The sequence below is a fragment of the Parapedobacter flavus genome, assembly GCF_035818675.1.
GTDB lineage: Bacteria > Bacteroidota > Bacteroidia > Sphingobacteriales > Sphingobacteriaceae > Parapedobacter > Parapedobacter flavus.
On the sequence record NZ_JAYKZZ010000001.1, the window covers coordinates 229219 to 286889 of the forward strand.

43 protein-coding genes (2 of these 43 only partly in view) are annotated in these 57671 nt (G+C 51.3%); 35 read left to right on the plus strand and 8 right to left on the minus strand.

What is annotated here, in order from left to right; all coding sequences use genetic code 11:
* The 6 genes in view from U9S71_RS00985 to U9S71_RS01010 are tightly spaced (at most 29 nt apart) and all read left to right on the plus strand, a layout consistent with a single transcriptional unit that may run on beyond the window.
* Positions 1-2697, plus strand: the 3' portion of a protein-coding gene (locus tag U9S71_RS00985; RefSeq protein ID WP_326324530.1) for a SusC/RagA family TonB-linked outer membrane protein. The gene continues 396 nt to the left of window position 1, outside the view; 2697 of the gene's 3093 nt are visible here — the last part of the coding sequence; its start codon lies beyond the left edge, outside the window; the stop codon is at positions 2695-2697.
* Positions 2698-2726: 29 nt separating this feature from the next.
* The gene (locus U9S71_RS00990; protein ID WP_326324531.1) at positions 2727-4286 is read left to right on the plus strand and encodes a RagB/SusD family nutrient uptake outer membrane protein; all 1560 of its coding nucleotides are present in this window, start codon (positions 2727-2729) and stop codon (positions 4284-4286) included.
* A gap of 5 nt (positions 4287-4291) precedes the next feature.
* Complete coding sequence (locus tag U9S71_RS00995; protein WP_326324533.1) at positions 4292-5335, plus strand: glycoside hydrolase family 43 protein; 1044 nt, start codon at positions 4292-4294, stop codon at positions 5333-5335.
* A 5-nt stretch (positions 5336-5340) separates the two neighbouring features.
* On the plus strand, positions 5341-6315 hold the full coding sequence (locus U9S71_RS01000) for a glycoside hydrolase family 43 protein (RefSeq protein ID WP_326324534.1): 975 nt from the start codon (positions 5341-5343) through the stop codon (positions 6313-6315).
* A 26-nt stretch (positions 6316-6341) separates the two neighbouring features.
* Positions 6342-7340, plus strand: a complete 999-nt coding sequence (locus U9S71_RS01005) for a glycoside hydrolase family 43 protein (RefSeq protein ID WP_326324535.1) — start codon at positions 6342-6344, stop codon at positions 7338-7340.
* 27 nt (positions 7341-7367) lie between these two features.
* Positions 7368-8438 (plus strand): family 43 glycosylhydrolase, encoded by a 1071-nt coding sequence (locus tag U9S71_RS01010; protein ID WP_326324537.1) that lies wholly within the window; start codon positions 7368-7370, stop codon positions 8436-8438.
* On the opposite strand, the gene U9S71_RS01015 is transcribed toward U9S71_RS01010, so the two are convergent.
* Complete coding sequence (locus tag U9S71_RS01015) at positions 8432-9334, minus strand: AraC family transcriptional regulator (RefSeq protein WP_326324539.1); 903 nt, start codon at positions 9332-9334, stop codon at positions 8432-8434. The two genes, U9S71_RS01010 and U9S71_RS01015, sit on opposite strands and share 7 nt — an antisense overlap.
* 219 nt (positions 9335-9553) lie before the next feature.
* On the opposite strand from U9S71_RS01015, the gene U9S71_RS01020 reads away from it, so the two are divergent.
* The 10 genes from U9S71_RS01020 to U9S71_RS01065 all read left to right on the plus strand — a co-directional run bounded on the left by U9S71_RS01020 (position 9554) and on the right by U9S71_RS01065 (position 24987).
* Positions 9554-12898 (plus strand): PVC-type heme-binding CxxCH protein, encoded by a 3345-nt coding sequence (locus tag U9S71_RS01020; RefSeq protein WP_326324540.1) that lies wholly within the window; start codon positions 9554-9556, stop codon positions 12896-12898.
* 118 nt (positions 12899-13016) lie between these two features.
* The gene (locus tag U9S71_RS01025; RefSeq protein ID WP_326324541.1) at positions 13017-13718 is read left to right on the plus strand and encodes a ThuA domain-containing protein; all 702 of its coding nucleotides are present in this window, start codon (positions 13017-13019) and stop codon (positions 13716-13718) included.
* Between the two features lie 35 nt (positions 13719-13753).
* Entirely contained in the window at positions 13754-14863 is a 1110-nt protein-coding gene (locus tag U9S71_RS01030) for a Gfo/Idh/MocA family protein (protein ID WP_326324542.1), read from the plus strand.
* 37 nt (positions 14864-14900) lie between these two features.
* Positions 14901-15752: a sugar phosphate isomerase/epimerase family protein gene (locus U9S71_RS01035; protein ID WP_326324543.1), complete on the plus strand. Its 852-nt coding sequence runs from the start codon at positions 14901-14903 to the stop codon at positions 15750-15752.
* Between the two features lie 45 nt (positions 15753-15797).
* Entirely contained in the window at positions 15798-17006 is a 1209-nt protein-coding gene (locus tag U9S71_RS01040) for an enolase C-terminal domain-like protein (protein ID WP_326324544.1), read from the plus strand.
* 337 nt (positions 17007-17343) lie between these two features.
* A complete protein-coding gene (locus tag U9S71_RS01045) occupies positions 17344-18807 on the plus strand; it encodes an IPT/TIG domain-containing protein (RefSeq protein ID WP_326324546.1) in 1464 nt (487 codons plus the stop codon).
* A 16-nt stretch (positions 18808-18823) separates the two neighbouring features.
* Positions 18824-21712: a SusC/RagA family TonB-linked outer membrane protein gene (locus U9S71_RS01050; RefSeq protein ID WP_326324548.1), complete on the plus strand. Its 2889-nt coding sequence runs from the start codon at positions 18824-18826 to the stop codon at positions 21710-21712.
* The gene (locus tag U9S71_RS01055; protein WP_326324549.1) at positions 21709-21912 is read left to right on the plus strand and encodes a hypothetical protein; all 204 of its coding nucleotides are present in this window, start codon (positions 21709-21711) and stop codon (positions 21910-21912) included. Before U9S71_RS01050 ends, U9S71_RS01055 begins: the two co-directional genes overlap by 4 nt.
* Positions 21913-21923: 11 nt before the next feature.
* Positions 21924-23978: a RagB/SusD family nutrient uptake outer membrane protein gene (locus U9S71_RS01060; protein ID WP_326324551.1), complete on the plus strand. Its 2055-nt coding sequence runs from the start codon at positions 21924-21926 to the stop codon at positions 23976-23978.
* Positions 23979-24003: 25 nt separating this feature from the next.
* Positions 24004-24987 (plus strand): DUF4973 domain-containing protein, encoded by a 984-nt coding sequence (locus tag U9S71_RS01065; RefSeq protein WP_326324553.1) that lies wholly within the window; start codon positions 24004-24006, stop codon positions 24985-24987.
* 71 nt (positions 24988-25058) lie between these two features.
* Here the strand turns inward: U9S71_RS01065 and U9S71_RS01070 are convergent, their stop codons facing one another.
* From U9S71_RS01070 to U9S71_RS20970, 3 genes are read right to left on the minus strand one after another with little or no spacing between them, the layout of a single operon-like run.
* On the minus strand, positions 25059-25700 hold the full coding sequence (locus U9S71_RS01070; protein ID WP_326324555.1) for a zeta toxin family protein: 642 nt from the start codon (positions 25698-25700) through the stop codon (positions 25059-25061).
* Positions 25693-25956: a hypothetical protein gene (locus U9S71_RS01075; protein ID WP_326324557.1), complete on the minus strand. Its 264-nt coding sequence runs from the start codon at positions 25954-25956 to the stop codon at positions 25693-25695. The genes U9S71_RS01070 and U9S71_RS01075 overlap by 8 nt, the downstream gene beginning before the upstream one ends.
* A 39-nt stretch (positions 25957-25995) precedes the next feature.
* Positions 25996-26127, minus strand: a complete 132-nt coding sequence (locus U9S71_RS20970; RefSeq protein ID WP_436410296.1) for a DUF2683 family protein — start codon at positions 26125-26127, stop codon at positions 25996-25998.
* Positions 26128-26450: 323 nt separating this feature from the next.
* Between U9S71_RS20970 and U9S71_RS01080 the strand changes: the two genes are divergently transcribed.
* The 11 genes from U9S71_RS01080 (at position 26451) to U9S71_RS01130 (ending at position 42888) form a co-directional block, all read left to right on the plus strand.
* Positions 26451-26771, plus strand: a complete 321-nt coding sequence (locus U9S71_RS01080) for a hypothetical protein (protein WP_326324559.1) — start codon at positions 26451-26453, stop codon at positions 26769-26771.
* A gap of 99 nt (positions 26772-26870) precedes the next feature.
* Positions 26871-27029 (plus strand): hypothetical protein, encoded by a 159-nt coding sequence (locus U9S71_RS01085; protein ID WP_326324561.1) that lies wholly within the window; start codon positions 26871-26873, stop codon positions 27027-27029.
* Between the two features lie 226 nt (positions 27030-27255).
* The gene (locus tag U9S71_RS01090; RefSeq protein WP_326324563.1) at positions 27256-30396 is read left to right on the plus strand and encodes a SusC/RagA family TonB-linked outer membrane protein; all 3141 of its coding nucleotides are present in this window, start codon (positions 27256-27258) and stop codon (positions 30394-30396) included.
* Positions 30397-30425: 29 nt separating this feature from the next.
* Positions 30426-32270 (plus strand): RagB/SusD family nutrient uptake outer membrane protein, encoded by a 1845-nt coding sequence (locus U9S71_RS01095; protein ID WP_326324565.1) that lies wholly within the window; start codon positions 30426-30428, stop codon positions 32268-32270.
* Positions 32271-32287: 17 nt separating this feature from the next.
* Positions 32288-32962 (plus strand): DUF3823 domain-containing protein, encoded by a 675-nt coding sequence (locus U9S71_RS01100; protein WP_326324567.1) that lies wholly within the window; start codon positions 32288-32290, stop codon positions 32960-32962.
* Between the two features lie 210 nt (positions 32963-33172).
* On the plus strand, positions 33173-34606 hold the full coding sequence (locus U9S71_RS01105; protein ID WP_326324569.1) for a sulfatase family protein: 1434 nt from the start codon (positions 33173-33175) through the stop codon (positions 34604-34606).
* A 37-nt stretch (positions 34607-34643) separates the two neighbouring features.
* On the plus strand, positions 34644-36176 hold the full coding sequence (locus U9S71_RS01110) for a sulfatase (RefSeq protein ID WP_326324570.1): 1533 nt from the start codon (positions 34644-34646) through the stop codon (positions 36174-36176).
* A gap of 59 nt (positions 36177-36235) precedes the next feature.
* On the plus strand, positions 36236-38149 hold the full coding sequence (locus U9S71_RS01115) for a DUF5005 domain-containing protein (protein ID WP_326324571.1): 1914 nt from the start codon (positions 36236-36238) through the stop codon (positions 38147-38149).
* Positions 38150-38237: 88 nt separating this feature from the next.
* Positions 38238-40268 carry a glycoside hydrolase family 71/99 protein gene (locus U9S71_RS01120; RefSeq protein ID WP_326324572.1) on the plus strand — a complete coding sequence of 677 codons (2031 nt, stop codon included), beginning with the start codon at positions 38238-38240 and terminating at the stop codon, positions 40266-40268.
* Positions 40269-40337: 69 nt separating this feature from the next.
* Positions 40338-41882, plus strand: a complete 1545-nt coding sequence (locus U9S71_RS01125; protein WP_326324574.1) for a helicase HerA-like domain-containing protein — start codon at positions 40338-40340, stop codon at positions 41880-41882.
* A 94-nt stretch (positions 41883-41976) separates the two neighbouring features.
* Entirely contained in the window at positions 41977-42888 is a 912-nt protein-coding gene (locus U9S71_RS01130) for a nucleotidyltransferase family protein (RefSeq protein WP_326324576.1), read from the plus strand.
* Between the two features lie 91 nt (positions 42889-42979).
* Here U9S71_RS01130 and dnaK read toward each other — a convergent pair whose 3' ends face one another.
* Positions 42980-44908 carry a molecular chaperone DnaK gene (gene dnaK, locus U9S71_RS01135; RefSeq protein ID WP_326324578.1) on the minus strand — a complete coding sequence of 643 codons (1929 nt, stop codon included), beginning with the start codon at positions 44906-44908 and terminating at the stop codon, positions 42980-42982.
* A gap of 284 nt (positions 44909-45192) precedes the next feature.
* Here dnaK and U9S71_RS01140 point away from each other — a divergent pair, with 284 nt between their 5' ends.
* Positions 45193-45552 carry an MmcQ/YjbR family DNA-binding protein gene (locus U9S71_RS01140; RefSeq protein WP_326324580.1) on the plus strand — a complete coding sequence of 120 codons (360 nt, stop codon included), beginning with the start codon at positions 45193-45195 and terminating at the stop codon, positions 45550-45552.
* 67 nt (positions 45553-45619) lie between these two features.
* Positions 45620-46177 (plus strand): thioredoxin family protein, encoded by a 558-nt coding sequence (locus tag U9S71_RS01145; RefSeq protein ID WP_326324581.1) that lies wholly within the window; start codon positions 45620-45622, stop codon positions 46175-46177.
* Positions 46178-46184: 7 nt separating this feature from the next.
* On the opposite strand, the gene U9S71_RS01150 is transcribed toward U9S71_RS01145, so the two are convergent.
* The 3 genes from U9S71_RS01150 to nirB are packed head-to-tail and all read right to left on the minus strand — an operon-like array spanning position 46185 to position 50074.
* A complete protein-coding gene (locus U9S71_RS01150; protein WP_326324582.1) occupies positions 46185-47111 on the minus strand; it encodes an isopenicillin N synthase family dioxygenase in 927 nt (308 codons plus the stop codon).
* Between the two features lie 53 nt (positions 47112-47164).
* Positions 47165-47515, minus strand: coding sequence for a nitrite reductase small subunit NirD (gene nirD, locus U9S71_RS01155; protein WP_326324583.1), 351 nt, complete (start codon positions 47513-47515; stop codon positions 47165-47167).
* A gap of 39 nt (positions 47516-47554) precedes the next feature.
* The gene (gene nirB, locus U9S71_RS01160) at positions 47555-50074 is read right to left on the minus strand and encodes a nitrite reductase large subunit NirB (RefSeq protein WP_326324584.1); all 2520 of its coding nucleotides are present in this window, start codon (positions 50072-50074) and stop codon (positions 47555-47557) included.
* 159 nt (positions 50075-50233) lie between these two features.
* Here nirB and cobA point away from each other — a divergent pair, with 159 nt between their 5' ends.
* The 6 genes in view from cobA to U9S71_RS01190 are tightly spaced (at most 38 nt apart) and all read left to right on the plus strand, a layout consistent with a single transcriptional unit that may run on beyond the window.
* Entirely contained in the window at positions 50234-50983 is a 750-nt protein-coding gene (gene cobA, locus U9S71_RS01165) for a uroporphyrinogen-III C-methyltransferase (protein ID WP_326324585.1), read from the plus strand.
* A 38-nt stretch (positions 50984-51021) separates the two neighbouring features.
* On the plus strand, positions 51022-51765 hold the full coding sequence (locus tag U9S71_RS01170) for a HesA/MoeB/ThiF family protein (RefSeq protein ID WP_326324587.1): 744 nt from the start codon (positions 51022-51024) through the stop codon (positions 51763-51765).
* Positions 51766-51770: 5 nt separating this feature from the next.
* Complete coding sequence (gene moaCB, locus U9S71_RS01175) at positions 51771-52721, plus strand: bifunctional molybdenum cofactor biosynthesis protein MoaC/MoaB (RefSeq protein WP_326324588.1); 951 nt, start codon at positions 51771-51773, stop codon at positions 52719-52721.
* Entirely contained in the window at positions 52687-53919 is a 1233-nt protein-coding gene (locus U9S71_RS01180; protein ID WP_326324590.1) for a molybdopterin molybdotransferase MoeA, read from the plus strand. Before moaCB ends, U9S71_RS01180 begins: the two co-directional genes overlap by 35 nt.
* Before the next feature lie 13 nt (positions 53920-53932).
* Positions 53933-55240, plus strand: coding sequence for an MFS transporter (locus U9S71_RS01185; RefSeq protein WP_326324592.1), 1308 nt, complete (start codon positions 53933-53935; stop codon positions 55238-55240).
* A gap of 28 nt (positions 55241-55268) precedes the next feature.
* Positions 55269-57671, plus strand: the 5' portion of a protein-coding gene (locus tag U9S71_RS01190) for a molybdopterin-dependent oxidoreductase (protein WP_326324594.1). The gene runs 1110 nt beyond the window's last position; 2403 of the gene's 3513 nt are visible here — the first part of the coding sequence; its start codon is at positions 55269-55271; its stop codon lies beyond the right edge, outside the window.

Sequence of the window (57671 nt, forward strand, 5' to 3'; positions counted from 1 at the left end):
GTCATTGGCTATGGTACCGTAAAAAAGCGCGATTTGACCGGCGCGGTGTCGGTGATTGATGTAGACGACATGGCAAAGACAGGTGCCAGTACCATTGCGCAATCGATTCAGGGCTTGGCTTCGGGCGTGAATGTGAGAAGCACGGGCAACGCTGGAAGCGATGCGTCAATAGAAATACGCGGTATAGGTACCTTGAGGAACAATGACCCACTTTGGGTGGTAGATGGTCTCATCACGTCAGCGGGCGCTGATTTCAATCCGAATGATGTGGAATCGATCCAGATTTTAAAGGATGCATCAGCAGCTGCCATCTACGGGTCGCGGGCAGCTAACGGCGTGATTATCGTGACTACGAAAAAAGGGAAAGATGGACCGGCCAAGGTCGACTTTTCGGTCCGGGAATCGTTTGATTGGTCGCCCAGGTATGATTTGATGAATGCCGAGGAGTTTAAAAAGTACAACGACATGGCTTACCGCGAGGGAATTAAAGACGGTACATGGAACGGGACACTGCAAGACCACGCAGACTACGATACCGATTGGCAGGAGGAAACCATGAAAACAGCACTCGTGCAAGACTATAATGTCTCCATCTCCGGCGGGGGAAAAGCGGGTAATTATTTTGTTTCGGGAGGTTATTATACAAATGATGGGATGATGTATGGCAATTCCTTTGATCGCTATTCATTCCGCGTGAATACAGAGGGCCAGAAAGGGATTTTTTCTTTTGGTGAAACATTAAGCTTTACGCAAACGAACCGTGATCCGTTGCAAACCTCTTCATATATCGACGTCGTACGGATGCTGCCTACTATCCCGGTGTATGACGACAACAACCCGGGCGGGTTTGGTTATGGTAACGAGGCAAACGCGCGTACGTTTGGTACCAACCCCATTGCCAGGGAAGAATTGGAAGATACCAATACCAAAATATACCGTCTTCGAGCCACCTTTTGGGGTGAGGCCAGAATCACCGACTTTCTGAAATATAAGCTTAATGTGGGTATCGATTACCTTTTTGATGACTACCGGTACTTCCGCAAACGAGGCAACTGGTCGATGAACCAGGAGTTTCGCGATCCAACGGGCAACAAAAACCGGATCAAAGATACCAACGAACTGATTGAGAATACCCTTGAATTCGACAAGGACTTTGGAAGACATCACGTTGACGCGATTGCGGGGCTTACCTATCAACATTATTATTGGGAGGATGTAGGCGCACAACGGCTCCGGTTCCCATTTCTGGGCGGCGATTACATCACCGTGCTCAATGCCGGACAGGCCAATCAGACGAATTGGAACAGCATCCGCGAGTCTGCATTAATATCGTATTTGGGCAGGGCGAATTATAACTTTGATGGCAAATACATCGCCTCGTTTACGGTACGCCGGGATGGTACATCAAAACTTAGCCTCGATAATCGCTGGGATAATTTTTATTCATTTTCAGGTGCCTGGAGGATCAGCGATGAACAATTTTTTAATGTGCCCTGGATCAATGACCTGAAACTGCGCGCCAACTATGGCCAGCTCGGAAATGCGGCTATTGGGAATTGGGATTATCTGGGCACCATCAGCCCCAGTATCGTCACCGTATTTGGCCGTGATCAACGGTTAGTAAATGGAGCTACACAGGTGCAGATTGTGAATGAGAACCTCCGTTGGGAACGGACGGAACAAATCAACGTTGGGCTGGATGCTAGCTTACTGTCAAATCGATTATTACTAACGGCCGAATACTACAACTCGAAGGTTACGGATATATTAACCGGGATGCAGATTTCGATGACAACCGGCAACCAGGGGGGAGCCCCATTGGCAAACGTCGCCAGCCTCCGCAACACGGGTGTCGAACTGTCGGCAACATGGCGAGACAAGGTGGGTGACTTCGGTTATTCGGTGGGTACCAACATCACCACGCTCAATAACACCATACTGGAATTGGGTTATGGCACTGAAGAGTTTTACACCGGCCAAACGCGAAGCGAAATCGGCCGAGCACTCGGCGAATATTACCTATTGAAAACCGATGGACTATTCCGCACGCAAACAGATATCGATAATTACGTGAACTCGGAGGGAACGCCCATCACCATCGAAGCCAAGCGACCCCAACTAGGCGACGTGAGATACATCGACACGGATGATAACGGGCAAATCACCACGAACGACAGGCAGATTGTTGGCGACCCGTGGGCGGATCTATTGCTCTCGTTCAATCTGGGGCTAACTTGGAAGAACCTTGATTTCTCGATGTTTTGGAACGGTCAGATCGGAAATGATGTATTAAATGGTGGTATGCGTCAAGGGCGGTTATTCGCCGATAATTCCAACTACATCCGGTTTGAACCAGGGTCGGAGCCTTTTCAGGAGAACCCGGAAAGCGATTTTCCTCGCATCATCTATGGGGATACGCGCAATACGCGGGGCGACAGCGATTTTTGGTTGGAAGACGGGTCCTACCTCCGGATGCGTAATGTGCAAGTGGGATATACATTCCAGAATACGGCATTGTCCCGCATGCACCTGAGTGCGTTACGGGTGTACGCGAGTGGCAATAACCTCCTAACGCTCACTAAATATAAAGGGCTAGACCCCGACTTCATCAATAAAGATGTCTGGGACCGCGGTACGGATAACATGGCGTTCCCTAATGCCCGGACATTCATGCTTGGCCTTCAGGTAAGTTTTTAATGATTTCGAAATCGCTAAATAGTACAACGATGAAAAAGATAAAATTATTGATATATGGGTTTCTGGCCGTTGTGGTTACTGCCGCATGCGATAAGGATTTGCTGGATATACCCAACCCGAATGAACCGACTACTGAAACATTCTGGCAGACGGAAGACGATGCTCAAAAAGGACTCAACGCGGCATATAGCCGGTTCTATAAAGAAGGCACGTGGATGCGGTGGTTATCTTTTAGGTACGATCTCGGTTCGGATGAGGGCTGGAGCACCAGTCCGTGGAACGAACTCGCCGATTGGACACGATTCAACTACGTGAATTACAACTTCTGGGAAGGAAATCGCGTTCACTGGGAAGATTTCTATGTGGGTATATTCAGGGCCAATCAAGTATTGAAATTTACACCAGATATCGCTTTTGCAGATGATGTGGATAAGGAACGCGTTATTGGGCAGGCGGAATTTTTGCGGGCGCTGTGGTATTTCCAGATTGCGGTTTTGTGGGAAAAAGGTGCGCTTGTACTGGAACCCAAAGATGCGAGCTATAAGCCCGAGGAGGTAACGGAGGAGGCGCTGTGGGCACAGGTGGAAATCGATCTGAAAAATGCGTATGCCAAGCTTCCACCGGAGTGGGACGACAGCAATACCGGCAGGGCAACGATAGGCGCTGCAAAAGCCCTGCTTGCAAAAGCCTATATGCAACAGGGTAAATTTGCCGAGGCCAAGGCCGAATTACAATGGTTGATCGATAAAGAAGGTTCGCTTTACGGGCTGGTGGATGATTATATGGATAATTTCACCCATTTTAACGAGAACAACATAGAGGGCGTGTTTGAGATCCAATTTAATGACGAGAACAAGGGCGGGACCGGCAACGGTGCTTCGATGGCGACCGGCTTTCAACGCACCCAGTTCTATGCACCAGGTGGTATTGGCTGGCAAGATGGAAAGGCGCGCTCGTGGCTCGTGGGAGAATATAAGAAGGAAACCAATCTGGATGGCGGAAACGATACCCGTTTATACCATAACCTGTACTACAAGAATAGCCCTAATGATTTTCCGGACCTCCCGGCATCGATATACGGCAGGGCATGGGATGACGCTGGCTGGGGCGAACACATGTTTATCCGCAAATACTCTACAAACTATTACCGCGATTTCGAGGATTATTTCGCACCCAACAATTACCGGATCATTCGGTATGCCGACGTGCTGTTGATGTATGCGGAATGTATCGTAGAAACCGGCGGATCGCCGATGGAAGCGTTGCCATATGTGAATAAAGTAAGGCAACGCCCGTCCACCAATTTGCCCGCGTTAGAAAACAGCGTCCATGCAGACGCGTTGTCTTCAGGTGAAAAATTCCTCAAGCGTCTGCAAATGGAGCGCTCGCTTGAGCTGTGCTTTGAAGGCTGGCGTTGGGCGGACTTGAAACGCTGGGGATTATTGAGTTCGCAGGCAGGCATTGATGAGTTGAAGTCACGGGATGCCGATTTCAATAACTTCATTCTCGGAAAGCACCATCGGTTACCTATTCCGCAAATTGAAGTGGACAACGCTGAAGGTAAACTGACCCAGCATTTGGAATATTAAAAGGAATGGTAACGAGTAAGCGAATTCAAGTGGGTTTGGTGCTGTCGCTATCCATGATAGTAGGCAACACCGCCCTTGCCCAACAACCCGATCCGCCCGGGCAGGTGGAGGAGCCCGCGGATGCTGTAATCCAAGCATACTTGTTTGCTCATATGACCCACCAGGATTATGGCAAACTGTATTACTCGGTCAGCACCGATGGCCTCCATTGGCATGCATTGAACGATGGAAAAAGGGTGTTTGAGGATTACCATGGGCATCCTGATATCTGCAAGGGGCACGATGGCCGGTATTACATCGCCGGTAATACGAGTGATTCATCCCCGGATATCAACATCTGGGTGTCTACCGATTTGATCAATTGGGAAAAGCACCATGTTTACACCCCCGATCTCAAAAGCACCCCCGAATATGCCCATGCTTTGCAACGTATAGGTGCTCCCAAGTTGTATTTCGATACACCGTCGCAACAATATATCCTTACGTGGCATACGCCACATAAGGAAGGCACCAAAGAAGATCCCGAACGGTACTGGGCGAGCCAACGTACATTGTATGTGCTTTCCAAAGACCTCAAGACGTTTTCCGATCATCCCACGAAATTGTTTGATTGGGACATGGGCACCATTGATGTGTTTATCCGTAAGGTAGGCAATAACTACTATGCCGTCATTAAAGACGAAACGTATCCCACGTTGTATTGGCCCACCGGCAAGACCATTCGTATAGCACGTGCCCCGGCACTCACCGGCCCGTACTCAGAACCCTTGGCACCCATAAGCCCGAACTTCCGCGAAGCACCGATGCTAATCCCGTCGCCCGATAACGAGGTCTGGTATTTGTATTACGAGCAATACCCCGGTGTGTCCTATGGCTTGTCCATTGCCGATAAGCTGGAAGGACCATGGTATCAGGCGTCCGGATATACGTTTCATTCAACATGGGACAAGTACAGCTTTCCCGAGTCCGTGCGCCACGGCTGCATGGTCACCATTACAAAAGCTGAATACAACGCGTTAGTGAAACATTTTGGAATAGATAACAAATAGGAAATATGTGTATACGGACGATTTTATTGATCCTACTCGCCGTCAGCTTCAATGTACTGGCTTGCTCGTCGAGCAAGAACGGCGAGCTGCCGGAACCGACTCCCGATCCGGTGGAAACCGACGTGTTTTTCGGCGACCCGTTCATTCTGTTGCACGATGACACGTACTATGCCTACGGAACGTATGCCGACGACGGTATCGCCGTGTATGTATCGCAAGACTTACTTACTTGGGAAGCCGTGTCGGGTAACCGATTGGCATTGGACAAAAAGGACTCTTGGGGCGACCGCTGGTTTTGGGCGCCTGAAGTCTATCACGTGGACGGCAAGTTCTATATGTATTACTCGGCCGACGAACACATTTGCGTGGCTACCAGTGATAGCCCACTCGGCCCGTTCAAGCAGGAAGTTCAGCAGCCCATGATCAGCGGTGAGAAATGCATCGACAATTCGCTATTCATCGATGATGATGGTAAACCTTACCTCTTCTATGATCGGTTTAACGACGGCTTGAACATCTGGGTAGCCGAATTGGAAGATAACCTGACCGAAATACGGCCGGAAACGGCAGTCAAATGCATCAACGTGTCGCAAGCGTGGGAAGAGGTGTGGCCGCGGGTCAATGAAGGGCCTTTCGTGTTAAAACACGAAGGGAAATATTACATGACCTACTCGGCCAACAGCTACGAAAGTCCGTTTTATGGAATAGGCTTCGCTACGGCAGACAAGGTGACGGGACCGTGGACGAAGTATGCGGGTAACCCGATTTTACAAAAGCCCGGCGACTTAGTAGGCGTAGGCCATAGCGCCATGTTCAGGGATAAGGCGGGCGATTTGCGAATCGTGTTCCACGCGCATCACAGTGACACGGAGATACATCCCCGTGCCATGCATATCAGCACGGTAACCTTTACCGAAAAAGATGGCAAAACCATCATGCAGATCAATGAAGATTACGTTACACCGGTGCTCTTACAATGATGAGTCGGATAAATCGTTATATTAAAATGAAACTCGCTACTTCTTTTTTTACCGGCCTCATTGCAGCACTCTTAATTCCCGAAATGGAACTCGTGGCGCAGCAAAAGCAAGAACTGTTTTTTGCCGACCCAACGATACATGTTGAAAATGGCAAATACTACCTCACCGGTACAGGGGGAAGCGGAAAAGGAGCTTCGAAAGGGTTTGCTGTTTTGGAATCGACCGACCTGAAAACATGGGCCACACCCGCGGGTACGAGCGGCCCGACACACATGATCCTTACCAAAGGCGAGCAAGCCTTCGGTACCCAGGGCTTTTGGGCGCCGCAACTATTCAAAGAAAATGGCACCTATTATTTAACCTATACCGCCAATGAGCAAACGGTGCTGACGCAGTCGCCCTCCTTACTGGGGCCGTATACGCAAGCAGAAGTTGCCCTCATTGATGGCTCGGAGAAGAATATCGATTCATACATCTTCAAGGATAACGATGGCAAGCATTACCTTTACCACGTCCGGTTTGATAACGGCAATTACCTGTGGGTTGCCGAGTTCGACATGGAAACAGGCAAGATCAAGCCGGAAACCTTAACGAAATGCTTTGGCCAGACCGAGCCATGGGAAGCCACGCCGGCCTATGAGTCGGCACCCATCATGGAAGGGCCCACCGTTATCAAGCTAAAGGATAAATATTATCTTTTCTACTCGGCCAATCACTACCTGAATATCGACTATGCCGTGGGGTATGCCGTTGCTGACTCGCCGTATGGCCCTTGGATCAAACAAAGCGATAGCCCCATCATCCACCGTACCATTGTGGGTGAGAATGGTTCCGGGCATGGTGATTTGTTTGAAGGGTTAGACGGGCAACTGTATTACGTGTACCATGTGCATTTCGATCAACAACAGGTAACGCCGCGGCGGACGCGCATTGTCCCGGTCATTAAGCATTGGGATGCAGCCGCTGGCCAATATACTTTCCATGTGGATGGCGATGGGGTGATTAAGCCTGTGCTGCAAAAATAAAGCTATTGTTATCTAAGTTTGAAAGAAATGATGATTTACAATTTTTTCGTTGTGTTATTGCTAGTGGCAGGGTGTGCGCGCACCGATGAGCAACCGGATACGGGTGATCCAAAGCAACCGGATGGCTCGGCGACGACATATACTAACCCGGTTTTCGAGCCTATCCTTGCAGACCCGACGGTGGTCCGTGACCCCGAAACAGGTCTTTTTTATGCCTATGGTACCCAAGACAACTGGGGCGATGGGCAGGGTAGCCGGCTCGTGCCTATTCTGCGGTCGGCCAATCTCGTGGATTGGCAGGTGGTAGGTGAGGCGTTTGATGAAAAACCCAGTTGGAAAGAAGCCGGCGGGATATGGGCGCCTGACGTATACATCGTGAATGGGAAATACCACCTCTACTATGCCTACTCTACTTGGGGCGACGCCAACCCCGGTATCGGCGTAGCCGTGGCGGAGCAACCAACAGGTCCATTTATTGACCATGGAAAAGTATTCAGCAGCGAGGACGTAGGCGTGCCCAACTCCATCGATGCCTTCTATTTCGAAGAACAAGGAGAAAAGTACCTGTTTTGGGGTAGCTTCAGCAATGCCCCCACGCAAGGCACGTATGCAGTTAAGTTGGCCGATGACGGCCTTTCTGCCCCGGATCTCTCGCAAAAAATGAAAATTGCCGCGGGCGACTTTGAAGCGGTAATGATTCATAAGCGGGGCGATTACTACTATTTTTTCGGTTCAAAAGGCAGCTGTTGCGAAGGGGCCGATAGCAAATACCGCGTGTTGGTGGCCCGGTCGGAAAACCTGATGGGACCGTATGTGGATAAAGGCGGATACGCCATTACCGACCGTGGGAAGGGAACACTTTTGATCGAAGGTAACGCTCGAATCGCTGGGCCCGGCCATAATGCGCGACTGATTGCCGACGACGAAGGAACGGATTGGTTTCTTTACCATGGTATTGACCGCGCCAAAGGCAAGGTGTCGAGCGGCGCGAGCCGGCGGATGCTGATGCTCGACAAGGTCACCTGGCGCGACGGCTGGCCGGAAATTAGTGGCCGTGTCCCGAGCACATCACCGCAGGAAGCGCCGGTGTTTCAATGATACTGATGGTACGTGTCTAGCGCAACCTTCTGGTACTCGTTACGGTACTGGTGGGGTTGTTTGCCCGTGACCTTCTTGAATTGCTTATTGAAATTGGTCATCGATTGGAACCCACAGGCATAGCCGATGTGATCAATGTTCATCTTGTCTTCTTTGAGGAGTTTGCAGGCATATTCGATGCGGATTTCTTTCAGGAAATCTGAAAACGACTGATTGACGCGCGATTTGAAATACCGGCTGAATGACGTGTTGGTCATGCTGGCGATGGAAGCGACTTCCTCCAAATGGATTTTTCGATGGAAGTTTTTCATGATGAATTCATATACTTTATTCATCCGGTCCGTCTCGGCTTCTGTATTGTACGATTTGGAGTGGGTATCCGTAATGAGGAGACATTCATCAGACAGCGCAATCGTATTCAGTATTTTAAGGAGTTGGATGATGCTATCGGCGCCTTTCAACTCAAGCAGTTCAACCATCATGCGCATCACGGCTAGCTTGGTCTTGCCGGTGATCTCAATGCCACACTGCGAGCGCTGAAAGAGGTGCTTGATGTTTTCGAACTCTTCCTTTTCGTGGATGTTATCGCCGAAGAAATGGTCGAGGAAATAGATAACAATTACCGTGGTACTTAATCCGCTGTCTTTTTCAAAATAGCTGTTATGGCTGCGCCACACATGGGGTAGATTGGGGCCAATCAAAACCAGGTCGTTTGCCTTGAAAGGCTTGATACTGTCGCCCACAAATCGGTTCCCTTCACCTTCCATCACATACGAAAGCTGGAACTCGGGGTGCAGATGGAACGTGGGGTCAAAATAGGGCTCTACTTGTTTGCGCACCACAAATGCCCGGTTTTCCGGGATGAGCGCTTTGGGGATGACATGCGTTTTTTTCATCGATTTTGTTTTTTTTTATTGCCGATGAGAGCTCGACGTAAATAATTATTGCCCTGCGTGTCAATATTATTTACGTTCTCGGTTTCATGATTTGTCATTGCAAATATATAAATATATTAAACTATGATATAATTTGACTATAAAGAGATAAGATACCGTGGTTTTCTTTTGCCTTGGCGGCCTACTTTTGTCTTAGTTTACGATTATAGAACTATTTATATGAAATTTATCTCCTACTTGTGTGTTGCCGTTTGCTGTCTGTCCTTAACCCGATGCACGGATACGAGCCGTGATTATCCGCGGCGTGCAGAAGTATTGTTCGTAGGCAGCGCAGATGAGGGCGTTGAAGCCAGTAAGTATGCGTCGTGGCTGGCCATCGAGCTTTTCCAAAGCGGTATTAACCTTACCTACTCCGAAGACCTTGGCAACCTGAACAAGAAGGGGCTAAGCATATATGATGGTGTGGTGCTGTTTGCGGTTTCAGATTCGATCGCAGCCGACCAGCAGCGGGCGGTGTCCGATTTTGTGTCGGATGGAAAAGGGCTTCTTTCGTTCGGTGCCGAATCATTGATCATCAACGGTGCCGAGCCCGCGGAAGCGAAAGAGGGTACAGCCGATGGAGTGCAATACCTGGTCAAGGGCAGTGGTCGCATCTTCCATACCGCCCTCGGCAGAGAAGTAGCTACCTGGAAACAGTTGGATTTCTTGCAGCTAATCAACAGCGGTGCGCAATGGGCATTGGGCGAAGAAGTGATGGGCTGGGTGGCCAAACTGGATATTCCCAGTGTAAGCATATACGAAGATACTATTGCCGACTTCACGGCCCGGCATTTCGTGCCGAAAATGCAAGACCCGCTATCGCCGGACGAGTCGGCCAAGCTTACCCAGGTTCCATTGGGCTTCGAATTGAAACTATTTGCATCGGAACCCGATATCGTCAACCCGATAGCGATGAGCTGGGATGAGAAAGGGCGGTTGTGGATTATCGAAGCGATGGACTACCCCAACAATTTCGTGGAATTGGAAGGCGAAGCAAATGACCGGGTAAAGATTTGTGAAGATACCGATGGCGACGGGGTAGCCGATAAGTTTACAGTATTTGCAGATGGGCTGAATATTGCGACGAGTTTTACGTTTGCCAACGACGGCATCATCCTGTCGATGGCGCCCCACTTCATCTTTCTTAAGGATACCGACGGCGACGATGTGGCGGATCTACGCGATACAGTGATGACTGGCTGGAATAAGAACGACACCCACGCCGGCCCTTCCAACCTACAATACGGGTTTGATAACAAAATCTGGGGCGTTACGGGCTATGCCGGGTTCAATGGTTACATTGATGGTAAGCGGCTGGCGTTTGGACAGGGGGTGTATCATTTCAATCCGGACGGCACTGATTTTGAGTTTCTGGCAACCACCAGCAACAACACCTGGGGATTGGGTATGACCGAGGATAACAACGTGTTTATCTCTACGGCAAACAATACCCACAGTGCCTACTATTCCATGCCCGAGCAATTGGTGCAACGCCGTCTCCGGAACGACGATGAACGGCATCCCGTCAACGCGGTGCAGAAAGTAGATGGTCACTATGAAGTACATGCCATGACACCCAACCTCCGGCAGGTAGACGTGGTCGGTGGCTTTACTGCCGCCGCAGGACACCACTTCTACACCGCGCGTGATTACCCGCAAAGCTACTGGAATAGGACGGCTTTTGTTACCGAGCCGACGGTACGCTTGGTGCACAACGCGATCATCGAACCGGATGGCGCTGGCTTCAAAGAGCACGATGGCTGGAACTTGGCCGTTAGCTCGGACGAATGGTTCGGCCCCATCCATACCGAAGTAGGTCCGGATGGTGCAGTGTGGATACTCGATTGGTATAATTTCATTATCCAACACAACGTGTTCGTGCCGGCACAGGCACCGTCGGATAAGGTGTTGCCCTTTATCGAGCAACCACATGGTCCGGGCAATGCGTTTGATAGCGAGCTGCGCGATAAGAAATATGGCCGTGTGTACCGGCTGGTATATAAAGATGCCAAGCACCGTAATGGATTTAAGCTGACCAAAGAAGATCCAGACGGTCTACTGGAGGCACTGAAAAGCGATAATAAATTCTGGCGTACCCATGCGCAACGATTACTGGTGGAACGCGGGCAAGACGACGTTGCCGAAGACCTCATCCGCATTGCGGGCGACCAGAAGATCGATAAAATCGGTCTGAACGCACCCGCCATCCACGCTTTATGGACCCTGCAGGGGTTAAACCTCATCGGTGAGCGGGACGATGTAGCTGATGCCGTCATAGCCGCATTGGAGCACCCCTCGGCGGGTGTGCGTAAAGCGGCGGCCCAAGTACTGCCGGTAGCCGACAAGTTCCGCGATGCGTTGCTGAACAGCGGTCTACTGGCCGATACCAGCTTGAATACCCGGCTGGCGGCATTCGTGAAGGTAACGGAATACCCGGCATCTGAAGCGGTTGCGGAGGCGCTGCTAGCGGCAACCAACGATCAGGTCAATGAGCAAGACCGGTGGTTATCACAAGCCTTGTTTGCAGCCATAGCACAACATGAGAATCCATTCTTCAAGGTGGCTTCAACACCGGGTGCAAGTAGCTTTGCCACACGTATACTCGAATCGCTCGCTACGGAAGAGTATACGCTCGGTCGCCGGAGCCGTTTCGCGTTCTCGCCCGATGTTTCCAATAAGGAAATCCATCTCCAAATGGAAGTACAGCGACGCGATAACGAGCCCTATAATGGGCTGATTGTAGGGCAAGGTGATAAAGCCGGCGGGTATGCCGTTTATGCAAAAAGCAATCGGCTCTATTTCGAAGTGTACCAACACGGCCAAACCGCAACGGTGGTGTCGCGTGGTAACCTGCCACGCGAGTTTGTCGCCGACGCCCACCTCTCGGCAGATGCCTCGATGGAACTGCTGATCAACGGTGTGAGCCAAGGCACGGCGAAGGCCATGCACCTCTTTGCCGAGTCGCCCCAACTGAACCTTCGTTCAGGGGAGGATTTCGACCAAGCGCACGCATTTGCCGACTATGGTGGCTCATCGCAGTTCACGGGCAACGCGAACCGGATCACCGTGAAGTTGTCTAACGCAAGCCGGACGGCCGTATCGGCACAAGACGATACCCAATCGACCAACCCCGAGGCCAACGTGCCCTCGGAACGGATTGAGTTGAAAGCCGTGAAAGACATTATGCAGTATGATAAAAAACTGATTACCGTCCCTGCGGGCAAGAAAATCACCCTCGTTTTCGAAAACCCCGATGGCATGCAGCATAACCTGCTGATTATTCAACCGGGTACATTAGATATCGTAGGGAAAGCAGCAGATGATATGCTCCGGTCGTCAGAGGCTTACGAAAAGCAGTATATTCCCGATATTCCCGAAGTATTGCACCACACCTCCCTGGTTAATCCGGGCGAGAGCGTAACGTTGGAGTTTACCGCGCCGACCGAGCCGGGCGATTACCCCTACTTATGTACATTTCCAGGGCACTGGCGCGGGATGAATGGGATTATGCGCGTAGTGAAATAAGAAAACCAAATGGATGTTAACATGAAACCTGCCATGTCAGTGCCTAACACAAAGGCGATGAAAATGCAGGTTCCATGAGGCAATTAAAAAAGTAAATTATTAACGAATGAACTCAACGATGAAACGATTAACGGGATTGGCTGTATTGCTGATCACGGCGGGCACAGTGCTCGGTCAGACCAAGCCTATCGAAATTTTGATGGTCGGTGGCGGCGGCTCCCACGATTTTGGCAGGTGGTATGGTCAGGAAGATGCCCACACCATCGAGTCAACAGGCAAGTACAACGTGACGTATACGGAGCATACCGATTCCATATCCGCCTACCTCAAACAAACTGATCTTTTGATTTTGACGAACAATCAGCCAATCAGCAAGAAAGGGCAGGCTGCTATCACCAAATTTATCGAAAAGGGCCACGGACTGTTGCTGTTACATGCTGCGGTATGGTATAACTGGGAAGATTGGCCCGCATACAACCTCAATTATGTAGGGGGCGGCAGCAGGAGCCATGAGCCGTTCCAGGAAATAAAAAACTTCGTGGTCAATGCCGGGCACCCCATTACGCAAGGCGTTCCGGCGAAATTTGAGTTCAAGGACGAATTGTACCGCCACGTGCCCGATCCGGCCGCCAAAGGCATTGAGGTGCTGGTCATCGGCCAGTCGAACGAAACCGACGCAGTGTACCCGGGTGTATTCACCGTGAAGCACCGCAAGGCCAAAATAGTAGGTATTACCACCGGTCACGATGAGCATAGCCATGAGCATGAGGCTTATAAAACGTTGTTGATCAACGCGATCAACTGGGTTGCAAATGAATAAATAAAGATATAATTAGTTAAAAACAAGATTAAAACATGTCACAAATTACTGTCGTTATCGTAGGAATGGGTTTTGGAAAGGAATTTATACCCATTTACCAGAAACATCCGAATATCAAAGCTGTTGGGATTTGCACCCGTAATGAAAATACCCTGAACGAGCTGAAAGCAAAATTCAACCTCGATGATGATTTGATATTCACCGACTTCGAAGACGTCGTAAAACGCGATGATGTAGATGCCATCCACGTGGTCACCCCCGTACCGGAGCACGCCCGCATGACGTTGGCATCGCTCAATGCGAATAAGCACACGGCGTGCACCATCCCCATGGCGATGACGGTGGAAGACTGCGAAGCGATCGTTGCCGCCAAACGCAAATCGGGCAAGGTGTATATGATGATGGAAACCGCGTTGTATACCCGCGAATTCCTTTACGGATTGAAGAAAGCGGAAAACGGTGAGCTTGGTAAGATCCAGTTTGTCCGTGGATCGCACATCCAGGATATGAGCATGGACGGATGGGCCGATTACTGGAAAGGATATCCGCCTATGTTGAACGGTACGCATGCGATTTCGCCCCTGCTGCGCATCAACAACACCATTGCCGAATCGGTGGTTTGCCACGGTTCCGGACGGCTATCGGACGATTTGGCCAGCCGTTACAATGCGCCCTATGCGGTGGAGACCGCCACCTTCAAGCTGAAAGGTACCGACGTGGTAGCTGAAGCCACCCGTTCGCTATTCGATGTAGTACGTCAATACCGCGAGAGCTACGACGTGTATGGAACAAAAGAATCGTTTGAGTGGGAGCAACTGCAAGACGAAGAGCACATATTGTTCGACGGCGGCGAGAATGCGGTCCGCGTAAATGTCCCTGATACGGACGAACTGCTCATTCCGGAGATCGCGTCGTTCACCAAGCGTGAGAAAATAGACGACCCCAACCACGTGTCGTTCCTCCAGGGCGCCGGACACGGTGGTTCACACCCGCATTTGGTACAGGAATTCGTTGCCGCCATCGTGGAAGGCCGCGATTCGGCAGTCGACGCTGCGCTTGCCGCAAACTATACTTGCGCAGGTATCTGTGCGCACGAATCGGCTATGAAGGGCGGTGAGCGTGTCGAGATTCCAAGTTTTGAATAAATACGATTGATTGGTTTATAAGTTAGGTTGGTTTTAAATGATGCATATAGGAATTAGCACGTTTGTTTGGGTTTCTCCGTTTTCAACGGCGTCGTTTGACGTGCTGCGCAAGGCGAAAGACATCGGGTATGAAGTCATCGAAATCGCTGTGGAAGACCGCGATCTGATCGATTGGGTGGCCCTGAAGAAGGTCAGCCGCGAGCTGGGTTTGCGTGTGACGGTCAGCGGTGCCTTTGGCATGGACCGCGATATTTCCAGCGATCGGCCCGAAATCCGGGCAATTGGGCTTTCCTATATCATCGACTGTTTGGAAATCGCCAACGATTTTGAAAGCCCGGTATTTGGTGGGCCATTGTATTCGGCCGTCGGAAAAACACGTCTGGTCCCTGCCGAGCAGAAGGCCCAGGAAAGGCAATGGTGTCTGGAAAACCTCCATGAGGCGATCCGGCGGGCGGAAACGCTGGGCGTCACATTGGCGCTGGAACCGCTAAATCGTTTTGAGACGGATATGGTCAATACCGTCGATCAGGCCATCGAAATCGTAGACGAACTGGATAGCCCGTATTTGAAGATTTTGTTGGATACGTTCCACAGCAATATCGAGGAAAAAGACATCCCTGCCAGTATCATCAAGTTGGGCGACCGATTGGTTCATATCCAAGCCAACGAGAACGATCGCGGAACACCTGGAACGGGTCATTTGGACTGGTTGGGGATACGGGATGCGCTTCATACCATCGGTTACGAAGGAAGCCTGGTCATCGAAACCTTTGGCGCCCCCTCCAAAGAGCTGGCCCGGGCGGCCAGTATCTGGCGGCCGTTGGCCAATAGCGCCGATGAACTGGCATCCGAAGGTTTTACATTTCTAAAGGAGACATTTTGCCCATGACGCGTAGTTGATACATCGGGGATTAACCATTTAAATACCAAAATTATGAGAAGAAGGGAATTCATTTACATGCTGAATGCCGGACTGGCGGCAGGTGCGCTGTCAAAGACGGCTTTCGGCGGAGTGCTGCGGAGCAGGCCGGGGACGTCGCGCATGCAGGAAGAGCTGGCCTACCATACCATACAATCGGTAACGTTCGGTGACGTGCGCATGCAATACCCGCGTTTCGTGGGTAAAAATGCTCGATTGGATGTGCATGGTTTCGGCCCCCGCATCGGCATTTGTACCATCACTACCGACAAGGGAGCCAAAGGGTGGGCTTCGCTTCGGGGTGGCCGTGACGGGGCGCAGCATATCGTTCCCGAGTTGGTGGGCAAGAAATTATCGGAGGTATTCCATGTCGATGCCGGCATCACAGACGACCGCTACCTTCCTTTCGATATCGCACTGCACGACCTGGCAGGCGTAGCACTGAACAAACCGGTGTACGCAATGCTCGGCCGCGACAAGCCTTTTACCACCAAATACTACAGCGGCATGATTTATTTCGATGACCTCGAACCGGCCCACGCGCCGGGAGGTATCGATAAGGTTCTGGCCAACTGCCGTTATGATTACGACTACGGTTACCGCCAGTTCAAGTTGAAAATCGGTAGAGGACACCGATGGATGGCTCAAAAAGAAGGGTTGGCCCGGGATATCGAGGTCACCAAGCGGGTAGCAGCCGCCTTTCCCGATTGTGAGATCCTGGTGGATGGCAACAACGGTTTTACCGTCAGTGAATTTACGGCCTACCTCGGGGGGATAGGTGATACGCCGCTGTTCTGGATAGAGGAACCCTTCCATGAAACCGTACAGGATTACCGTAAACTGCGCGACTGGATGGCCAAGGCCGATGTAAAGAGTTTGCTCGCGGAGGGTGAGGCCGACCCCAACCCAGCATTGTTGGACGAGTTGATGCAGCAAAAGTTGATGGATGTGCACATCTCGGATATCGAGGGCCTTGGATTTACCAACTGGCGGAAACTTATGCCAAAGCTGGTGCAATACGGCGTCCAGGCGTCGCCCCACGCGTGGGGTTCGCTACTCAAAACCTATTATACCGCCCATATGGCCGGTGGCTTGGGCAATACGGTGACGATAGAGGGTGTCACCAGCACATCGGACGACGTGGACCTTAGCGCATACACCATCAAAGAAGGAAGGCTCATTCCGCCGGATGCGCCGGGATTCGGGCTGGAATTGCAGCGATAACCCGTAGGGGAATATCACGGTCTGGTTTGCGCCTTATAAGTAAACCGATTTAGTTGAATAAAGTGTTAATCCATACAGTTATAAACTATTTTTAAACAAAATAACGAACCATGAACAAAAAACCATGACCGTGAAAGGTCATACCAATTATCCGAATCTGAAATAGCCGTCATCGACCTTAGCTAAAGATGATTAGTGAAGGCCTCGCCTGCCAGGCGTACCATGTGTTGAGCGTGAGAATGCTTCTACATGCTAGCCTATTGTTGTCGACGACCGCACTGGAACTTAATGAAATGAATGTTAACCAATAATTATTATGATGAAAATGATGCAAATCATGAAAAGTGATAAACAGCCATTATGCCTGGTCATAGTCGCGTTTATCGTACTGAGCTTTGGTGGCTGCAAGGATAACAATCCAACCGTCGATGCCGTACAACCGTTCGACCCGGCCAAGCCGGTGGTCGTGTCCGACTTTAATCCCAAATCGGGAGGTATGGGACAACGCCTGGTGATCTATGGTGAGAATTTCGGGGACGACCCCGAAAAGGTGTCGGTATTTATCGGTGGGAAGGAAGCGATCGTGATCAATGTGCGGGGCGAATCCCTCTATTGCTTGGTACCCAAGCAGGCGTTTGCCGGCGATATCGAAGTGCGTGTAGCCAACGGAAACAGACAAGTAGTCGGCCAAGCATCCCAAGCATTCGATTACGAGCGTAAGATGGTGGTATCTACCGTCATCGGATACCGCAATGATCGCGGTGACGAACCATGGAAAGATGGTAAGTTCAAGGATCCTGATGAAACCAAGATGGCGAGTGGGTTCTGGGAACCCTCGTTTATGAAGTTCGATCCACTCAATCCGAAGCACCTATGGATGACTTTTGACTTTAATAACGGACTGTACCTGATTAACTTCGAAGACAGTACCGTCACGAAGAAACGCTCGGATTTTGACCGCCCGCGGAGTATTGATTTTACGATTGATGGCCAGTACATGATCATTGCCGAAGACCGCGGTGGCGAAAACGACCGGGCTACCTATCGGTTATCGCGCGACAGGGACTGGCAGGATAGGGAAATACTGACCAGATACAGGCAGTGTAACGGGGCGTCCATCCACCCCGTCAATGGTGAAATGTACTTCAACAGTTACGAAAAGGGACAGTTTTTCCGCTTTGATCTGAATAAATACTTCGATGAAGGCCTCGGTGACAAAGATTATGAAACGCTGTTTGTGGTTCATGACCCGCAATGGGAGTACAAGATTTTTATGCATCCCACAGGCAATTACGCTTACATTCTGGTCATCAACCAGCATTATATCCTCCGGGTGGATTACAATTGGGATAAGAAACAATTTAACCAACCGTACTTGGTAGCCGGGCAGCTTAGAAGTGCGGGATACGCAGACGGCGTGGGTTCGTCGGTTCGCTTACGGAATCCCTATCAAGGGGTGTTTGTTAAAAACCCAGACTATGTTGCTGCGGGTAAGCCCGATGAATATGATTTTTATTTCACCGACCAACATAACCATGCCATCCGTACGTTGACGCCGGAAGGAAGCGTAACGACATTTGCGGGGAGAGGCAGCTCCAGCATCAACAACGATCCTTGGGGTTACGTGGATGGTGACCTACGGGAGGAAGCTAGGTTTGACCGGCCCTCCGGAATCGCCTACAGTGAGGAAGAGAAAGCCTTTTACGTCGGTGACCAGATGAATCGCCGTATTCGTAAAATAGCCCTCGAAGAAATGGATGAAAACCAAATAGACCCTAATAATGAAGGAAATGAAGACTAGGTTATTATTAATAAGTATGTTACTTATCAGTGTAACAATACGTGCACTGGCCCAGGAAATCGTCGAAGTAACCGGAACCGTTGTCGACGAAAATAAGGAGCCGTTAATCGGCGTAAGTGTTTTTGTAACGGATGCTCCCGGGTTGGGTACCGTCACCGATAATGACGGTACGTATAGTATCCGTATGGAGCGCTATAAGAAGCTGACCTTCTCTTATGTCGGCTACGATGCGCAGGAAATATTGGTTAAGGATGATTTCGTTGTCGATATAACGCTCAAAGAATCGGAGATGAGTGTACTGGATGAAGTTGTTGTGACAGGCACCGGCCCGCAATCGAGGTTAACGCTGACAGGTGCCGTCAGTACGGTGGATGTCAATGACATGAAATCAAACCCTACGTCGAGCTTATCGAATGCGTTGGCCGGAAACGTACCGGGCGTGCTGGCCATGATGCAATCGGGGCAGCCGGGAAAGAACATCTCGGAGTTCTGGATCCGTGGGATATCCACGTTTGGCGGCGGTACAGGAGCACTGGTGTTGGTCGACAATATCGAGCGCGACCTCAACGAAATCAATATCGAAGATATCGAGACCTTCACGGTATTGAAAGATGCGGCGGTTACGGCAATCTATGGGTCGCGGGGAGCAAATGGGGTAATCCTGATTACAACCAAACGGGGTAAGGAGGGGAAGATCAATATCAACTTCAAAGATGAGACCATCTACAACACGCGGACCATTACACCCGAGTTCGAAGATGGGTTTACGTATGCAAACCTGTTGAACGAGTCACGTATCACCCGTAACTTCGAGCCAATTTATCAGCCCGAAGAATTGGAAATCCTGCGCTTAGGGCTGGATCCCGATTTGTATCCCAATGTCAACTGGAAAGACCTGCTGTTGAAAGATGGTGCCATGACCTATCGCGCTAATCTAAACATGAGCGGCGGCGGGTCCACAGCACGCTATTTTGCCTCGGGCAGCTACGTAGAGGAAGGCGGAATGTATAAAATTGACGAAACATTAAAGGACGATTACAACACCAACGCCAACTACCGGCGCTGGAACTACCGGTTGAATGCGGATATTGACATCACCCGGTCGACGCTGTTGAAAGTCGGTGTTGCAGGCTCGCTCAGTAAACGCAATAGCCCGGGCTTGGGCGATAATGATTTCTGGGGTGTTCTTTTCGGCTACTCGCCGATACGCACACCGGTGATGTATTCCAACGGCTACGTGCCGGCAATTGGTACCGGAAACCAGACGAACCCCTGGGTGGTGGCTACACAAACCGGGTTCAATGAGAATTGGGGAAACAACATACAGACTAATATCACCATCGAGCAGAATTTTGACTTCATCACGAAAGGCCTCCGTGCCCGCGGAATTGTTGGGTTCGACACGAACAACGACAGCAATATCCAACGCCGGAAATGGCCCGAACAGTGGCGTGCCGAGCGTGCGCGCAACGAGAATGGCGAGTTGGTTTTCAGCCATGTATCCGACCCCAGTGAAATGTTTCAGGCCAGTAGTTCCAGTGGCAACCGGCGCGAGTTCGTCGACGTGATGATCAATTACGACCGAAGCATAGCAACTGACCATAATGTGGGGGCTGTGGCCCGGTTTACGCGCGATGCGTTTGTACAAACTGTCGGTATCGGTGGCGATATCAAAAATGGTATATCCCGGCGAAACCAAGGTCTGGCCGGGCGCCTCACCTATAACTACAAATACCGCTATTTTGTCGATTTCAACTTTGGGTATAACGGATCGGAAAACTTCGCCGTAGGCGAACAATACGGCTTTTTCCCGGCAATCTCAGGGGCTTGGAACGTGTCTGAAGAATCGTTTATTAAAGACAATGTAGCGTGGTTGGATATGTTCAAGATCCGTTATTCCTGGGGAAAGGTGGGTAATGACCAGTTAGGTGGGGGCGAACGCTTCCCTTATTTGTACACACTCTCAGAAATTGGACGTTTTGATGGTGGAAACTGGATACCAGAAGGTGGATACCAGTGGGCAGACTACGGTTATAGCAGGTACTTCGGCGGCATGCGGTACAGCCAGGTGGCTTCTCCCTATGTTACCTGGGAAATGGCCGTCAAACATAACCTCGGCTTCGATATTGCCCTCTTCAGAGACAAGGTGATCGCCAACCTGGATTTCTTCGACGAAGAACGGACAGGGATTTATATGCAACGGAACTTTTTGTCGGCCATGGTGGGTTTAGAAAGTAACCCAAGGGCCAACGTAGGCGCCGTGAAATCCCGTGGTTTCGACGGCCGTCTTGAATATAAGCAGAAAGTGGGCGCGGTAAACCTGACGGCACGGAGTAACATCACCTACAGCAAAAACGAGGTTCTCGAAAGGGATGAGGAGAACAACGTGTATCCGTATCAGAATGAAAAAGGCTACCGTGTAGATCAGGCGAAGGGGTTGGTGGCCTTAGGTTTATTTGAAGATTACGACGACATCCGCAATAGCCCTACGCAAACGTTCGGGCCCTACCAGCCCGGTGATATCAAATATAAGGATATCAATGGCGATGGGGTGATTAACGATGGCGACCGCGTAGCAATCGGTGCGACGAGACGGCCGAACCTGATCTATGGACTGGGGGCGTCGGCCAGCTGGAAAGGATTGGACATTAATGTGCACTTCCAAGGCGCCGGTAAATCCACCTTCTTTATTTACGGAAAGACCGTATATGCCTTCAGTGAAGGGGAGTGGGGGCAGGTAATGAAAGGAATGATGGGCGATAACCGGTGGATTTCGGCCGATATTTCCGGTGACCCGGCCACCGAAATCCCAATGCTTCCTATCCACGCCTCAGTTATGGGGCTAACCCCAACAATTTCAGGGCTTCAACATACTGGTTGCGCAACGGGCAGTATATCCGTTTGAAAACAGTTGATATCGGCTATACGCTGCCGAAGCAACTGGTTAGCCGGATAAGAACCAATAATATCCGCATTTTCCTGGTCGGTACCAATTTGCTTACCTGGTCACCATTTAAGCTTTGGGACCCCGAACTGGGCAGCCCCAGAGGGGAAGACTACCCGTTGCCCAAATCCGTTACACTCGGGATCAGTGTTAACCTATAAAATCAAAAGCGATGCAAAAGAAGATATATTGTATGTTATTGTTGGTGCTTGGCACTAGCATCATTTCTTCCTGTAACAAGGACTACCTTGAGTCGGACCAGTATTTCAAAGACCGGCTCACGGTCGAAAAAGTGTTTTCGAGCAAGGTATACACCGAACAGTGGTTGGCTCACGTATTTGCAGAATTCGCGGGCATAAACGCAGACGTGGCGAGTAAAGGTTTCACGCCCCATAGTTTTGCCGACGACATGTACTACGGCGATCGGGACAGTGACTATGACCCCTCAAAGAACGAGCTGTCATACAACATGTTCAAGATGGGGGATTATAACGAGAACGATAAACAGGGTACGTGGATACAATGTTATCGGGGCATCCGAAATGCCACCACACTGATTCACAACGTGCACATGAATACGGAGATGTCTGACGTGGAGATTGCTGATTATCGCGGGCAGGCACGGTTTGCCCGGGCTTACCTGTACTGGTTGCTGCTCCGCAAATACGGCCCTATTCCGCTGCTGCCCGATGAAGGGTTGGACTACACGCAGAGCTATGATGAGCTGGCCATCCCGCGTAGCACGTATGAAGCATGTGCCGAATACATCGCCACAGAAATGCTGCAAGCCGCAAAAGAAATGGAAACGCTGGGCATGACGCGCGGTCAGGACGGCTCGGCCCGCCCAACCTGTGGCGCGGCACTGGCTACCCGTGCCAAAGCGTTGCTTTATGCCGCAAGCCCATTGGCCAATGGCAATACGGCAGGCTTTGCCGCCACACTGACCGACGATGCAGGGAACCGGTTGCTGTCGGCCGACTATAACGAAGAAAAGTGGGCAAAGGCTGCGGCCGCTGCCCGGGACGTGATCGAACTCGGCGTATACGAACTTTATTGGGTACCTATACAGGAAACGGGCGATGACGCTACGGTGATACCACCGGCAGACAACAATTTTTCAGAAAAAAGCTGGCCGGAAGGCTGGGCAAATATCGACCCCGCCAAGTCTTATGCGCAAGTATTTGATGGTACGTTGCAAGCCTCCGGAAACCCCGAGTTGATCTTTACCAGAGGTAACAACCAAGGTGGCGAAAGCATCGCTGCCATGGTGGCGCACCAGTTGCCCCGCTCGGCAACGGGTTGGAATACCCATGGCGTAACACAAAAGTTGGTCGACGCCTATTACATGAACAACGGGGAAGACGCCCCGGGGAAAGACAAGGAAATCGGTCGCGGTGACGGTTCCGACCGCGTAGGTGGCTACGTAACCCAAGAGGACTATGACGCCGGCAACTACCGGCCGTTGCGGCCCGGTGTTTCGTTGCAATATGCCAATCGGGAACCTCGATTCTATGCATCGGTGGCCTATAATGGCAGTTTCTGGACCCTGCTCAACGAAACACAAGAGCGGAACCGGAACCAGCAGGTATTCTATTACCGCGATGATGACCGCGGAAATGGATTCAACTCATCCAATGCATACTGGTTGCGCACCGGCTTCGGGGTTAAGAAGTTTGTTCACCCGAGTGATACCTACGAGGGCGGGGCCATCAGCCGTATCGTCCCCAAAGCAGAGCCTGCTATTCGCTATGCCGATATCCTGCTCATGTACGCGGAGGCACTGAATGAGCTCGATGGTTCCTACACCATCCCGTCGTGGCGTGGCAGCAATTATACGATCAGTCGCGATATCACCCAGATACAACGTGGTGTTCACCCTGTCCGCATCCGTGGTGGCGTGCCCGATTACCCGGCTGATGTGTACAGCAGTAAAGACGAGTTGCGGAAAACATTGAAACGGGAACGGTTTATCGAGCTGATGGGAGAAGGGAAACGCTATTACGACCTGCGCCGTTGGATGGATGCCCCGGTAGAAGAAGCATTGCCTGTTTACGGTTGCAATATCCTGATGAATGAAAATGAACGGGATCTTTTCCACCAGCCCGTAGCGGTGTGGGCCCTCAAAACCACCTTTTCAGATAAGATGTGGTTTTGGCCGATCAGCCATAGTGAGCTGAAACGCAACCACCGGCTTACACAAAATCCGGGATGGACGTATAATGATTAATAAGGACCTACTAAAAATTACGCTGATGAAAAAGTTACATATAGCGCCCTTTCTATTTTCACTGTTGGTGCTCTGCGGTGCCTGCAACGACGAATGGAAAGACGAGCAGTTTAAACACCTGGTGTCGTTTAAGGCACCCCTCACGAACGAAGGGATATCCAATATCTATGTTCGATACAAAGGCGATGAGAAAACCGTTTTTCAACAACCGCTAGTGGTTAGTGGGTCTACCACGATAGACAAGGGGATGACGGTGCACATTGCGGTAGATGCCGATACACTGGATGTGCTGAACTATGAGCGTTTCCAGAACCGGGAAGACTTTTATTATAGGGAGTTAACCAATGAGTATTTCAGCATATCACCGACGGTTGATGTGCAGGCAGGGGAAAGCACCGCATTGTTAGCCATCGATTTTACCCTCAAGGATATCGATATGACAGAGAAGTGGGTGCTCCCGTTGACAATTACGGATGATCCGTCTTATAATTATCAGGCCAATCCGCGGAAACACTACCGGAAAGCACTTTTGCGTGTTAATCCCTTCAATGATTATTCAGGCACCTATAGCGGTACCGCCTTGAAAACAAGCATGGAAGGTTACGAAGATGAAACCCCCATCGTTAAAAGTGAAATCCGCAGCTATGTGGTGGATGAAAGCACGATTTTCTTCTATGCCGGCAATATCGATGAAGAACGGCAAGACCGGCGTCTGTATAAGGTCTACGCAACGTTCAGTGAAACGGGTGGAGTGACTTTTAGCGCCGATAATCCAGATATGAAGTTCGTGGTCAATAAAGATGCCAGCTATACCATCACGGAGCAGATGGATGCCGTTCGCCCTTATTTGCTACATCGGTATATAACGATCAATAACATCGACTACCAGTTTACCGATTACACCATGGTTCCTAGTGTCGATATCAATTACAAGGTGAGCGGATCGTTGATTTTAGAACGTCAATTGAATACCCAGATTCCAGACGAGGACCAGTCCATCGAATGGTAATTTAACCTGTTTTTTTAACCTGCCTTCCGCCAGCGCCGATCCCTCGGGGATGACGCTGGCGGATTTTTTTTCTATGGCAATGATTCCGGTAACTTTCTTATTTTCGCTGCTATAGCTGGCATATGTACCAGTAACCAATCCGGTTGTTCATGAATGGGTAAAGCATCAATTATGTGTCCATTTTCTATCGCAACCAAGTCTTTATGTTCCGTTTCAGACGTATCGACTACCTTTAGTGAATCAAATAAAGTAAACCGGTCGTTTACCTGCCTTAAATTGCCGTAGAAATTCTCTCTAAGCGTCAATGAATCCACGGAATGGCCTCCCTCGTTGGCGCGGATAAGTACTCGATTTGCAGAAAGCGGAGGGTTATCCAAGCCGAAGAATATCAAATATGCAAGATACCCCCGTTGTTTGAACCGCTCAACAACATGCCAGCTTTCGTCCCGGGAAAAATGACCTTCGTATGCAAAGTCAGCACCTGTATCCAAAGCCTTTGCGACCAATGCCGAAAAATATTGTTCTACAAATTCAGATGCTTGCAATGTTAACTCCTTTTGGACGCGGAGACCCGATTTCCAAAGTTCGGTGCGCTTTTGCAGGTATAATTTATCCCCATCAAAAATATCGTTGATATGATCTGGGAAATATGGCAAACCGACGGTGGATTTTCCCGCACCGTTAGAGCCAGTAATGATAAATAGGTTAGGCATCCATCAATTTCAGTTTTTCTTTAAGTTTTTTCGATTCAGCTACCGAAAGTACATAAATCGTTTCGAAATCGGTGCCATTCGGTGCTTGCCGCACCAAGTGGATACTGCCATCGGGATATTCGAGGTAACAGGTCGCATTGTCCATCCCCTTTACATTAATCATGAAGGGCAAACCTTGGTTAAGCCGTTTTGCCCGTAATGCCCGCACTGCATCCGAACCTTTTTGAACCTGTTCTTTCAATGATAATGTCTGCATATAAAGTTTTTTATTTAACCATCACGTCGTGCTTGCTTTTCAGTCATTTTCGACACAAATCGGCATTGTAAGTTGCTTGCTTTCCTCAAAATCAACCTTTAGGGCTTTCAATACGGCCTTGATTGCCGTTAGCTTTTCGCTGCTGTCCGGATGTAAGATTAAATATCCCATGATTCAAAATTACTAAATATTTTTATCTCCGTGTTATACAGAGGGTGCAATTCCAGGGCAATCGGATCTTAAACTATAAATTTCACCGAGGGTCGGTTACACTTACCTGACCGGGAGAAACCCAATCGGTACTCAATTTTTAAACGGTGGATACGTGCCTGTATAAAGGTAGCCGATAGACATATTGATAGAACAACTGCCGTTTCGAATACGGCTTCGGGACCGCTCCGTGACCGCTCCCAGACTGCTGCGGTGTTCTTGGGTATGTACGAGCTTTCCCCTAGGGTTCCGCGTGCTGTTTTCAGCAGCGAAACAGCAAGGTGATGGCCGGAGTACAGCACGAAGACCCGACCATGATGCGGAGCCTTTCGGGTACCGGTACGCCTGTAGGTGAAATGCATACGGAAGCACCACGCACAGGTCCTATCCCCATATGTGTCGCATATATCTCGGTAAATGGCCCCGCCAGCGGCACTTTAGCGAAGGGTAAGCGGATGCATAGCGGGAGAAAGGCGCATTGGGGCAGGGAAAGGGTAAGGCAGGGCAGGGATCGGATTGGGGTCGTGCTGGAGACCGCTTCGGGTCGGCTTCGGGTCGGCTTCGGAGGTAAGTTTACCCTCCATGCTGCCTTGTACTGCGCTTAGACTGGCGGCGCCAAACGGAGTCCAGTCCGAGTCCAAACCAAGCCCAGTCGAAGTCCAAACCAAGCACCGAAGCCATTCCGAAGGCGATTCCGTAAGAAGATGGAGCGCGAGGCGTCCATTAGCCGCTCGGGATTGGTTCGAATATGGCAGGGCATCGGTACGGCAGTTGCTCGCCATTGCTTCGGCATATTGCTGTGCGATTTCGACGAACGCATGGGTATCGAGCAGCTCCACCAGACCCGCCGGCTATACCCATAGTAACCTCTTTTTGCCGGTACTCGGAGATATAATTTGACTATAAAAAGGTACGATATCGTGGTTTTCCGAAGATACATGCGGCTACCTTTGTGATAAACGCAGTTATACCATCTGGGGAAACGTGCTATCAAACCAAAATAAACCGATCTCGGGTTGCGGGTGAGCGAATAGTCGAATGCGGGTTTAATCAATACAATTTATAACAATTAAAACAAAACAACAAACTATGAGTAAGTTCTTACTTGTGACATTGCTGTGGTGCGTCGGACTATCCACAGCAATGGCCCAGACCCGTTCCATTACCGGAACGGTGCGGGACGCGGAGGGTGGTACGCCAATCGGCAATGCGACCATCAAGGCGCTGGCCAGTCAGCAAACCACATCGAGTTCGGCCGATGGTACGTTTACCATCGAGGTGTCATCTAATGGCGACTCGCTATTGGTGACTTACCTCGGTTATGACCAAGCCGTGATGGGGGTGGAGCCCAATGCCAACGACCTGTCTGTCGACCTGACACAATCTTCTGAATCATTGGAAGAGGTGGTGGTAACCGGGTTCGGCATGACGCAGAAGAAAGAGACGTTGACCGGCGCGATTTCGACCATCAGTTCAGACGATATCAGCAGATCGTTGTCTTCCACGACTTCAGGCGCACTGGTGGGTAAGATCCCCGGACTGAACTTCCGGCAAACCGATGGACGTCCGGGATCAGCTACCAATATCCAAATCCGGAACATGGGAGAGCCGCTATTCGTTATCGATGGCGTACAGAAGGATGCAGGTCAGTTCAATAACCTGGATTTTAACGATATCGAATCCATCTCCGTGCTGAAAGATGCCTCGGCGGCGATCTACGGCGTACGGGCGGCGAACGGCGTTGTCGTGGTAACCACCAAGCGAGGCAAGCGGAATACGAAAAACACGATCAGCCTGACATCCAACTACGGTTTCCAGAACTTATCCACCTTTCCACAGCCTGCGGATGCGGTGAGCTTTGTAGAGAGCTACATCCAATCCGAAACGGTGCAGGGCGTTGAGGACTATCGTTATGATGCGGAAGACCTGGCGAAATGGCGCCAAGGTACGGAAAAAGGCTATGTACCATTTGATTGGTACGACTATATTTGGGAGACCTCACCGCAGGTATACCTTAATGCCAACGTCTCGGGAGGCTCCGATAAAATCAATTATTACTTCAGCTTGGGCCACCTCAATCAGAACGATGTGATTGTCAACTACGGCGGTTTCAAACGGACCAATGTGCAAATGAATATCACCACCCAGATTTCCAATCGATTCCGTGTGGGCGCTAGCTACAACGCACGGCACGAGTATCGCAGAAACCCCGGTGTGCCGGGGGGTGACGACCTTTGGCTGCCACGTTTCGCTACGTTCCGCAACTTGCCCACGGTACGGCCCTTCGCAAACGATAATCCGGACTACCCGGCATTGACTTCCACCGACCCCGGCACAAACTTCGGCTGGCTGAATTATGAATTGTCGGGCGAGCGGACGGAGACCTGGCGGGTTAGCCAGCTCAATTTCGATGCGGAATATGATATCATTGACGGATTGAAAGCCAAAGCATTGGTAGGCTACTACTTCGCTAATCAGCGGATGGACAACCATGAATATACGTATAAATTATATAAGTATAATGAAGCTGAAGATACGTATGAAGTCGATTTTGAAAACAACAATCCTTGGCGTGAGCGTAGGATGGGACATGTGGAAGAAATTACATCCAACGTGCAGTTAAACTACACCAAGTCATATGGTAACCATAACCTAGCGGTCATTGGCGGTGTGGAGAGTATTCTCCGTAAAACGCCGACGACGTGGGTGCATTCCATTCCGACGGCGAACGCTCTGGAGCTGATCGATTACGAAACTATGGACACTTATGATGATGAAGGAGACAATCCGCAAGCGCGATTAGGGTATATCGGGAAGGTTAATTACGATTACAACGGAAAATACCTGTTGGAATTATTGGGTCGGTATGACGGTTCATGGAAATTCCCCACGAATGACCGCTGGGGTTTCTTTCCGGCGGCATCCGCAGGGTGGCGGATTTCACAAGAATCGTTTTGGCAAGATAGTAAAATCGCAAACATTGTCAATGATTTGAAGATACGGGGATCGTTCGGGTTAGTCGGTGATGACAATACCGATGGCTATAATCCGTTCGATTACTTGAGCGGCTATAATTACAAACGGTATCGGAACGCCGATGGCGATTGGGTGGATGTGGCTTCGTCGGTAATCGACGGTCAATATCTGGTGGGTACGCAGCCGCGCGGCCTTCCGGTAACCACGCTGTCGTGGCTGCGCGCCGAGATGCTCAACGTGGGTTTTGACGCGTCGTTCCTCCAGCACCGGTTAACCACCACCGTAGAGTTCTTCCAACGTAAACGTACGGGCCTTCCAGCCTCACGTTATGACGTATTGGTGCCTACCGAAGCCGGCTTCGAGTTGCCTAATGAAAACTTGAATTCCGATATGCACCGGGGCTATGAAGCCGTGGTACGCTGGGCCGATCAAGCAGGCGAATGGAGCTATTCGTTGGCTGGTAACGTCACCTTTTCCCGTTTCTTTGATTGGGATCGGTATAAGCCGCGCTTTAGCAACTCGTGGGATGTGTACCGTAACTCGCTCGTACAACGTTATGGTCACCTCAATTGGGGATTGCAAGCTGATGGACAATTCCAAAGTTGGGAAGAAATTGCCGCATGGCCGATCGATAACGACGGCAACGGGAATCGCCTATTACGCCCGGGCGATATAAAATACAAAGACCTGAACGGCGATAAGGTCATAAATGAGCTCGATTGGCGACCCATAGGCTACCGCCAAGATGCGACGCCTGCCCTTAACTTTGGGCTCAATTTTGCCTTCGCCTATAAAGGATTTGACTTAGGGCTCGATTTCTCTGGGGGAGCCATGTATACGTTCTATAAGGAATGGGAAATGCGTACCCCCTTCCAGAACGGAGGCAACATGCCCCAGTATTATATTGATGGTGCTTGGAAGCTGTCCGATATCTTTGATGCCAACAGTGAGTTGATCCCCGGTGAGTACCCGATGCTGCTGATTGGCAACGGTGATCACAGCAACTACGAAAACAGCGACTTCTGGAAACAAAATATCCGTTACATCAAACTTCGGAATGTGGACTTCGGTTATTCATTGCCTCAGCGCATATTGGAGCCCATTTCCATTACCGGTGTCCGGGTGTATTTTTCAGGGCAAAATCTCCTTACCCTCACCAACTTGATTGGTATCGACCCGGAGATGCAAGATAATAATGGATTAGGTTACCCGACGATGCGGATCCTCAATTTCGGGTTGAATGTGAAGTTTTAACGGCGCGACGCCTTAATCAAAAAGTAAACATGAAAAATTTAAATAAATCCATATTTAAAACGTTGGTGTTAGCGGGTGGACTTACTTGCCTCAGCAGCTGTTCGGACTTCCTCGAACGCCAGCCCGACACCATTATGACCGAAGATCAGATTTTCGGCGACGAGGTGATGATCCGTTCGGTATTGGCCAATTATTACGGCCGGGTAAGTTGGGGGCAACACATCAGCAACGACTATGCGTATACCATCCTGGATGAGGCAGGCAGGTCGGATGGTGGACCAGACAATATACAAGGTTACGAAAATGACCTTTGGCGGGTGTATGATTACACGTTGATACGGAACATTAACCAGTTTTTGAAAGGGTTACGTGAATCAACGGCAGTTGATGAAGAAGAAAAGCTCGTTTACGAAGGCGAAGCTCGATTCCTCCGGGCCTGGACCTATTTCAATATGGCACGTTGCATGGGGGGCATGCCCATCGTGGGCGATGAGGTATTTGAGTATGAAAGTGGCATGGATATTACGGCGTTGCAATATCCACGTTCTACCGAAGCGGGAATATATGACTACATCATCGAAGAGTGCGAAGCCATAACTCCTTTGTTGTCTGATGAGACCAACACCCATTCAGCTCGGGCTAACCAATGGGTAGCGTTGATGCTGAAAGCGCGTGCGGCGATTTATGCGGGTTCGCTTGCAAATTACAACAACAAGATGGCGAGCCCGATTACCACGCCGGGTGGCGAGGTAGGCATCCCAGCTGATCGTGCAGCAGGGTATTACGAGCAGGCTTTGGCTGCGGCAAAGGTAGTGATTGATGATAGTCCGTATGAGTTGCAATTAAACAAGCCGGATGATCTGGAGCGGAATTTCTACGAAGCGTTAAGTGTAAAAGACAACAATAAAGAAGTCATCTGGGCTCATGATCGGATTTATCCCGGATCTGGGCAACAGACACCCTTCACAACGCGGAATATTCCCGGTTCGCACGCTGAAGATATCGACCGCGCCTATGCTGGCCCAATCTTGAATTTGGTGGAAGATTTCGAATACGCCGACGATCGAAATGGCGATATCCACATCCGGGATAACCAAGGGGACTACGTCTTTTACGATGATCCATTGGATGCCTTTGCGAACAAAGATGCACGGCTAGGTGGAACGGTCATTCTACCGAATGCCTTATTTAAGGGATCGCCCGTGCCCTTGCAAGCGGGCCAAAAAGTATGGAACAACGGTTCGTGGCAAACCGTAGTCGGCCAGTCGGACGAGCGGGATGCTGCCGGCCGATTAATTACTTCCGCGAATGGACCTGTCCGTAATAACGATCAGTACGTTAATAAAACCGGGTTCTTCTTCCGTAAGTTTTTGGATGAGGCTGCTGGGGCTTCCACCCGTGGGCGAAACAGCGAGATGTGGTTTCCACGTTTCCGATTTGCCGAAGCGGTGCTGATCGCTGCGGAGGCTGCCATGGAATTGAATCAACAATCGGTAGCCGTAGGTTACATCAACCAGGTACGTGCACGCGCAGGAATACAGCCGTTAACAAGCGTTACCGTGAATGACATCATACAGGAACGCCGGGTAGAGTTTGCGTTTGAGAACCACCGGTATTGGGATTTGAAGCGGTTCCGCAGGGCACATGTGGTTTGGAACGGAGTGGTGAACAGTCCGACGGCCCAACAATATGCCCTGTTCCCCTATTTGGTGGTGGCCCCAGGCACACCGAACGATGGGAAATACGTATTCGATCGCTTGGTGTTTAGTGGCTCTCTGCACCCGCGCAATTTCGAGTTGAGGAATTATTACAATTTCATCAACTTAGATTGGCGGAATGCGAACCCGAAGATTGTTTTAAACCCGTTTCAATAATCTTTATGATAACGATAATGAAAAAATATTTGAATATGTTGTTGCTTCCTGCGATAGTTGCGGTAAGCAGTTGCGGATTGGATAATTACGACGCTCCGGAATCTAAATTGGTTGGCCGGGTCGTTTACAACGGAGAACCTATCGGCGTCCGTGGTACGGGTGAAGCGGTACAGCTCCAACTTTACCAGGACGGCTTTGAGTCGCGAGACCCTATTCCCGTATATGTGAGCCAAGACGGTTCGTTCGAAGCCAAATTGTTTGATGGCGAGTATAAACTGGTGACCCGGGATAATAATGGCCCATGGGTAAACGATCGCGATACGACCGTCATTAACGTGAAAGGTACGGCGAACGTCGATATCGAGGTGACGCCATTCTATACCTTGTCAAACGTGCAGTTATCGCTGGAGGGTAATAGCGCTAACGCTTCTTTTCAAGTCAACGAAGTGGCAGGTGGTAGAGATATTGAGTATGTGATGATTTTAGTGGGTAAAACATCGTTTGTGGATGATGTTTCATACACCGCCCGGGTTGATATCGATGACGCGACGGCTGGCAGCACCCTCACCGGATCGATTGATCTCTCCAATAATGAAGACTTCCAGTCGGGCCGGGCATTATACGCCCGCGTAGGCTTACGACCCGTTGGTAAAGACCAAGCGATTTATTCGCAGGTTGTTAAATTGAGGTAAGTAGTAGAAAAATGCCTTATCGCTAACCGTTACCTGTCATTGTGATGGGTAACGGTTTTTTTTAATCGTGCTTGCAGCTGCCCCGTGTCATAAAACCCACATCAATATGAATAAAAATGATATAATAGGACTGGAAAGAGGTAACATAGGGTGGTTGTATAAAGACGCATTTGCACTACCTTTGTGATACGGACGATTATAACCAAATAAATGCAAAAGAAACTAGCACTTTCCATCGTATTTGCCTGTTGGCTGACGGTAGCGTATATGCAGGAACGGGTACCGCTTCCGAACATGGTCATTTTTATTGCGGACGACTTGGGAGTGAAAGATATCGGGCCTTACGGAAACGACATCGTCCACACACCCAATCTGGATAAGCTGAGCCGCCAATCGTTGGTATTCGACCGTGCTTTTGCGGCATCCCCGACCTGCGGCCCGTCAAGAAGCTCCCTGTTTACGGCCATGTACCCCATGAAACATGGGGCACATGGTAACCATTCGGGCGTGAAAACCGGGACGACATCCATGGTGCAACGGCTCGTAGCGCTAGGTTACCGGGTGGCCATTGCCGGTAAGCTCCATGTAGGCCCACAGGAGGTGTTCCCCTTTGAGCGCATCGAAGGCACCAATGTCCCCGAACAAGGGCATGAAGAAAAGCCCGGCCTATTCTACGACCTGAATTTGGCCCCGGTAAACGAGTGGCTGGGGCAGCAGCGGGCGGATAAACCATTTGTGCTGATCGTGGCCGACCACAGCCCACACGTCGTTTGGCCGGAAACACCGACCTATAACCCCAAGGAGGTGGACATTCCGCCTATCCATATCGATACCGACGATACACGTCGCGCCCGGGCGCGATACTACACTGACATCACGAAGATGGACACCAATGTGGGTAAGCTGATGGACCTGCTAGATGCGCATGGAATGGCCAGCCGTTCGATTTTAATGTTTACGGCCGACCAAGGCCCGCAGTGGGCATTTGGGAAATGGGGACTGTACGATTACGGTGTACAGGTACCATTAATGGTGCGGTGGCCGGAACATATTGAAGGCGGAGTGCGTACCGCTGCTTTGGTGTCGCACGTGGACGTTGCGCCGACCATGGTGGCGATTGCCCACGGAAAGCCTGCCGATAACATCGATGGCCGGAGCTTTCTGGCCGTACTGGAGAACCCCCAGGCCAAACACCGTGAAAGGGTCTTCGCGTCCCACACGGGCGACCGGACCATGAACCGTTCGCCGATGCGTATGTTGCGCACGGACCGCTATAAATACATCGTTAACATCGCGCCCGACATCTTGTACAACACCCATATGGATAAAGCGACCGACCACGACGGCGGTCGGGAATACTGGCCATCATGGCGCATAGCATCGTTCCGAAACCCACAGGCCGCAGCCGTGCTTTGGCGGTATCACAACCGCCCCACTGAAGAGCTGTACGATGTACAAGCCGACCCTTGGGAGCGTGTGAACCTGGCCGCGGACCCAGCGTTCGCCGACTTGCTGGCACAGTTTAGGGAAGAAATGGCAGCCATCCGGAAAGAACAGGGTGACCATGAGACCGGTCCGGAAAATTTGAGCGCGCCGACTAATAACGGCGAACACAAGGGGCCAGTGGCTCCCTACATATTCTGACGGGATATTCCCATGATGACAGCTAACGATAGATATAATGAATGATAAAAGACGCCATAGGCGGCAGCGGCTACCGTTGTTATGCGCCGCAAGTTTAACGGTATTGGCTAGTGGGGCTTGCACAATGGCCGACCAACCCACGCAACCAAACGTACTCCTCATCATGGTCGACGATCTCCGGCCCGCTATCGGCGCCTATGGCGACCCGATAGCCCTTACACCCAATTTGGATAAACTGGCCGCCAACGGATTGCTGTTTGAACGGGCATATTGCAACCAAGCGGTCTGCGGACCCTCGCGATACAATCTTTTGCTGGGCAGTCGGTCTACCTCATCAGGCATCTACCATTTCGGACGTGACTTCCGCGATCCGTACCCGGACGCGGTAACCCTACCGCAATATTTCAAGCAACATGGCTATCATACCGAATCGATGGGTAAGGTGTTCCACATCGGCCACGGCACCTATGGCGATACGGCATCATGGAGTGTGCCGCACCATAAGGACTTAGTGATTGAGTATGTTGAACCTGCGAGTAAGGAGGAGGGACTGACCCGCGAAGAAGCCCTGTTTTCCAATATGGAGTGGGGATACTCCCGGTCACTTCCTCGAGGACTGGCGTGGGAATCGCCGGATGTGGCCGATAGTGCCTATGCCGACGGCCGCGTGGCGGCACGGGCCGTCGACCGGCTACGGGCGCTGAAATCGGAAACCGAAAAGCCGTTTTTCCTGGCGGTAGGATTCGCAAGGCCACACCTTCCGTTTTCGGTGCCCCAAAAATATTGGGACCTATACGACGCGGATAAGCTGCCACTGCCCACATTGACCACCCGGCCGGAAGGTGCACCGCCTTATGCAGTGAAATATGGTGACGAAATAGACCAATACGTGCCGCTGCCAACAAAAGTAACGGAAGAACCCTTCCCAGATAGCCTCAGCCGGAAACTGATACACGGCTACTATGCTGCGGTGAGCTATGTGGATAGTCAGATCGGGACGGTATTGAGCGAATTGGAAGCACTGGAACTTGACGAGAATACCATCGTTGTCCTGTGGGGCGACCACGGCTACATGCTGGGCGAAATGGGCATGTGGACCAAACACGTGAACTACGAATTGGCCAACAACATTCCATTGATTATCGCCGGACCGGGAGTGGGCCACCCCGGTTCGCACACGGCGCAGCTCACCGAAACGGTAGATATCTATCCCACACTGGTAGCAATGGCTGGCCTGCCTGCCCCACACGTGCAACAGCCATTCGATGGGCTCAGCATGGTGCCCGTACTCAACGACCCCGAAACGAGCGTCCGTGATCATGCCTACCATTGCTTCCCACGGGGCGGCCGGTTGGGCAGGGCGATCCGGACCGAACGTTACCGGCTGGTGGAGTGGCGCAAGATGGGGGATGCCTCAGCGCCCGCGGAATATGAATTGTACGATTATAACAACGGATTGATGGAAATCAACAATATATCGGATGAACAACCGGCTGTGCGCGATTCGCTCAAGGCCATATTGGCGCAGCACCCCGGAGCGACGCCACCACGTCCGGCTAATAATCGGTAATTCCTGATCATTTCCCATTTCCGTTTGCATGATGTATTTTTAACGACCAGAATTTTGATATGATTATAAATAAAAAGAAGTATCTGCTGATGGGCTGGTGTTTGGTTGCCCTGGTGTTTGCCACACACGCCCAACAAACCCCCAATACGACAACCTATCACCTCGCCGAAGCTATTAACTATCGCGGTGATAGCGATGATGCCTATGCCAAGGAGCGGTGCGTATTGGATGTATATTACCCCGAAAACACCGAAGGTTTCCCTACGGTCGTCTGGTTCCACGGTGGTGGGATCACCGGCGGCCAGAAATTCATACCCAATGAATTGAAAGAAAAGGGGCTGGCGGTGGTCGCCGTCAATTACCGGCTAAGCCCGAAGGTGAAAGCCCCGACCTATATAGACGATGCCGCCGCGGCGGTGGCCTGGACGTTCGAGCACATTGCCGATTACGGTGGCGACCCAACGAAAATCATGATCTCCGGCCATTCGGCGGGTGGATACTTGGTGGCGATGGTAGGATTGGACAAATCGTGGCTGCAGAAATATGGTGAAGATGCCGATAAACTGGCTGGTATCGTCGACTTCAGCGGGCATGCCATCACCCATATGACCGTTCGTGCGGAGCGGGGAATAAAAGATACGCAACCCATCATTGATGAGTACGCACCGCTTTACCATGTTCGAAATGATGCCCCGCCGTTGGTGCTCATCACCGGCGACCGGGAAATGGAGATGCTTGGCAGGTACGAGGAAAATGCGTACTTCTACCGGATGATGAAATTCGTGGGGCATAAAGACGTACACCTGTATGAATTGGATGGTTTTGACCATGGGGCCATGGCCACACCAGCCTTTCATATCTTACTTCACTATGTAAATGAATTGAAGAAGAAAACAGTAACGCAGCCACCTGTTACACGCACGCAGACCGTCCCCGCCGGGTTCAGTAATCCATTGGATGTGGCATTTGGCGACCCATATGTGATTTATGACGACGGTACAGCCCGGTATTACATGTACGGTACCGGTGGCGGCGCCAAGAACGGCTTTGCTGCTTATTCCTCTATCGATCTGGTGAACTGGAAACCGGAAGGCCAGGTTTACCATGCCGGTAACGCAAATGGCTGGAGCGATTCCACCGCGGCATGGGGCGGTGCGTACTGGGCGCCCGAAGTGTATGCGCATAACGGCAGGTTTTATATGTTTTACAGTGCGCAATGGAAAGACAATCCCAATAAGGAACTGGAAAATTTCAAAATCGGTGTGGCGGTGTCTGACAAACCGACCGGGCCTTTCGTCGACCTGCCGGGCGGCCCCCTTTTCGATCCCGGCTACCCGATCATCGATGCCAATGTCTATTTTGCGGAAGACGGACGCACCTTCCTGTATTATTCGCGTTGCTGCTATAAGCACCCCGTAGAAAGCGAGGTGGCTACCTGGGCGCGGCAGAAAGGGTGGTTCGATGAGATCGAAGAGAGCTGGGTATATGGCGTGGAGCTCAAGCCGGATTTCTCGGGTGTGATCGGGGAACCGGTGTTATGTTTACGGCCACCCGTGGAGATGAACGATACGCAGGCGGAGTGGGAAAGCCGATCGGTGACCAGCCGCGAGGTAAACCGGCGGTGGACAGAGGGTTCGTTCACATTCAAGCACGACGATACCTACTACATGATGTATTCGGCCAATCACTTCGCGGGCGAAAACTATGCCGTTGGCTATGCAACGGCCGAGCACCCCCTTGGGCCATATACCAAAGCATCCAACAATCCCGTGCTCGAAAAGAATACGGCGGATGGTGGCAGCGTAACGGGTACGGGCCACAACAGTGTGGTGTTCCTGCCCGATGGGCGGATGTTGTGCGTATACCATGGGCGTACGAAAAAGACGGGCAAAGAAAGGGTGGTCTTCATCGACGAGATGGAAATCGATGACAGCGGCGTGTTGAAGGTTTTGGGCCCCACAACGGGACGCTGACCTGTCAGGACAGTGCGGGTCGCTTCAGTACAGTGCGGGTTGCCGTTGCGTGTTATTGGATTTATCTTGGGCAGATATATAACCCATTATGAAACACATTCATATATACATTGTACTCGCGCTGTTGTCTGCGAATACCTATTCGTTGGCACAGGAGGTTACGGCGGCAAAACACGGTAGGGATAGCACCTACTTCCGGGATATTTATCCGGATACATGGGTTGCCTCGGACGCGCTTGGTCGTACCATGCCCGATTTTGAAGATGTAGGACCGGCAAAAAATGACCAACGGCGGGTCGTCGGTATTTTTTATATCACCTGGCACCGCGACGCACGTGCCGACCTACCGGCACCGTATGCTGCCGATGTTTCGCGCATTTTGACGGCCGATCCAGAAGCCCGGTTAGATGCCAAACACCCCCTGTGGACAACAGGAGCCTACCACTGGGCTGAACCTGAAATGGGATATTTTCTGAGCAAAGACGCGTATGTCATCCGAAAGGATATGTCGATGTTGGCCGATGCAGGCGTCGATGTATTGGTGATGGACGTAACCAATGCCGTTCGTTACTGGGAAGAATGGGAAGTGCTTTTCACCACCATGCAGGCGATGAAAGCCGAAGGGAATAAAGTACCACGCTTTTGTTTCTGGGCATTCAATGGGCCGGTGATAACTGTGGTGCAGAACCTCTACGAACGTATTTACGAAGCTGAGCGCTTCCGCGATCTGTGGTTTTATTGGGATGGGAAACCGTTGCTTCTATATAATGGCAACCCCAAATATGACGCCAACGGGGTGGACGCCAAGCAACCCAATCTGCACTACGACCCGAAGGCTAAAAGCGACGTCAACCATCCCCATTACGGTGATCCGGCCTATACGGAGGAGTTTTACAGCGACTATACCCAAGAGGTGAAGGATTTTTTCACGCTGCGCACCATGTGGTGGGGCTATCATGAATGGGCAGGGGAACGGTTTGTGGGTACCGAAGACAACTGGAGCTTCGGCTACGATTTGGGTAATGAGGCGGTACGTAATATGGATCCGGATAGCTTGCTCTCCCGGCACCGGGGCAAAAAGGAACAGGCGGCGGTAACGCCGGCCCAACATTCGTCGACACTGATCGGAAAATCATGGACCCGCGAACATGGAGAACCACCCCTGAACGACCAAGACATGCCTGAACCAACGGAAGTACCCTGGTTAGGGAAAACGGTTACCCATCCGGAAGGATATGGCATCTACTTCCAGGAACGATGGGACGAAGCGATTCAGGCCGACCCCCAATTTCTATACATTAACGATTGGAATGAATGGACGGCGGGCAAATACGATACGGAAGACGGGAAAACGCAAAACTTCATGCGGCGCGAAAGCCCGTTTGTCTTTATCGATCAATATAATGCGGAATTCAACCGGGGCATACAGCCCATGAAAGGAGGCTACACCGATAATTACTACATGCAAATGGCGCAGAATATTCGCCGCTATAAGGGCGTCCGACCGATTCCGGAATCATATGGGATTCATCCGGTGGCCATCGACGGTGATTTCGCTGAATGGGATCAGATCGATGTGGAGTACCGTGACACCAGGGCCGATGTAGCCCATCGTGACTATAAAGGATATGGAGGCCTTCATTATACGAACGTGTCCGGCCGGAACGATATCGTAACCAGCAAGGTTGCCGTCCAACGGAAATCGATCGCTTTCTATGTCGAGACTTCCGGTGAGCTATCGCCGCATACGGACGACAATTGGATGCTATTGCTTATCGACGCCGATCAAAACCCGGAAACGGGATGGTTCGGTTATGATTTTGTGGTCAATAAGCAGGTGAATGAAGGGAATAAAACAACGCTCATGCGCTATGATGCAACGCGTGGAGATGATCCATGGTCAAAAGTTGCCGACCTAAATTATCGTTATCAAGGCAATCAATTGGAAGTAACCATTCCGAGAAAACTGCTTGGGCTGAAAGGTAACCACGCAAGCTTTGACTTTAAATGGAGTGATAATGCCGCTGATTTGGTCGATCCGATTTCGCTAACTATCAATGGGGATACCGCCCCTAACCGACGGTTTAACTATCGGTATATATGGCACCGGCAACGATAATTATGCATTGCTATTTGTATTTTCCCAAGGAAGTATGTAGCTTTCAACCATCATTTTGTTACATACTTTATGGGAAATCAAGCAAAGTTCATCGAAAAAGTAACCGCCTCCTACAGCCCTAAAGGTGCTTTTATTTTTCTGGGTGCCGGCTTACTGGATGGGGAAATACTGGCCCCGGCCAAAGTGAACCTACCGCTCAAGATGATGAATCGGCACGGTCTTATTGCCGGAGCTACCGGCACAGGAAAGACCCGTACCCTCCAACTGATTGCCGAGCAGTTGTCGGACGCGGGCGTACCCGTTTTCTTGCTCGATGTGAAAGGCGATCTCTCGGGCTTGCACCAACCGGGTGAATCGAATCCGGCCCTAGTGGAACGGGGCGATGCATTGGAATGGCCGTTTCAGCCCTCGGGCTTTCCGGTTGAGCTTTTTTCCTTGAGCGGAAAAGTAGGCAACCCCATGCGGCTCACTGTTGAGGATTTCGGTCCGGTGATGCTGGGGCGGATTTTGGACCTAAACGATACCCAGACCGGCGTGTTGGCCGCTGTGTTCAAGTATGCTGAAGACACCGGGCTGCCGCTGGTCGATTTTTCCGACCTGAAGAAGCTGCTAAGTTACCTCACCGATGGGCCCGGAGCCGACGAGATAAAGAATACATACGGGCGTATCAGTGGCAGCACCTCGGGTACGATATTGCGCAAGCTGGTGGCGCTAGAGCAACAAGACGTGTCGGATATTTTCGGCGAGAAGGAATTCGAGATCGACGACCTGTTTGGCCGGATTGATGGCAAGGGCGTCATCAGCCTCCTTAATATTTCCGACATCCAAGATCAGCCCATCTTATTTTCGACGTTCCTATTGAGCTTACTATCCCAATTATTCAAGAACCTCCCCGAAGTAGGCGACCTCGATAAGCCGAAACTGGTCTTCTTCTTCGAGGAAGCACACCTACTCTTTAAGGATGCCCCGAAGGCGTTCCTCACCCAGGTGGAGCAGATTGTCCGGCTTATCCGCTCCAAAGGGGTAGGGGTGTTTTTCTGTACACAGTCGCCCACTGATATTCCCGAAAGTGTATTGGGGCAACTGGGAAACCGTGTACAGCATGCACTACGTGCGTTTACACCGAATGATGCGGAAGCGCTCAGGAAAACGGTAAAGACCTATCCGCGGTCGGATTTTTACGAAATAGACCGCGTGCTTACCACGTTGGGCATCGGGCAAGCGCTGATTACCGTGCTCAACGATAAAGGTATCCCCACGGAAGTGGTGGCCACCCACCTGATACCACCGCGCGCGGTAATGGGGCCCGTAGATGAACAAACCTATAGCCAGCTGGTCAGCGCTTCGCCCATGTATGATAAGTACCACCAAGCGGTAGACCGCAGGAGTGCTTCAGAGATACTCGGGGAAAAGTTGCAGGCTCATGAGGCCGAGGAGGCCCGCGCTGCCGAAGCCAAAGCGGAAACGAAAAGCAGATCTCGGCAGCGTACACGGCAAACGCCGTTGGAGGCGGCACAAAAGGCTGCCACGACGACATTGGCGCGGGAAGCGACGAAACTACTCGCCCGTATTGCCAATGGTTTGGTAACGGCAATGTTCAAAAGGAAACGCTGAGGTGTCGTCGCCACACAGGTATTTTTATATCAACGGGAATTTAGCTAAGTTTGACCGTTTGAAGGAAACAAATTCATCATCATAAGTTAAAGTAATGAGTAAACCCACCTTGTTAATTCTTGCGGCCGGTATGGCCAGCCGCTACGGAAGCATGAAACAGATAGACCCTTTCGGGCCCAACGGAGAAACGATTATCGATTATTCGATTTATGACGCCATCCGGGCCGGTTTCGGAAAGGTAAGTTTCATTATCCGTGAGGAATTTGCGCCGAAATTCAAGGAGATATTCGAGCCTAAACTAGCCGGAAAGATTGAGACGGACTACGTGTACCAAAGCTATGATTTGACGCCTTTCGGTATCGATAAGCAGATTGAACGCTCCAAGCCATGGGGTACGGCACATGCTGTCCTTTCGGCACGCAACCAAATCAACGAACCGTTCTGCGTGATCAATGCCGACGATTTCTATGGTTACGAGGCATTTGAAAAAATGGCGAAGTTCCTCACCTATGAGGTGACCGATAATAAGTTCTCGCTAATGGGTTACCAGATCGACAAGACCCTTTCTGATTACGGCTCGGTGTCGCGTGGGGTGTGTAAAGTAGACGATGAAGGGAACATGACCGAAATCAATGAGCGACTGAAGGTCTACTTTAAAGAAGTAGATGGTGAAAAGCGTATTTTCTTTGAAGAAGACGGCGTGGAAACCGAATTGCCGCGGAGCAGTCGCGTATCCATGAATTTCTGGGGCTTTACACCGGCCATTTTTAAGGTGAGCGAAGAATTGTTCAAAGCATTTGTGCCGGCCAATGAGGATAATCCGAAATCGGAATTTTTGATTCCGAAGGTAGCCGATGAACTGATCAAACAGGGCAAAGCAACGTTTAAGGTGCTTCCTACATCACAAAAATGGTTTGGCGTTACCTATCCGGATGATAAGCCCATTGTACAAGAAAGTATTGCAAAATTGGTGAATACCGGGGTGTATCCCGATAAGCTGTTTTAACAGTTAAGAAAACCAACCATAAAAAAACCTCGCAGAGTCTATCCCGCGAGGTTTTTTTAGTTGTTGCGTGTCGCAACCTACGACTCAAAATTTACTTCTTTTCGTCGTCTTTGACTTCTTCGAATTCAACATCGGTTACGTCATCACCGGCATTGTCTGCCGACTGCTCCGCGCCGCCCTCTGCACCAGCTTGTCCGTTGGCTGCACCAGCTTCCTGGGAAGCCTTGTACATATCCTCAGAAGCAGCGTTCCATGCGTTTTGCAATTCGGCTTGAGCCGCATCGATGGCGTCGAAATCTTTAGCCGCATGTGCGTCTTTCAACTTCTTCAGGCCATCTTCAATAGGCGCTTTTTTATCGGCACCGATTTTATCGCCATACTCATTCAGCTGCTTTTCTGTCGAGAAGATGAGTGCATCGGCACCATTCAGCTTATCGATTTCCTCTTTGGCCTTTTTGTCCGCCTCGGCATTGGCTTCCGCTTCCTGCTTCATCTTTTGGATTTCATCGTCGGTTAAGCCAGAAGATGCCTCGATACGGATTTTCTGTTCCTTACCAGAGGCTTTGTCTTTCGCCGAAACATGCAGGATGCCATTCGCATCGATATCGAAGGTTACCTCGACTTGCGGTACACCGCGCGGCGCAGGTGGAATACCATCCAGGTGGAAACGGCCGATGGTGCGGTTTTGTGCGGCCATGGGGCGCTCACCCTGTAAGATGTGGATTTCCACAGAAGGCTGGTTGTCCGATGCCGTAGAGAATACTTCCGATTTCTTGCTCGGGATAGTGGTGTTCGATTCGATGAGTTTGGTCATTACACCACCCATGGTTTCGATGCCCAATGACAATGGGGTTACGTCGAGCAACAACACGTCTTTCACTTCGCCGGTCAATACACCACCTTGAATAGCTGCACCAAGGGCAACCACTTCGTCGGGGTTCACGCCTTTTGAAGGCTCTTTACCAAAGAATTTCTTCACCGCTTCCTGGATGGCCGGTATACGGGTCGATCCACCGACGAGGATGATTTCGTCGATATCGGAAGTGGAGTAACCTGCGTTTTTCAACGCTGACTTACAGGGATCGATGGTCCTTTTGATCAGGCTATCGGCCAACTGCTCGAATTTCGCGCGGCTCAGCGTGCGCACCAAGTGCTTCGGACCAGTTTGGTCTGCCGTGATATAAGGCAGGTTAATCTCGGTGGAAGAAGCGCTTGATAACTCCACTTTGGCTTTTTCCGCAGCCTCTTTCAGGCGTTGTAATGCCATCGGGTCTTTGCTCAGGTCAAAGCCGTCGTTTTCATTCTTGAACTCCTCATTCAACCAATCGATAATCACTTGGTCGAAGTCGTCACCACCGAGGTGGGTATCACCGTCGGTTGATTTTACTTCGAATACGCCATCGCCCAGTTCCAGGATCGATACGTCGTGCGTACCGCCACCGCAGTCGAATACCGCAATTTTCATGTCCTTGCTGGATTTATCCAATCCGTAAGCAAGCGCAGCCGCCGTCGGCTCGTTGATGATCCGTTTTACATTCAAGCCCGCAATCTCACCGGCCTCTTTGGTTGCCTGGCGTTGTGCATCGTTAAAGTAAGCGGGTACCGTAATCACGGCTTCCGATACTTCCTGGCCCAGAAAATCCTCTGCGGTTTTCTTCATTTTCTGCAAAACCATCGCAGAAATTTCCTGCGGTGTGTATTTGCGGTCGTCGATTTCCACGCGTGGCGTGTTGTTGTCGCCCTTCACGATGCTATAAGGCACACGTTTAGCCTCTTTGGCTGCTTCGTCGTACGTGGTACCCATAAACCGCTTGATGGAAGAAACGGTTTTTTGTGGGTTGGTGATGGCTTGGCGCTTAGCAGGGTCACCTACCTTGCGCTCCCCATTCTCCACGAATGCTACAATCGAAGGTGTGGTACGCTTCCCTTCGTTGTTGGTGATGACTACCGGCTCATTACCCTCCATTACAGCTACGCAAGAGTTGGTAGTTCCTAAGTCGATTCCAATAATTTTTGCCATATCTTTATTTCCTTTTTCTACTTGATAAAAATCAATTGCGGTAGTTAAATAACAAGCCTTGTGCCAATCGCGCTTTCGATGCCAATTGTCTCTTCATAACGAAAAAAGCGTCATCCTAAATGACGGGGCCATGACATTGTGTCATTTTAGCGATCAGACAATAGACATTAGACAACAGACAATGGACGTTTGGTTTTTGCAATTCGAGTGATAATACCGATGTTTGATGCATGGCATCCGACGAACGACATACTGCCAACTACTAAATACTAACTACTAAATTAATGCATATCGAACAACTGCGCGAATATTGCTTAACCAAACCTGCGGTAACGGAAAGTTGTCCGTTCGGGCCCGATGCCCTGGTGTTCAAGGTGGCCGGTAAGATGTTTCTCCTAGCGGGGATGGATAGCCAGCCATTATCCTTTAGCGTGAAGTGCCATCCGGAGTATGCGCTGGAGCTGCGTGAACGCCACCCGCACACCATACAAGGGGCGTATCATATGAATAAACGCCATTGGAACCAAGTGGCGTGCAACGGTGAATTAAGTGACCGATCGCTTGAGGAGCTCATCGATCATAGTTACGAGCTGGTGGCGGCAGGCCTGCCGAAGAATGTCCGCGAAAGCCTCGGGGTAATCTGACACTGCCGAGACGTGCCGCGGTTTCGTATTGCTTACCTTTGCATACGGATTTATTTAACTGTCTGCTATGAATTTTCAATCGTATTTGGCCGAATTTGGCCGTATATTGGATAACCCCACGCCACCACCCCCGTACGATAACGCCGCGTACCTGGATTACACCCGGCTCAATTGGTCGCGTATGAATCGCTGGCTGAAGAAAGGCGAATTATCCACGTCGCTTATTGAAGTTGTTAAGGGGATTTCGCAACCCCAGCACTGGCTGGTGATTACCGAGCCTTGGTGTGGCGATGCGGCGCACTCGGTACCTTTCATCCAATTGGTCGCCCAGTTGAATCCGCTCATCTCGGTGGAATACGAACTGCGCGATTCCGAACCTTTCCGTATCAATGATTACCTGACCAATGGGAGCAAATCCATTCCGAAGTTGATCATCAGGGATAGCCAGGGTGCCGACCTGGCCACGTGGGGGCCGCGCCCCGTGGAATGCCAAAAAATATTTGATCGGTTGAAAGTGGAGAATGCCGACTTCGAACAGCAGAAAATCGCTACACAACAATGGTATAATGCCGACAAGGGGCAGTCTGTGCAGGCCGAGCTGGAAACGATACTCTCGGCCCTGTAAGGCAAGGTCACATTTTCAACCCGATTTCCCGTAACCGTTCATCCAGGTATTCTCCGGCCGTCACATCCGGATAGGCCTTGGGATGTTCGGCGTCGATGCAGGAGTCCAAAGCTGCGAGACTCATATTGGCTTTCGGATGCAGGAAGAACGGTACCGAAAACCGGGAGGTTTTCATCTGTTCGCGTGGTGGGTTGACCACTCGGTGGGTGGTCGATTTCAGCTTGTTGTTGGTAAGCCGTTGCAGCATGTCGCCCACATTCACCACAATGTCTTCGCCATGGGCTTTCACGGGGTACCACGTGCCCTCGCGGGTGAGTACTTCCAGTCCATCGGCGCTGGCACCGATAAGTAAGGTGATGAGGTTAATGTCTTCATGGGCCCCGGCGCGCACGGCGTCGCCCGGTAGGCTGTCCGGATCTTCGATAGGGAAGTAATGGATGGCTCGCAGGATGGAATTTCCTTTGATGACCTTGGGTTCGAAATAATCCTCGGCTAATCCCAGATATACGGCAATCGCTTTGAGCAATTCGCGCCCCGTGGTTTCCAGTCGGGCGAATACTTCACCGGTTACTTGCTCGAAACGCGGCAATTCATCCACGGCAGGGTTGTCATCCTGCCCACGTTGCCAAAATTCCTTCAAATCGGGCACCCGGGCATCTTTCGCTTTCTCTTTTCCCTTCGATGTATATCCGCGTTGCCCGGCCATACCGGGTATTTCATAGTTCGATTTGGTGTCTTCGGGTAAGGAAAAAAAAGCCTGCACCACGTGGTACAGCTCGTCGATCAACGCCTTGTCCATGCCGTGATTGGCCACGGTAACAAAGCCTGTTTCATTGAACGCTTTGCCGATTTCCTGCGAAAACCGGTGGCGTTGGTCCGCCGATCCGTTGGTATAATCATGAAGGTTGAGCCTTGGAATATTTATCGTCGCCATGTTTCTTTTTTACCGTAAAGGTACGGGTTTTTGGCGATAGGCTCGACCATCATTTAATTATTTAGCGCAATGTAAACCAACCCATCTTCAATTTTAACTGGATAGGTTTTGATGGCGCATTCGTCGCCCGAGATGCATTTCCCGGTATCCAGTGCGAATGTTTTTTTGTGGAAAGGACAGGCTACCTTCGGTTGGTCGCCAAGCGATCCGATCATGCCGCGGCTCAGAATCATTTGCCTTTTGTGGGGGCACTCGTTTTGGGTGGCGTACCATTCATTTCGCCGTTTGAAATAGAACAGGGCAATCTGCTGGTCTTCCAGCTTCAGGCAAACGCCGCCATTCGCTATCGTGTCTTCTACACGGCAAGCTAATTTCCAGGATGTTGATGTTGCTAACGCTTCCATATGTATATTATTAATGGTGAATAATTTGTTTTCTGTGTTTTAGGGTGTAGCTAAGGTGTTCCAATCGGCTGCTTTTTTCTGTCCCCGCAAGTTTTCAAAGCGCACCGTGTCATCTTTTTCTGCTGGTGCATTTACGAAATGGACGAAACGTTTGCGGATTTCGGGATCCTTCACCGCGACTTTCCACTCGCATTCGTAGGCATCCACCAGCTCTTGCATTTCCTTTTCCCAGGTTTCGGCCATGCCCAGACTATCGTTGACAACGACATTACGCAGGTAGTCGATGCCACCTTCCATTTTGTTCAGCCAGGTGGCTGTCCGCGTAAGCGGGTCGGCCGTCCGGATATAAAACATCAGGAACCGGTCGATATACTTCACGCAGGTCGCCGAGTCGACATCGCTGGCCAGCAATAATGCATGCTGCGGCTTGCTCCCGCCATTGCCGCATACGTAGAGGTTCCATCCTTTCTCCGTGGCGATGATGCCGAAATCTTTGCTTTGGGCTTCGGCGCACTCACGGACACACCCGCTAACGGCAGATTTAAGTTTGTGGGGCGACCGCAATCCGCGGTAGCGTTCTTCAATCTGGATAGCGAAGCTGACGCTGTCATGCAGTCCGAAGCGGCACCAAGTGCTTCCCACGCAGCTTTTTACCGTGCGTAAGGCTTTGCCGTAGGCATGGCCGCTCTCAAATCCGGCCGCGATCAGCTCTTCCCAGATGGCGGGCAGGTCGTTCAGGTGGGCGCCGAACAGGTCGATGCGTTGTCCGCCCGTGATTTTGGTGTAGAGGCCGTATTTTTTGGCTACCTGCCCGATAACGATCAATTTATCGGGGTGGATTTCGCCGCCGGGTACACGCGGCACCACGGAGTAGGTTCCCCCACGTTGGATATTAGCCAGGAAGCGGTCGTTGCTGTCCTGCACCACGTCATTGCCCCGGCCAAGGATCATCTCGTTCCATAGGCTGGCCAGGATAGACGCCACCAAGGGTTTGCAGGTTTCGCATCCGTCGCCATTTCCCACACTATCCAAGACGTCGTCGTAGCTTTTCAGCTGGTGTATTTTCACCAGGTCATACAGCTCCTGTCGGCTGTAGTTGAAGTGCTCGCATATGGTAGAACGTATGTATTTTCCTTGTTGTTTCATGGTGTAGGCGATAAGGTCCCTCACCATGGGTACACAACCGGCACATCCGGTGCCCGCTTTGGTGCACCTGCTTACGTCATCGAAACCTTCGCAGTCCTGGTCGGTCACGGCCGCGCATATCTGGGCCTTCGTTACGCCTTCGCAGCTACAGATCAGTGCCGAATCGGGAAGCGATTCCAATCCCGAGCCGGGGGACTTGCTCTCGGTCTTTTCGCCGAGAAGGAGCACTTCGGGGTCTGGCGGGATGGGCATGTCGTTGTTGACGGTCTGCAGTAGCATGTTGTAACTGCTGGCTTCGCCCACGAGTATCCCACCGAGTAGCCGTTTGCCGTCGGTGCTGATGTTTAGCCGCTTATATACCCCCTTGTGCGTGTCGTCCAGCAGGATGGTCCGCGCGTACGGTTCGGCAATGAACGGGTCGCCGAAGCTGGCTACGTCTACCCCCATCAGCTTGAGCTTGGTGCTCATGTCAAATCCGTTGAACGATTTTTCTTCATCGCAAATGGTGCAGGCGGCTACTTCGGCCATTTCATATCCGGGCGCAACGAGTCCGTAGATCATCTCGTTCGATAAGGCACATTCGCCGATGGCCAGTATGGCGGGGTCTGAAGTGCGCATCGTTTCATCAACGATGATGCCGCCGCGTGGTCCGGTGGCCAGGCCGCATGCCGTGGCCAGCTCATCACGGGGCTTGATGCCGGCAGATATAATCAGGATGTCTACATCGATTTGGGTGTCGTCTGAAAAAGACAGGCCGGTAATGCGGTCCTCGCCGAGTACGTGGCTGGTCGATTTCTGCAACAGGCAGGTAAGGCCCAGCTTGTCCAGTTTTGATTGTAGGGTGCGGCTGGCACTTTCATCGATTTGCCGGGGCATCAACCGGGGTGCGAATTCGATGACCGTCGATTCCTCGATGCCTAAGTCGACCAAGGCCTTCGCCGCCTCCAAGCCCAGCAGCCCTCCACCGATAACGGCGCCTTTCGTCGCATGTGCGGCGTATGCCTTGATCAGGTCGAGATCCTGTATGGTGCGGTACAGAAAGACACCGGCTTTGTCTACCCCGGGTATGGGGGGCACAAAAGCTGCTGATCCGGTAGCCATTACCAGGAAGTCGTAATGGAGGTGGAGCCCTTTTGACGAGGTAATCGATTTATTTTGCCGATCGATAGCCGTAATGGGATCATTAAGGTGTAATTCAATCTTATTTTCGCTGTACCACTGCGCTTCAGAGAGGTAAAGTTGCTCTAAAGGCGCATCGCTGAAGTAGCTGGTCAGGTGAACGCGGTCATATGCTCTAATTGATTCCTCTCCAAACACTACTATTTTAGAAATAATATCTTTTTTTCTAAATTTTTCACAAAATTTATGGCTAACCATGCCATTTCCAATAATTATTATTGTTTTTTGACTCATATTTTAACATACTATTATTAAAAGACCTTAATTGTTGTCCTTTAATGATGCTAAAGTAGTGTTTTTTTTCAAAAAAGAACAAATTTTGTTATTTATTTAATAAAAAAACATATTTTTGTTTATGATTTTTACAGAAATTCATTGTTTTTAATGTCAAATATGCAAAATACATTTTATATAGTAGGCTCTGGTCCGGGTGATCCTGAATTACTTACGCTAAAGGCATACAACGTGTTATCAAAGGCAAGTGTCGTGCTATTCGATAACCTGGTGAATGAGGATTTGCTGGACATGCTGCCCACACATTGTATAAAACGATACGTTGGTAAGAAGCCGTTCGGTGAATATGTGCCCCAATCCGATATCAATGCGTTGATCGCCTATTACTGTCCACGGTATCCGACTGTCGTGCGATTGAAGGGCGGCGATCCTTATATATATGGTAGAGGGTTCGAAGAATGGGCCGTCGCCAAACAGCTGGGGGTCCATGTGGTATATGTGCCGGGGATTACGAGTATGCAGGGCGTAGGGATGTGGGATATCCCGCTTACCCACCGGGGTACCAGTGAAGGTGTTTGGGTGTTGACCGGCATGAAGCGCGATGGGAACATCTCGTCGGATTTGTCGCTTGCCGTGCAAAGCCATTCGACGGTGGTGATATACATGGGTATGCGGAAACTGTCGGAAATCGCACGGACTTACGTGATGCACGGTAAAGGCGATACGCCAGCAGCCATCTTGCAGGATGCAACGAAACCGGAAAGCCGACGGGTCACCTGTGCCGTACGTGACTTGGTGAAATGCAGCCGGGCGGCCAATATGAGCAATCCGGCGATCATCATCATCGGTGAGGTGGTCGCCTTAAATGAAGCGGCTGCGTCCTTGTCGTTAAAGCGCAACGTCGTGTAGTTTAATTAATAAAGGAGTATAACATAGCAGATAATCAAGTGAGCAACCGTTTTTTTAATGATCATATTCGGCTTCCATTTATAGGAAAGCCAGGGGTAGACACCGTAAAAAGGAAACGGGTGTTGGTCATTGGCGCGGGCGGATTGGGTTGCCCCGTAATTTCCGCATTAGCTTCAAGCGGGATCGGCCATTTGGCGATTGCCGATGGCGATCGGGTGGAAACAAGGAACCTGGCACGCCAGTATTTATATACGCCGAGCCAGGTGGGCGAATTCAAAACCACTGCAGCCATAACCTATCTAAAAACCCGGTATCTGGACACGACATTCGAAGCATATCCCGTTTTCGTAGATGCCGAAAATGTCCATTCGCTGGTAGATGCGTATGATCTGGTCGTTGATGCGACCGACAACTTCCGGTCGAGGGCGTTAATTGGCCAGGCTTGTCACGCACTCGGGCGGCCCCAGGTCTACGGAGCTATCTTCCGGTCGGAGGGCCAGGTCACCGCTTTCAACTGCAGCGAACAACAAGGAACTCTATCCGATTTATTCGCCATCGATGGTGCCACTATGGAGGGCACGCCCTGCATGGAGTCGGGCACCTATGTGGTCGGCAGCATGGTCATCGGTGCGCTAATGGCCAATGAAGCCATCAAAGTATTACTGGGCTTGCCCGATGTCCTGGCCGGTAAAATGCTTCTTCTTGACGTGCTCACCCTCCAGCAACGGATCGTCCATTTCCCCAAACCGCTAGTGGATTCCACGGCGCATTTTTCTGAATAGACCATATGAGAGATATCACCCATAAAATCAATACACTTCGAACGGCGTTGGCCTGTGCGGTGGTGTACATCACCGACCAGACCGCGTTAAAAATCAAACAGGGCGAGTTGCCAAAGGGCAACTTGTTTGACGTTGCTCGTGCGGCGGCATTTCTGGGGGCGAAGGCCACCCCCCAACTGCTTCCGCACTGTCATCCGGTTCATATCGATGGGATGGACGTCGATTTCGATTACGTATATCCCGACACGCACCCCGGGTATTTCGTCGGTATGCAACCTGGCCGCGTCGGCATACAGCTTACGGTATCTGCCAAGTCGATTGGCCGCACCGGAATAGAAATGGAAGCGCTGACGGCGGTATCGGTAGCAGCACTCGAACTCTATGACATGCTAAAGCCGATCGATGACCAGTTGGAGATCGGTCACATCCGCCTGGCGGAAAAGACCGGCGGCAAGTCCGATAACGATCGCTTCCTCGCGCCGTTGGCAACGTGTGCTGTCTTGGTGTGTTCGGATGCGACGGCGGCGGGCTTACGACAGGATAACAGCGGCAAAAAGATTCAGGAAATGCTCGTGGAAACGGGCGCACAGGTAGTGGACTACCAGGTTGTAGCGGATGAAAAGGCCGACATCCAGCGTGCCGTCAGTGAATGGTGCAATGCAGGTATCCAGTTCATCTTCACCACGGGGGGCACTGGGTTGGGGCCGCGCGACGTCACCGTGGAAGTGGTGTCCGAGCTCATCGACAAGGAGGCCTATGGCGTAACCGAAGCGATGCGGAGCCACGGCCAGCAACGTACACCGCTGGCGATGATGAGTCGCTCGGTCGCCGGCACCATCGGCACTTCGTTCATTGTTACCCTGCCGGGAAGCACCAACGGGGTGAAAGAATGCCTGGAAGCGGTACTGCCGGCTTTATTCCATGCCAGGAAAATGGTGGTGGGAGGAGGGCACTGATATGTTGAAGTATCTCGAAGCTGTAGCGAAGATTCGCGGATTGGCCAAGCCATTCCCCGTGGAAACCGTTCCGCTCGTTTCCGCGACGAATCGCGTCTTAGCGCAACCCGTTTTTGCCGACCGGGATTACCCACCGTTCAACCGATCGGCAATGGATGGCATCGCTATCCGAACGGCAGATTGGCAACAAGGTATCCGTGAGTTCCGCATTCTGGAAACCATTTTCGCAGGCGCGGAAGCCACCTCGCAGTTGGTTGAGGGGGCATGTTACCGGATCATGACCGGCGCACCTTGTCCGCCAACCGCAGATGCCGTGATCCGCATTGAAGATGTAAGCTTCTTGGATGACCAACATGTGCAGGTGCAAAGTGGACAGGTGTTACCCCAGCAGCATATCGCGCAGCAAGGCGAAGATTTAGCGAAGGGCGACCTTGCGCTTTCCGCACCCCACCGATGTGACCCTTCGGTTATCGCTACCCTGGCTGCCCTTGGAGTTCACCATGTGCCCGTTTATGCCAACCCTTCCGTGGCCATTGTCACCACGGGCAACGAAGTCGTGGATGTCGGACAACAGCCCGATGGTTTTCAGATACGGAATAGCAACCAATACCTCCTGCGCTCCCTATGTGAGCAGTGGCGGCTGCCCGTGTCGTTTTGTCAGCATGCCCGCGACGAGCGCAGCTCGTTGTCAAAGATGCTCGGGGCGGCGTTGCAACATCATGTCGTCATTGTAAACGGCGGTGTATCCGCCGGTGATGCCGATTACGTGCCACAGGTGCTGGAGGAGCTTGGTGTGGATGTGCTATTTCATAAGGTGTTGATCAAGCCGGGTAAACCGGTGCTGGTGGGAACTGCACCGACCGGTAGTATCGTGTTTGCACTGCCCGGAAACCCGTTGTCTTGTTTGGTGACATTCAAGCTTTTCGTCGAGGAATACTTGTGGAGCGGTTTCGGGCTTGGGCAAGCACGGCTACGGAAAGCGAAATTGTTAAATGCTAGATCGAAAAAAACGTCCCTCGATGAATTTTTCCCCGTTTTCCGGGAAACACAGGCCGATGGGTACACGTGGCGGCCCCACCATGGTTCGGGAGACATTACTGCCGCAATCGGGTGCCACGGTATCGGTTGGCACCCGCAGAACAAACGAGACATCAACGCGAACGAGGTGATTTCCATCCTCCCTTTATCTTACTTTTAAGCCATAGCATACGATGGGCCACAAGCAGCAGCCACTCACCAGACTCAACATCTTCTCGTTTAAAAGTGCGCAGATGCGGACCTTCCACATCACGTGGATCACGTTCTTCTTTTGTTTTTTCGGCTGGTTTGGGGTAGCGCCATTGATGCCGATCATCCGCGATCAGCTGGGGTTGACGAAAAGTGAGGTTGGCAACATCATCATCGCCTCCGTATCGGCCACCATCATCGCGCGGCTCGTCATCGGGAAGCTGTGCGATACGTGGGGCCCACGCCTCACCTATACGGTTTTACTGGTGGTCGGCGCCATTCCCATGATGCTCATCGGCCTGAGTACGGATTACGCATCGTTCTTGATCTTTCGGTTCCTCATTGGTATCGTCGGCGCCTCTTTTGTCATCACCCAGTTCCATACCTCGATGATGTTTGCGCCCCAAATAGTGGGTACCGCCAATGCGGTAACCGGTGGGTGGGGCAATTTGGGCGGTGGGGTCACCAATCTGCTGATGCCATTGATTGCGGCGGGGTTCGCGGCGATGGGACTGGTGAGTGAAGCCGATTCATGGCGGCTGGCCATGGTCGTTCCCGGCGCCATCCTCCTCGTTATGGCTTTTGTTTACTACCGGTATACCACAGACACCCCAGCGGGAAACTTCAGGGATGTCGCACATCGAGGCACCACCCGGAAAGAGAAAGGTGCGCTGAAGGTAGCCCTACGTGATTACCGCGTTTGGATACTCACCCTGGCCTATGCCGCTTGCTTTGGCATCGAGCTAACCGTGGATAATGTGGCGGCTACATTTTTCATCGACCGTTTCGGTACCGGTATCCTGATGGCGGGTGCCCTCGCTGGCATATTTGGCGGCATGAACGTGTTTGCGCGGGCCCTCGGCGGTATCGTCAGCGACCGTATTGGGCAAAAATTCGGCTTGAGGGGGAAGGGCGGGTTGCTCGGCCTACTTTTGGTATTGGAAGGCGTAGGCATTACGTTCTTCGCCGCGTCAAACACGGTGTGGTTCGCCGTCGTTTCCATGTTGGTATTCGCGTTGTTTTTGAAAATGGCCAATGGCTGCACCTACGGAATCGTGCCATTTATCAACAGGGACAATATTGGAGCGGTGAGCGGGATCGTGGGGGCAGGGGGAAACCTGGGGGCCGTGCTGGTGGGCTTCCTTTTCAAAGCCGAACAGTTGACGTATGCCGATGCTTTCCAGTATATCGGCATCGGCGTTGTTTTCATTGGGGTGCTGGTTGCCGTGACCCGATTCCAAACGAAGCCGGTCGCCGACACAGCGCCCCGCGAATTGGTACTTGAACGATAATAAGATAAATGAAAGACCGGCGTATACGATGAAGAAAAAAGAGGTAACCAGTACGTGCTGTTATTGCGGTGTAGGCTGTGGGGTGAAGGTTCAACAGGATGCGCATGACCTCATTACCGTAACCGGCGACGAAGGCCACCCGGTAAACCGCGGCAAATTGTGTAGCAAGGGGATGAATCTACAGTATACCGTCAACGATCGGTCCGACCGGCTACACCACCCCCAAATGCGCTACCATCGAAGCATGCCCATGCAGCGCGTAAGCTGGGACGATGCCCTTACCCGCACGGCCGCTGTGTTCCGTTCCCTTATTTCTACATACGGGCCCGACTCCGTCGCGTTTTATGCGTCTGGCCAATGCCTTACCGAAGAATACTACGTTATCAATAAGCTCGTGAAAGGTTTTATCGGGAGCAATAACATCGATACCAACTCGCGGCTGTGCATGAGCAGTGCCGTAGCGGCCTACAAGCTGAGTTTGGGAGAAGACTCCGTGCCAATTTGCTACGATGATATCGAGCTGGCGGATTGCCTGTTGGTGGAGGGGGGCAACCCCGCTTGGTGCCACCCCATCCTGTGGCGCCGGGTGGAAGCGCATAAGTCACGGCACCCCGATACGAAGATCATCGTCGTCGACCCACGCAAAACCGATTCCGCGGCCATCGCAGACCTCCATCTGCAGATCCAGCCCGGTACCGATATGGTGCTGAACTATGCGTTGGGGCGGCTGCTGATTGAAAATGGCGACATCGACACCGGTTTTATCGAGCAACATACGGAAGGGTTCACCGCGTATGAGGCGCGGGTATTTGAACGGACCGTCGCCGAGGCGGCCTGGATCTGCAGGGTGCCCGAAAGCGAGATCCGCCAAGCCGCTACCTATATCGGTACGTCCAGAACCCTCTTGACCCTGTGGACCATGGGGCTCAACCAAAGTGTGAAAGGGGTAGATAAGAACTTATCATTGATCGACCTCAACCTCATCACCGGCCGGATAGGTAAGCCGGGATCGGGGCCCTTCTCCTTAACCGGCCAACCCAATGCCATGGGTGGCCGGGAAGTGGGTGGCCTGGCCAACCTGTTACCGGCGCACCGGGACCTGAAGAACGAAGTCCATCGGCGGGAGGTTGCCGATTTTTGGGGTGGCACCGCGATATCCGGTATGCCGGGATTAACGGCCACCGAGATGTTCGACGCTTTGGCCGATGGAACGCTGAAAGCCATTTGGATACTCAGCACCAATCCACTGACCAGCCTCCCCGATGCCCGCAAAATCGAACAGGCGTTGAAGCGCGCCAAGTTTGTTGTCGTCCAGGAGATCAGCAATAAACCGCAGACCTTGGATTTCGCCGATGTGATCCTGCCCGCGGCAGGCTGGGCAGAGAAAGAAGGAACCATGACCAATTCCGAGCGAAGGATAAGTCGCCTGCACAAAATCGTCGACCCGCCGGGTGAAGCCCTCCCCGATGCCGAAATCATCTGCCGGTTCGCACAAAAGATGGGGTATGCTGGATTTGACTACACAAATATGGAAGCCATCTACCGCGAGCATGCGCGGCTCACAGCGAAGACGTCGATCCAGATCGACGGACTGGATTATGAGCGGATAGATCGCCATCGGACCATCCAATGGCCTTACCGGAAATCGCGGGATGCGGGAACGCCCCGCTTATTCGAAAACCACCGCTTTTATACCCCTACAAAAAAAGCCATCATCCACAGTCCAGGTACCGATATGCCGAGCGAGCAGCCCGATGCCGCGTATCCGTTCATTTTAACGACGGGCCGCATCCGCGACCAGTGGCATACCATGACCAAAACGGGGAAGGTAAGCAAGTTAACCCAGCACATCAAGGAACCCCAATTGGAAATCCACCAAAACGACGCCCGGCGACTGGGAATCGAAGAGGGGCAATTGGTAGCGGTCACCTCACGCCGTGGTCATGTGCGGGTAAAGGCGACCATCGGTAACACCATCAAACCCGGCTGCGTATTCCTGCCCATGCATTGGGGAAAACGGTGGGAGTCTGACCTCAACCGGGCAAATAACCTAACCAATCCGCTGCTGGATCCCATCTCCAAAGAACCCGATTTCAAGTTTTGTGCGGTGCACGTGGCCCCGTACAAGAAGACGTTCGAACGGATTGTCATCGTCGGTGCCGGTGCGGGCGCTTTCGGGTTTGTGAAAGCATTCCGCGCAATCAATACGGTGGACGACATCACGGTGTTGAGCAACGAAGACCTGCCGTTTTATAACCGGGTCATGCTGCCGCATTATGTAAGTGGCGACCAGCAATGGCGTGAGTTGGTAAAAATGCAAGACGCCGAGGAACAGGATGTGTACCGCATTAACCACATCCGGGGCGTTACGGTTACCCATATCGACCGCGCTACGAAATGTGTGGAAGATTCCAGGGGGGTGAAGACGCCT

Bases quoted from the DNA above. Each gene is read 5' to 3' on its own strand.
- U9S71_RS00990 (WP_326324531.1), top strand. From the start codon at position 2,727: ATGAAAAAGATAAAATTATTGATATATGGGTTTCTGGCCGTTGTGGTT.
- U9S71_RS00995 (WP_326324533.1), top strand. From the start codon at position 4,292: ATGGTAACGAGTAAGCGAATTCAAGTGGGTTTGGTGCTGTCGCTATCC.
- U9S71_RS01000 (WP_326324534.1), top strand. From the start codon at position 5,341: ATGTGTATACGGACGATTTTATTGATCCTACTCGCCGTCAGCTTCAAT.
- U9S71_RS01005 (WP_326324535.1), top strand. From the start codon at position 6,342: ATGAAACTCGCTACTTCTTTTTTTACCGGCCTCATTGCAGCACTCTTA.
- U9S71_RS01010 (WP_326324537.1), top strand. From the start codon at position 7,368: ATGATGATTTACAATTTTTTCGTTGTGTTATTGCTAGTGGCAGGGTGT.
- U9S71_RS01015 (WP_326324539.1), bottom strand. From the start codon at position 9,334: ATGAAAAAAACGCATGTCATCCCCAAAGCGCTCATCCCGGAAAACCGG.
- U9S71_RS01020 (WP_326324540.1), top strand. From the start codon at position 9,554: ATGAAATTTATCTCCTACTTGTGTGTTGCCGTTTGCTGTCTGTCCTTA.
- U9S71_RS01025 (WP_326324541.1), top strand. From the start codon at position 13,017: ATGAAACGATTAACGGGATTGGCTGTATTGCTGATCACGGCGGGCACA.
- U9S71_RS01030 (WP_326324542.1), top strand. From the start codon at position 13,754: ATGTCACAAATTACTGTCGTTATCGTAGGAATGGGTTTTGGAAAGGAA.
- U9S71_RS01035 (WP_326324543.1), top strand. From the start codon at position 14,901: ATGATGCATATAGGAATTAGCACGTTTGTTTGGGTTTCTCCGTTTTCA.
- U9S71_RS01040 (WP_326324544.1), top strand. From the start codon at position 15,798: ATGAGAAGAAGGGAATTCATTTACATGCTGAATGCCGGACTGGCGGCA.
- U9S71_RS01045 (WP_326324546.1), top strand. From the start codon at position 17,344: ATGAAAAGTGATAAACAGCCATTATGCCTGGTCATAGTCGCGTTTATC.
- U9S71_RS01050 (WP_326324548.1), top strand. From the start codon at position 18,824: ATGTTACTTATCAGTGTAACAATACGTGCACTGGCCCAGGAAATCGTC.
- U9S71_RS01060 (WP_326324551.1), top strand. From the start codon at position 21,924: ATGCAAAAGAAGATATATTGTATGTTATTGTTGGTGCTTGGCACTAGC.
- U9S71_RS01065 (WP_326324553.1), top strand. From the start codon at position 24,004: ATGAAAAAGTTACATATAGCGCCCTTTCTATTTTCACTGTTGGTGCTC.
- U9S71_RS01070 (WP_326324555.1), bottom strand. From the start codon at position 25,700: ATGCCTAACCTATTTATCATTACTGGCTCTAACGGTGCGGGAAAATCC.
- U9S71_RS01075 (WP_326324557.1), bottom strand. From the start codon at position 25,956: ATGCAGACATTATCATTGAAAGAACAGGTTCAAAAAGGTTCGGATGCA.
- U9S71_RS20970 (WP_436410296.1), bottom strand. From the start codon at position 26,127: ATGGGATATTTAATCTTACATCCGGACAGCAGCGAAAAGCTAACGGCA.
- U9S71_RS01080 (WP_326324559.1), top strand. From the start codon at position 26,451: ATGGCCGGAGTACAGCACGAAGACCCGACCATGATGCGGAGCCTTTCG.
- U9S71_RS01085 (WP_326324561.1), top strand. From the start codon at position 26,871: ATGGAGCGCGAGGCGTCCATTAGCCGCTCGGGATTGGTTCGAATATGG.
- U9S71_RS01090 (WP_326324563.1), top strand. From the start codon at position 27,256: ATGAGTAAGTTCTTACTTGTGACATTGCTGTGGTGCGTCGGACTATCC.
- U9S71_RS01095 (WP_326324565.1), top strand. From the start codon at position 30,426: ATGAAAAATTTAAATAAATCCATATTTAAAACGTTGGTGTTAGCGGGT.
- U9S71_RS01100 (WP_326324567.1), top strand. From the start codon at position 32,288: ATGAAAAAATATTTGAATATGTTGTTGCTTCCTGCGATAGTTGCGGTA.
- U9S71_RS01105 (WP_326324569.1), top strand. From the start codon at position 33,173: ATGCAAAAGAAACTAGCACTTTCCATCGTATTTGCCTGTTGGCTGACG.
- U9S71_RS01110 (WP_326324570.1), top strand. From the start codon at position 34,644: ATGAATGATAAAAGACGCCATAGGCGGCAGCGGCTACCGTTGTTATGC.
- U9S71_RS01115 (WP_326324571.1), top strand. From the start codon at position 36,236: ATGATTATAAATAAAAAGAAGTATCTGCTGATGGGCTGGTGTTTGGTT.
- U9S71_RS01120 (WP_326324572.1), top strand. From the start codon at position 38,238: ATGAAACACATTCATATATACATTGTACTCGCGCTGTTGTCTGCGAAT.
- U9S71_RS01125 (WP_326324574.1), top strand. From the start codon at position 40,338: ATGGGAAATCAAGCAAAGTTCATCGAAAAAGTAACCGCCTCCTACAGC.
- U9S71_RS01130 (WP_326324576.1), top strand. From the start codon at position 41,977: ATGAGTAAACCCACCTTGTTAATTCTTGCGGCCGGTATGGCCAGCCGC.
- dnaK (WP_326324578.1), bottom strand. From the start codon at position 44,908: ATGGCAAAAATTATTGGAATCGACTTAGGAACTACCAACTCTTGCGTA.
- U9S71_RS01140 (WP_326324580.1), top strand. From the start codon at position 45,193: ATGCATATCGAACAACTGCGCGAATATTGCTTAACCAAACCTGCGGTA.
- U9S71_RS01145 (WP_326324581.1), top strand. From the start codon at position 45,620: ATGAATTTTCAATCGTATTTGGCCGAATTTGGCCGTATATTGGATAAC.
- U9S71_RS01150 (WP_326324582.1), bottom strand. From the start codon at position 47,111: ATGGCGACGATAAATATTCCAAGGCTCAACCTTCATGATTATACCAAC.
- nirD (WP_326324583.1), bottom strand. From the start codon at position 47,515: ATGGAAGCGTTAGCAACATCAACATCCTGGAAATTAGCTTGCCGTGTA.
- nirB (WP_326324584.1), bottom strand. From the start codon at position 50,074: ATGAGTCAAAAAACAATAATAATTATTGGAAATGGCATGGTTAGCCAT.
- cobA (WP_326324585.1), top strand. From the start codon at position 50,234: ATGCAAAATACATTTTATATAGTAGGCTCTGGTCCGGGTGATCCTGAA.
- moaCB (WP_326324588.1), top strand. From the start codon at position 51,771: ATGAGAGATATCACCCATAAAATCAATACACTTCGAACGGCGTTGGCC.
- U9S71_RS01180 (WP_326324590.1), top strand. From the start codon at position 52,687: ATGCCAGGAAAATGGTGGTGGGAGGAGGGCACTGATATGTTGAAGTAT.
- U9S71_RS01185 (WP_326324592.1), top strand. From the start codon at position 53,933: ATGGGCCACAAGCAGCAGCCACTCACCAGACTCAACATCTTCTCGTTT.